The following is a 57,671-nucleotide window of genomic DNA, read 5'->3' on the forward strand; positions in this document are numbered from 1 at the left end:
CATCTTGCCGACAAAGATAATAAGTTAATTTATTGTAGCAAAATTATTTATATATTTTTTAGATTTTATTTTCTTGCCCACACTTTTGTCTCAAAACCTGAGCCTTTGCCTATAAACAAAGGGGTAGACAGGTTTTAGGCTGATGAACTTCCGTTAAAAAAAGACGAAAATAAAAAAAGAGGCTCAATATTTCTGTGCCTCTTTTTTATTTCTGTCAAAAAGCTATTAAAAGTTATATAAAATAAATATCACATAAGTATTATTGAATACTGTCGTTTAAACTTTCACGCCTTTCAAGCTCTTCATAGTATTTATCATCTCGTTCTAAAGAATTGTCGTGTTTGAAAATTTTATTTTTAAATAGCTTTGTTCCGTGTTTTTTCGGTCTTCTGAAATCAATATTATAAGACATACCCGCAATAGGCATTATTAAAAACCGGTTTCTTCCGGGCATTGTTGAAAACCCTAATTTTATTCCTGCAAAGCCGCTTAAATGTTTTCCTGAATATCCCATAATTCCAAATTTGCTTTCTATTGCCCAACTGTTAATAAATCCGTGAGAATAAAAATCTAAATCTGCAAAGTAATTAAACATTGTGTTGAGATGTCCGTCAATATCTGCCCCGACATACCAAACAAAACCGGGGTAAAAAACTATAGTTTCTCTGTATAAAACAGATTGATAAATTAGGGGCTGCTCATAATCGCTGAATTTAAAGGCATATTTAAAACCTAAACGAGCAGTTATAAGTTTATCGCCTGCTGTGCAATGATTAGGCTCGTTTAAAAAATGACTTAAAATTATTTCGTTTTGTATTGCTAAAGATTGCGGATTGGCTGCACCTTGCGGAACTGCTTCCGAAAAACGAAAAGGTAAACGATTATTTATATTTAAAGCAATTCGAGGATAATATATTCCGTGCCGAGATGAAAACAAAAATCGCTGCTTGAAAAGTTCAAATTTTACCCATCTTCTTTTATAAAAAATATGAGGTAAAACAAAAACACCAACCGGATGTGCCGAAATCTCATCTTTTTTCGTCAATCCGAATTTTGCAGGCCTGAAAATGCTTAGCTCTAAATTCTTTTGAGTAACAGTAAAAGCTGTACCGTCAGTCCATAAAGGATTTTGCCCTTTAAGTTCGGGGATGCCGGAAAGCAAGAATAATAAATATAGAATAAAGTGTGTTTTTTTCATCAACTATTAAAACTATACGACAAAATTATCATTTTGGTTCAAATTCCGTAAGAAATATTTTGCAAATTTCTTTTAGTGCATCTTCAACCGGTTTAAAGTTATAATTAATTGCTTGTTTTATCTTTTCATTTGAACAGGTGTGAATTTGTTGAGCCGATTTTAGTGTATGCTTTGTAAGTCTTGGTTCTTTACCTGTTAATTGATATCTTATATTATCAAATATTTTTAAAGAATGCAACATAAAATTTGTTGAATAAATATGCGGTCTTTTTTTATTTAAATTATCTGCAATAATATTAAAAACTGTTCTGAAAGGAAGGTTTTCAGCATTTAAAATAAACCTTTCTCCCGAAATATCACTTTCGGTAAGTTTAACCATAATATTTACTACGTCTTTTACATAAATAAAACCGTTTTCTCCTTTTGTATAATATTTAAGACCGTCCCAAATTGTTTTTATTAACCTCGGGCTTCCGTGTTTCCAATTTCCTGCTCCGAGAATAATCGAAGGGTTAACAATTACAACATTTAAGCCTTCGGCATAAGCTCTCCAAACTTCTTTTTCTGAACGAAACTTACTTATTGCATAGCCGGAAACATTTTTGTAGTTTGTTTTTTCTGTTTCTTCGGTTAGGGCTTCGCCTTCTCGAGCATCTCCGAGTGCGGCAACTGAACTTACATGGCAAAGTTTTTTAACATTATTAATTAATGCCGAATTAACAACATTTGCAGTTCCCTGAACATTATTATGAATCATTAAATCTCTTTCGGAAGGTTTAAACGAAACCATTGCTGCAGAATGATACACTATATCAACAGCTTTCATTGCATTATTAACCGAATTATAATCTGTTAAATCGCCTTCCGTCCAGTTAATTTTTGAAAATAATTCATTGCCTTTACCGCTGTTATTAATAAAAACCTTCTTTGTAATTTCAAGATTGCTGTTTTTTCTGTGTAATGCTTTTACATTATATCCCGTTTCTATCAGTTTTAAAAGTAAATATGCTCCGGTCATTCCGGTTCCTCCGGTAACTAAAACTTTCATATTTTATTTGTTTTTATATTTATTTGAAAATAGTTAATGCCTCTTGCAACCTTAATTCTAAAAGAACGTCTTTATTAGTAAATTAAGTATTTATTTTTATACCTGAAAAATATTTTTACAAATTTCTTTTTTTCAAATAAAATTGTTGAACTTTGCATACTCAAATAAATATATATGTTTGAATCGATATCGATACAATATATTATAGCCGGGGCTTTTATTGCTTCATTAATAATAAGTTTAGTTTCAATACCTTCAATAATTAAGGTGGCTCGATTAAAAAACTTATTTGATGAACCCGATGACAGAACCGTTCATAGTTTCAGCATTCCTACCCTCGGAGGTTTGGCTGTATTTTCGGGCTTTGCTGTTTCAGTTTTATTTTTTTGTGATATTCTTTTAATTCCGGAACTAAAATTTATCATTGCTGGAACCGTAATATTGTTTTTTATCGGAATTAAGGATGACATTCTTGTGATTGCTCCTTTAACGAAACTGTTGGGGCAGATAGTCGTCACATTTATTATAGTGTTTTTTTCTGACTTAGAGTTAACAAACTTACACGGTTTTTTCGGCATAGCTGAAATCCCGAGGTATTTTGGTATTCCGTTAACAATTTTTGTATTTCTTGTTATAATTAACGGATTTAATCTTATTGACGGAATTGACGGCTTGTCGGCAAGTATAGGAGTTGTTTCGGCAGGTGCTCTCGGCATTTGGTTCTTTTTAGTAGGAGAATATCAATATGTAATAATAGCAGCATCAATTATAGGTGCATTATTTGGCTTTTTAAGATATAATGTTTTTTCAAAAAATAATAAAATTTTTATGGGAGATACCGGTTCTCTTATTTTAGGCTTAATAATTTCGGTTCTTATTATCAAATTTAATGAGGTGAATATTAAACACGATTTTGATTATGCAAAATACGGAGCTCCTGCAATTTCAATAGCAATATTAACAGTTCCGCTATTCGATACATTAAGAGTTATGTTTATTCGTTTTTTTCAGAGAAAACCGTTATTTAAACCGGACAAACAACATATTCATCATGTTTTTATTCGATTAGGACTTTCACATAAACAAGCAGTTTTAATTATTGTTGTTATTAATATGTTATTTATTGTTGCTGCAATGTATTTGCATAACAAAATGGGAATAAGAAGGTTAATACTTTTATTTTTATTGGCTGCAATGGTCGTTTTTTACATTCCTGTTCTTATTAATAAGAAAAAATAAAAATAGTATTGCAAGAAAAATAAAATAAATGCGAAAAAATAATTCCTTCATTTATATCTTTTTATTATTTCTGTTTCCTTCATATATTTTTAGTCAAAACATTCGAACGAATCATGAAATAAATATTCTGAACGAACAATCTGTTTCTTCTGACTCAAGTTTTCATTTTACGATAAAACCCTATTCTCAAAAAGATTTTTCAAAGTTTAAAGCCGAAAGCAATATATCGGTTAGTTCAAAATTGCTTGATAATTTGTTAAATAAGGATTTGTTTAATGTTGAAAAAGATAATGTCTCTGTCAGAGTAAATCCCTTGATTCATTCGCAAACAACTTACGAAAATATCGTATCTTCTTTATTTTTTAATTATAAAACAGGGCTCAGTATTAATTCAAAATTTAAAGATAAATTATTTTTCACTTCTGATATTTTTTATTCAAAAGTTCAATTTCCGGTATTTCAAAAAAACTTTGTCGATTCTTTCGGAATTATTCCTCATTACGGACATTTTATTTCAAATAATGAAAATAATTATACATTTTTTTCATTTAACGGAGAGCTCAGCTACAATCCCACAAAAAACATTTCATTGTACATCGGAAACGGCAAGCATTTTTTAGGAAACGGTTATCGTTCACTATTTCTTTCAGACAACAGCAATTCATATCCTTATTTTAAAACAACAGTAGATATTTGGCGAATAAAATATTTTTGGATGATTGCAAAACTCAGCGACTTTGAGCTGTACAACTCGGAACAAAACTTTAATTTGTATAATAAAGCCGCATTTATACATTATTTCAGCTTAAACATTACAAAAAGAATAAATTTTAACTTTTTTGAAGCAATTATTTCTAACCCTTATGACATTAACAGAAATAAAACCGGTTACGAAGCGGCATATTTTAATCCGGTAATTTTTTACCGACCGATTGAATTTTATGCGGGAACATCTGATAATTCTTTAATGGGAATAGGTTTAAATTTGCGGTTGTTTAATTCTTTACATTTATATTCTCAATTTATTTTGGACGATTTGATAATTTCAAGATTAAATGACGGCTCCGGTTGGTGGGGAAATAAATTCGGAATTCAAACAGGCATGAAAGCATATAACTTTTTAAACGTGACCGGATTGTTTTTCAGAGGAGAAATTAATTTAATAAGACCCTACACTTATTCTCACGGTGTTGCCGTTTCCGAAAATGCATTAGCAAATTTAAACTATGGCAATTATCATCAAAATCTTGCACATCCTGCAGGGGCAAATTTTATCGAAGCAATTTCTGTAATCAGATATAACATAGGTCGGTTCTCGGCAAATGCAAAAATTATTTTAGCAAAAAAAGGGAGTGATACCGATACGATAAGTTATGGGAGTAATATCTATAAAGATTATAATTTAAGACCGAGTGATTTAGGAATAACATTTTTACAAGGGGAAATTACAAACCTTACATTTATTGATTTTCATGTTTCTTATCTGATAAATCCGAACTATAATTTAAGACTTGAATTGGGCATTTTTCACAGAAAAGAAGCAAATGATTTTACAGAAAATAAGAATACTGTTTTTTATTTCGGATTCTCCTCAAAACTATTTAATGAACATGCAGATTATTAGACTTATATGCTAAAAAGCCAATTATCTGAAATCAATATAATTATTGATACTTTTTACAACAAATATAAATCCTTGTATTTGTTTTTTGATTATCAGAATAAAAAAATATATTTGCGTGATTTTTTAACAATAATTAACATTATATATTAATTAACAAAAACCTTAAAAATACAAATGGAAAATATTGTATATGCATTAATCGGCACAGGGGTCATCGGAATTTTGTTTACAATTTGGAAGTCTGCTTGGATAAATAAAAAAGATGCCGGCACCGAAAAGATGCAAAAGATTGCAAAACATATTGCTGACGGAGCAATGGCATTTTTAAAAGCGGAATATAAAATTCTCGCAGTATTTGTTGCTGCTGTTGCAATTTTATTATATTTTAAAGGGGAGTCCGAAGATGCTTCAAACGGCTTTATTGCAGTTTCTTTTATTACCGGTGCTGTATTATCAGCATTGGCAGGTTATTTAGGAATGCGAATTGCCGTAAAATCGAATGTGAGAACAACCAATGCCGCAAGAACTTCAATTAACGATGCTTTAAGAGTTGCTTTTAACGGAGGTTCTGTTATGGGTTTGGGTGTTGTTTCCCTGGGAATCTTGGGGCTTAGTATCCTATTTGTTGTGTATAATATGGTGGGTTTTGACGGCGGAACAACAGAAGTTCTGAATGTTATCTCAGGGTTTTCTCTCGGTGCTTCGTCAATCGCTCTTTTTGCTCGTGTGGGCGGAGGGATATATACAAAAGCAGCTGACGTAGGTGCAGATTTAGTGGGTAAAGTCGAAAGCGGTATTCCGGAAGACCATCCTTTAAATCCTGCAACAATTGCTGATAATGTTGGTGATAATGTTGGCGATGTTGCAGGAATGGGTGCCGACCTTTTTGAATCTTTTGTAGGTTCAATTATTGCAACAATGGTGCTTGGAGCTGCATTTATCGACTTAGATTCATTCTCAAGTTTTAAGTTAGGACCGATATTATTACCTTTAACATTAGCCGGAGCAGGCATTATAATTTCTATAATAGGAACTTTTTTTGTTAAAGTTAAAGAGGGCGGAAATCCGCAAAAGGGTTTGAATGCGGGAGAGGCTGTTTCATCCGTATTAATGATTATTGCTTCCTTCTTTATAATTAAGGGAATGTTACCCGATGAATGGGTTGTTGACGGAAAAACATTCTCTTCACTAAATGTGTTTTTAGCAACAATTTTTGGTTTAGCGGCAGGGTATGCAATAGGAAAAATTACGGAATACTATACAGGAACCGGAACAAAACCGGTTAGATCAATTATTGAAAATTCAAGAACCGGTGCCGCAACAAATATTATCGGCGGACTGGAAGTAGGAATGAAATCTACCGCATTTCCGATAATAGTAATTGCACTTGCCATTATAGGGTCATATTATTTTGCCGGTTTATACGGTATTGCAATTGCTGCCGTAGGAATGCTCGCTAATACAGGAATTCAACTGGCAATAGATGCTTACGGACCGATTGCCGATAATGCCGGAGGAATTGCACAAATGGCAGAATTAGAACCGGAAGTACGAGAACGAACTGATAAATTAGATGCCGTAGGTAACACAACTGCAGCAATCGGAAAAGGTTTTGCAATAGGTTCGGCAGCTTTAACTGCTTTAGCTTTATTTGCCGCTTTTATGCAACAAGCAAATGTTGATGTAATTGACTTGGCAGACCCTTATAATATTGCCGGATTATTTTTCGGAGCAATGTTACCATTTTTATTTTCTGCATTAGCACTGGGGGCTGTAGGCAGAGCTGCAAGTAAAATGATTGATGAGGTAAGAAGGCAATTTAAAGATATTCCTGTTCTTAAAGAAGCTCTTTTGATTATAAAAAAATATGACGGGGATACTAAAAATGCTTCCGAGGGTGAAAAGAAAATATTAAAAGACGCCGAGGGTGCAGCAGAATATGAAAAATGTGTTGAGATTTCTACAAAATCATCTCTTAAAGAGATGGTTATGCCGGGAGTTTTAGCATTAGCTGTTCCCACACTAATCGGGTTTTTAGCCGGTGCAACTGTTTTAGGCGGTGTGTTAGCCGGGGTTACTGCAACAGGCGTAATTATGGCAATTTTCCAGTCTAACGCAGGCGGAGCATGGGATAATGCAAAAAAAATGGTTGAGGAAGGTGTTAAATGCCATGACGGAACAGAATATGCAAAAGGCTCTGAAATGCACAAAGCAACCGTTGTAGGTGATACTGTAGGCGATCCGCTTAAAGATACATCCGGACCGTCATTAAACATCCTTGTTAAATTAATGTCGATTGTTGCCTTAGTTATTGCTCCGAGTATTGCTGTTGATATTGATGCAAAGAAAATTGATGAAGATAAAACCTCAAATGTAATTAATATTGAAGATGATGCTGTTAAAAGCAACACTCCTGAAAAAATTGCTTATTTTAATGACTTCAAATAATCGTTTTTTTGAAATATTATAAAAAGAAGGGGTTCAAAATTTTTGAACCTCTCCTTTTTTGCTTTTCGTAATTTATTATATCAAACTCAAATTACTGTGTTGTTTTTTTCGTTTTATTGTGTCATGCCTTTTATATGTCCGACAAAGCTTTGTTTATACTAATGATAGTGTGCTGTAATTTGTTTTGAAATTGTCTTTTTTATAGTGCAAAACACAGTTATTCAAATCCATATAATTCACACAATTCGTTATATCTTAATTTACAAAGACTTTTATTGAGAATCAATTCTAATGTTTATATAATTTCAATTTAAAAAAATCCGCTCGTATAAAACGAACTGATTTTCTGTCTTTTTTAATATAAGTCGCTGTGGCACTCAGAGCATGCTGCTTCTTTCCATGCCTCATCAATATTTATCGGGTGCTTAAATTCCAAGGAATTGTTTACGTCTGTTGATCGAAATAATGTATCTACTCCTTGCGAAAGTATTGTATGACAAAGGTTACAGTCATTTCTTATTTTTTTACCCTCGTCACTTACATGAATTCCTGAATGGCATCTGAAACAACCTTTTGTTTCTTGATGTCCGATGTGATTAACGTACGATTTATGATAAACTTTCATTTCAGGAAAACTGTTTGTACTGAATTCATCTTGGATTCCTGCAATTGCTTTTTCTATCAGCTCTTTTTTATTTTTATATATTTCAGGATGTACCTCTTTATAAAAATTTGTGATACTGTCATTAATAAAACTAAAGGTTGAATCATTAGTGCTAAATTGCACTTTTAAAACCTGTAATGCTATTTGTTTAATAAATTGCAAATCTTTCGGAATCTTCCCCTTATTTAAACCGTCATCAAGATAATCCGTAGGAGAATTAAATAAGTGAGAGGGTCTGTTATGGCAATCCATACAATCCATGGTTCTGGAATCAAGACTTAAAACTTCTTCATCTGCTAAAGGTTCATATTCATCTTTATATATTGTCACTTCACCTGTTTCAAGGTTTGTATATTTTACCCAAGGAATTGTATCTCTTTGGTTTGATCTTGCAATATACTCAATTTTAACATTAGGGTTTATGTGCCAATGTATTCCTTCACTATGTCCGTCAGTACTGATTGATGCCGCAGTTTTCATCTTCAATGTTACATTACATTCGGTATTAAATGTATCTGCCAAAAAACTTCTGATATTAACCAGTCTGTTTGAATAGAACTTATTCGGCCAATGGCATTTTTCGCAAGTTTCTCTTGCAGGTCTTAAATTATGAATCGGTGTGGGAATCGGTTTCGGGTATTTTTTAAAAATAACAGAATATACTTGGTACATTCCTGACAGTTTCGATTTAACATACCAATCTGCTCCTTCTCCTACATGACACTCAACACATTTTACATGTGCATGAGACGATTGTTGGTAGGCAGTATATTCCGGACTCATAACCGAATGACAAAGAGTTCCGCAAAATTCATTTGATTCTGTATAGTGAAACGCTTTATAGCTGCCGATAGCACTTGCAAATAAAATTACGAATGTTCCGATTACAAAAATAATCATTGCATTTCTTGTTGTTCTGTTATTTAAGTCAATAACTTTCCATTTGTTTTCTGTTTTGTTGGTTCTTCTTTCTCGTCTTTTCTTCAAATACATACCCAACGGTATCATAAATAGTCCGACTATCATTATCATCGGTAAAACAATGTAAATAATCAAACCGATATATCCGCCGCTTTCCATAAAGTATGTACTGACAATAAATAGAAACAAAATCAAGACAAAACAAAATGCGGCAATCAAACTGCCAAAAAAAGACATTGTGTTGTAATAGGAATTAGGTAATTTCATGCGTTAAATATTTAAAAGTTAATAAAAATGCTTATTTTATCCGAATAACAGAGAGTAAATAATTAAAACTACAAGCACGGTTCCTGTTGCCAAGAATAAAAATCCGAAAGTTTTAATTACTCTCATCCGTAATTTTGAAAATTCTCTTTTAGTAACTAACTTATCAAGTTTCCCTTCTTTTTCTAATTCTTCATATTCTCTCGGTCTGTCTTCCTTATATTCTTCTGCCGGAACATGCCCGGTAAATATAACTGTATCCATAGGGAATGATTCAGGACGCAAATGTGTATTAAAAAAATGAATTGTGAAAATAAATCCTACTGCAAGTAAAGCTTCATCACTATGAATAATTTGTGCAACATTAATAAATTTACCCGGCAACAACTTTGAAAAGAATTCGGGAAACCATAACATCAACCCCGAAAACCCGATAACAGCGATACCCCAAAATACTGCCATATAATCAAATTTCTCCCAGTATGTCCATCTTCCGTATTTTGGTCTCGGTCCTTTACCGAAAAACCACTTAATTGATGCTGCAAAATCTTTAACATCTTGTTTATTAAACATCAATGAATTTTTTCCGAACACAAAGTTTTTTATACTTTTTTTACGCGAAATTTTTTGTTTAATCATTGAATACAAATGAAACCCAAAATATCCAAAAGTTAAAAATGCACCAAATCTGTGTATATTTCCGGCACCTTCAACTCCTCCGAAGTATTTAATTAAAAATTTTGCCCACTGCATATCAGAAAACTTTAACATCATACCCGTTAAAGCCAACAGAATAAAACTGACAATAACAAAAATATGAGTAATGCTTTGAGCTCTTGTAAAGCGTCTGAAATATTTCACTTCACCGCTCGGATGTTGAGGGTGTAATTTTTTCTTGCGTCTTCTTTCTTTTAAAGACCTTGGTAACCAAAGTAATGTGTGAAGACCGAAAAATCCGAAAACACTTATAAGCAAAAATGTCATCGCCCAATAAGTATAATATAATAACGGAAACTTTTCTCGGTTGTAATGTGTTGCATGTGTTAAATATCCGACAAATTTTTCATTTGCATCTTCGTGACATTTTTGGCATGTTCTTACAATATTATTTTCCCCGACACTTGATTCCGGATTATCCATACTCAATATTAAGTGGGCATTATGACAATCAGAACACTTAGCTGACTTTTCATATCCCAATTGATATGATTGTCCGTGATATGTATCTAAGTATGTTTCAGCTAACTCTTCATGACAAGAGCCGCATTGGTGCATAACTTCCGTCATGAACTGATCTTTCCCGACATTTCTTATAACATGAGCAGAATGGCAATCTACACAAGTCGGAAATCTGTTTTCCCCTTCCCGGTTAATTGCATGATCACTTCTTATATATTTATCATAAATTCCTTTGTGGCATTTTGCACAAGTGGCAGGAACATTTTTCGGATTAACCGAAGAGCGTTCATCGGATGCACGAAGCATATAATGAGAAGAGTGACAATCTGTACAAACTGCACTTACCAAAAGTCCCTTTTCGGTAACCCCTCTTCCGTGAACACTTAACGAATAATCACTATAAGCTTCAACCTCGTTAAGATGAACATCTTTATCTGCTTTACCGTCTTTTTTGTGGCAATCTCCGCATAAAGTCGGTATTGATGTTCTGAATATAGGCGAAGTATCATCATTTTTTCCCAATATTTTATGACTGCCGTGACAATCAGTGCAATAAGGGGCATTTTCGTGTTTATTAAAATATGCCTGACCGTGTCCGCCGTCAAAATACAGATTAGATGCTTCGACATGACAACTTGAACAATCTATTTTGCCGACCGTTTCGCAGGGTCTGTCAAGATCCGGAGATACATCTGAGTGGCATTTTACACAAGTAATGTTTTTATGCACTGAATACCTAACATCATCAATATCAACCTTTAACGATATTGTGTCTCCGTTTTCAATTTTGTGTATATCATCATTAGCATGGCATTTTAAACAAGACTGAACAGACATTGTTTCAACAATATTTTCAATTTTCACTTTGTGAGGCAAATGACAATCTGAACATGAAGGTATTTTACCCGGCTCTTCTTCCCACAACTTTTGATTAATTATTTTTTTATGAACATCTTCAATTCTTGCGTGACACTTCATACATGTTTTTGCAATGTTTTTTGATGAAATCGATGAAAAAGGATCTGTATGGGGTAATACCTGGTGGTTTCCATGGCAATCATTACAGGTTGCCGACACTATTAATCCGCTCTTAAACAAACCTTTACCGTGAATGTCCTGGCTGTAATTTTCAAGAATATTATGTTCGGTAATGTTATAAATTCTTGCAACCGGAGCATTTTCTCTGTGACACTTTCCGCACAATAAAGGAATATTCATTTTATATGTTCGGGATTTTGGATTTTTTTTATATAAAATATCATGTTTCCCGTGACATTCTTTACAATTTGGAGCATACATTTCGCCTCTTTTATAGGCTTGCCCGTGTAAGCCTGAATCAAAGTTGCGCATTGCTGATTTATGACAATCTCCGCAATTTACTTTCTTCAAGCGTTCGGGATGAGGAAAATCAACAGCTGCATCTTTATGACATGACACACATTTAACTTTTTTATGTACAGATCTAAGCAGTGTCTTGTCATTTACATACAGAGAAACTGTTCTTCCTTGCTTTATTGTCGTTAAACCTTTATCTTCATGGCACATCATACAATCTTCATTAGATTGAGCCGATAAGTAAAAAGTAAATAACAAACTTACTATTGTAAGTACAATTTTTTTAAGATGCTGCATAGAATTCTATTTAAATAATTAATAATTTATTTTTGTTTGTTTTCTTCAATGTATATTCTTAAATCTTCATCGTTATCTATTTCTGTTTTAATAAATTCATCGGTATTTGCTCCTGATTTTTCAACAGCTTTTATAAATAAGTTTCCGAAATGACTCAGTTGCTTTTCTGTTCTTTTTCCCTCTTTTAGTTCTACCCATTCAAGCATAACCTTTTTATATTTTAATTTGTGTTCATCTTTAAAATGGATGATGGTCATTTTTCCGTCAACACATGTAAAGCTCATAGGATATTCTTGCGGTCTGAACATTACAAAGAACCAATGCCAAACAATAATTGCCAGTGTTGCCAAAATTGCTTCATAAAAGTGAACAATTTCGCTTACCTTAATAACCCAAAGCGGTGCCCAGTCGCCTATTACAGTAGGAAACCATAAAATAAATCCGGTTACAGCCATTACAATAGTTCCCCAAATCAATGCCCAATATTCTGCTTTTTCAATATAATTATAGTTGTCAAATTCGGGGTGTTTTTTTCTTAGGTGTAAGTGGTATGAAATATTTTGTATTGCGTGTTTAATGTCAGAAACTTTAAGCAGCATGCCTCTTAAAACATCTCTGCCCCTCGCTGTTATTCCTAAATATACAACATGCCATATTGAAAGACCTATCATAACTAATGCAGATATTCTGTGTGTCCATTGTCTTGCAACTTCATTTAAACCAAAATAGCTTAAGCCTTCTGCCCACCAACTATCGGGGTATTTTAGTTGAAACCCCGTAATTGCAAGAATACTGAATGAAAGAAGTAAAATTATATGTTGTATCAGTTCATTGCGTGTAAATCTCGGTATTCTTATTGCTTTATTAATTTCTTTTCTTTTCTCACGAAGGTCATATATAAATATAATCAAATTATGAACAGCCATTCCTCCGATAACAATGATAATTAACCAAAAATATATGGTTTCAACTATATCTTCAATAAATTTAGCAGAACTGTCTTCTTCGCTTGAGTGTGAATAACTTTTAGAAAATACATCAGAAGCTCCTTCGTGACATTTCCTGCAGGTTTCAACAACATTTCCTTCATGTATAGTTGATTCTTCATGGTATTTAGGTAAAATTTTATGAACTCCGTGACAATCTATACACATTGCCGCATCATCATCTCCTCGCATTGTTGCCAATCCGTGGTAGCTGTCTTGATAGTTTGCAGCACTTTCTTCGTCTATTCCGAAGCGTTCTGACAGTAGGAGGTTTTGATGACACTCTAAGCAAGTTTGTTCTTGCAGTTTTTTTATCTCCTCCTTTTTATGAAGGTTATTTATTTCTTTAATGCAATGCTCACTATGGCAATCATTACACGTGGGGGATTCTCCGACTCCTTTTTTTACCGACATCCAATGAATAGATTGTTCGTATTCTTTTTGTATTTCTTCGTGACATTTTCCGCATGATTTTGATACGCCGATACTTGAAATAGTTGAACCCGGTTGAATCCTGTTTTTAATATTATGAACACCGTGACATGAAGTACAACCGGCGGCATCCATTCGCCCCATTTCTACGAGTTTGGCATGAACAGAAGTTGAATATAATTTTGCAGGGTGTTTAACTGATGAATGATGTTTTTCGGAGAAAGAATCGTCATCATGGCATTCTCCGCAAGTTTTTATCAGATTTCTTGAGCTTACCTTACTGTTTTCGGAAGCTACCTTTGTTATTTCGTGGGAACCGTGACAATTCCAACAATTTGCAGCCTCAAACATTCCTTCTTTAATAGATATTCCGTGAATGCTTTCTTTGTGTTCTGATGCAATTGACCCGTGACAAAGATAGCAGTCGGCACTAGGGCGTTCATTGTCTGTTTCGTGTCCTTTTAAATTGTTGACAACATGACCATGGCAATTTGCACATTCCAGATTAGCATGAACAGATTTTTCAAGCATTAACTTATAGTCTGTTTCATTATGGCATTCAACACAGCCTTTATTTATGCCGCTTGAAATATGGTATGCAGAAGATAAAACTTTTGTTTCGTGGCATTTTCCGCAAAATTGCTTTGATTTATTCTTTACATTAGCCGGTTTCTTTACATTATGAGTATTATGGCAATCTTTACAAGTGGGCGGGTTTTTACAAGTTTTTTTCATAAGTGTATTATGAATGTCGTTGTTAACTTGTTCAGAATAGTCGGTATGACAGCTTCCGCAACTTACTTTTTTTAATTTTTCCGAATGAGGAAACTCACTGCCTGCCGCATCCTTATGGCAAGAAACACATTCTACTTTACTGTGTGCAGATTTCTGCAATAAAGCTTTATTTACATACATTGATACAGTTTTTCCGTATCTTTCTGCAGTTAAATCTTTATCCTCATGACACATCAAACAATCATCATTTGATTGTGCAAGGATAATTACCGAGTAGTAGAAAAAACAGATTGTTACTGCAATTAATTTTTTGAAGTTTAACATTTTATATAATTTTAGAGTTCAATATAATATATGCTACTTTCTTATAAGCTCGAATTCTGCCCTTCTGTTTTCTGCTCTTCCGTCTTCGGTTTCATTTGTGTTTACAGGGTTTGACTCTCCGTATGCTTTTATTTTTATTCTTTTAGGTAATATTCCTTTTGCTGTTAATATTTTTTTTACCGCCGTTGCTCGTTTTTTGGAAAGTTCGATATTATAATCAGTACTTCCCACGCTGTCAGTATATCCGTTTATTTGAATAGTTACGGCAGGGTATTTATTCATAAAATCTGTTAATTTATCTATCTCATTGTTTATGTTTTTTTCAAATTCTGTTTTTCCGAACTTAAAGAATACCTTTAACGGTAACATTCTGTTAAATGCTTCAACTTCTGAAATTATGGTTTCTTCGAGATTGTTTGTATTTGATACTTCTGCGGAATCTTTGGTAATGTTTAAAGTTGTTGAATCGATTTGGGTTATATTATCATTTGTTAACGTATCTTTTTTAATTTCTACATTATCAACAATAACAGAATCTTTAATGGTAACTGTAATTGTTGTATCATTTTTGACTATATTATCGCTTTTATGTGTTATTGTATCTTTTTCGGTTGTAATTGAGTCAATTTCAGTTATATTTTCAATAGTACTTATTGCAACGGTATCTTTTTTAATTTCTACATTATCAACAATAACAGAATCTTTAATGATAACTGCAACTGTTGTGTCATTTTTAACGGAACTGTTTTCTATATTTTCAACAACATTTATCGTGTCAGCAACATTGTTAATATGATTTGTAACAGAATCCGTAACATTGATACTGTCATTTTCAGGAATTTTTACTCGTGTGTATTTTTTTTCTGTGTGGCATCCTGTTCTGCATGATGCACCGTTTTCTTTTAGAATGAAATTCATGGGCATATTCCACGTTCCGAAATTAACTCTCTTTTTTATCAGAAACTTATTTTTTGAGGCATGCACATCGTGGCAAATGTTACAAGTTCTTCCTTTGTCGCCGTTTATATGAGTAAAGTGTAGATTTTGCTCACCGTTTCGAAAGTTTGTTGCCGTGCTTGAAAATTCTTTTTCCAACAAATCGGTATCATGGCAATTAAAACAAAGTTCAAATGATTCGACACTTGCTTTTGTATATTCACCTTCCGGAAAAGCACCGTTCAATAAAGCCGTATTATTCGAAGCATGGGGGTTATGGCAAACAGCACATCCGTCTTCAATCGGAGCATGTTTATATTTAGCATTATTGAGTTTTTCTTTAATGTTTTCAATTTGTTTTGTTTCTGTGTCTATTTTTTTATTATGGCAATTTAAACATAAAACATCCTGTTCTTCTTTTAAAATTTTATTATGAGAAGATGAATGCGGAGAATGGCATTTTTGACACTCAATCTTACTTCCCGACACTTTGTGTATGTTTTTTGATTCGTTTATTTGCGAACTTATATCATCATGACAAGTAAAGCATAATTCCGGAGTTGAAGAATTCAGCAAAAATGATTCTTTTGAACTGTGAGGATTGTGACAGTTTGAGCAGTCATCGTCAAACGGTGCATGTAGAAATTCTGCTTGTTTTTCGGCTTCGATATTATCGTGACAAGTTGCACATATTTTAGATTTGTCTTCAACTAAAAGAAAAGAATTATCTGATTGGTGAGCATCGTGGCATGACAAGCATCCGTCTAATTCAATCGGTGCATGAATGTTTGTATTCTCGCTTAAATCAATATCATGGCATTCTAAACAAAGTTTTGAACTCTCGGATTCTGCTAACATATACTTGTATTCTGCTCCGTGCGGTGAGTGACAAGAGACACATTCACCTCCCTCAACGGGTGTATGTATGTTTTTTTTGTCATTTTTTTGTTCGTGACACATGTAACATAAATCCGGCATTTTTTCTGCCAGGATAAAGCCTTTTTCTTTTACCCTGGGATGTTTATTCCCTGTACTTTGATGACAGGTTTCACAATCGTCTGTAGCCGGTGCATGTAAAACTTTATGATTAATAATATCATTGTGGCAAAATGAACATTCTCTTTCATTTACGGAATTATATGAATAACCGGAATATGTATGTGTACTGCCTAATGATTTAATTTTTGATATTCTCGGTAAATAGCTTAGACTTACGGCTAAAATTGCAATCGGTATTACTATTATATATCTTTTCATCAGTACATTCTGTTTTCAAATTCTATATTATCGTCTATAAGATTTTTCAGCATGGCAACCCGGAAAACAAGAACCTCCGGCAGTTGTAACTTTATAGTTCATTTGCATTTCCCAAGATCCGAATTTGCTGACTTTTCGTATAAGGTGTTCATTCCCTGATGCGTGAACATCATGGCACAAACTACAGCTTCGTCCTTTTTTACCTTTAACATGAAGATAGTGCATGTTTGTTTCTCCGTTTCTGAAGTTCGTTGCATTTGTTGTTTTTTCTTTTTCAAGTAAATCTTGTTCGTGACATTCAAAGCATAAAGAAAAGTTTTCAACTTCGGCATTTTCATATTTTTTTCTCGGATATTTACCTATTAATAGTGATTCATATTCCGAGAAATGTGGTTTATGACAAGTTGCACAACCGTCAAACTCTATTGCTCCGTGAACAGACACGCCGGTTTTTATTTTTCTGTCTATGTTTTCTATTGTTCTTGTTTCAGTTTTTATTTTTTTATTATGACAGCCTAAGCACAGATTCTTTTTATCATTTTTTAGCATTGAACTATAAGATGATGCGTGAGGAGAGTGGCAGTTTATACAATTTTTTTGGTCTAAAGCAACAGAATGTGATGAAACAGACTTCTCAAAATTTTCTTTAAATCCGTCATGACAATTAAAGCAGATGTCAGGTGTTTTTTCCGACATTAAATAATTTTCGGAAGAGCTGTGTGGTTTATGGCAGTTACCACAATCATCGTCAAAAGGATAATGTATGTTTTCTAAGGAAGCTTCTTTTTTTTCATTTTCATGACAAGAAAAGCATAATTGCGGCTTAGTTTCTTTCAAAAAATAACTGTTATCTGATTGGTGAGGGTCGTGGCAATTTTGACAATCTCCACTTTTAACCGGGGCATGCATTTTGTCTGTTTCGGGTATTTTAAAATCATGACATCTCATGCAAGTTTCTTGATTCGGACTTTTTTTAATCATTGCCGGATTTGACGACCCGTGGGGAGAGTGGCACATCATACAATAACCGTCGGTAACAGGCGGATGAACATTTTTCTTTGTATTTTTCGGATCATGGCACATATAACAAAGATCGGGAATGCTTTCGGTTAAATAAAATTCATTGCCGACAGAATTAGGATGATCTCCTTCTTTTTTTTGATGGCAATTGTCACAAGCATCCTCTACTACAGGGTGTAGATATTCATATTTAAGTAAATCGCCGTGACAATCTGCACATGTTTTTTCTTGGTTGCTTTGTCCGAATGCACTTGATATATAAGAAAAACTTACAGTTATTAAAATCAAGCATATTAAATTTTTATTAAGCATCTTATTTCTAAAATTTTCGGATTAACCTAAAATAAACCCCGTTATAATTATTAATTTGTCCTAAGAAATCTCTGTTATATTTTTCCAAACCGAAAGTTAGGTACAACTGTCGAATTTTAGATGTTACTTCAAACCTTGCGGTTAATAAATCTAAATTAATTCCGTTTCCGACTTGTTTACGGTAACCTAAATTTAAACTTGCTTTTGTAAGGTCAAAAATTCGATAAGTGGCTTTTCCTGATATATCTGCGTAAATATGGTTAATTGAATCATAAACCAAATAATAATCGCGATAATTTGCATTTAATGATAGTATGACCCTGTCGTTTATAGTTTTATTGGCAGTTGCATAAAATCTTATCATTTCATACGGAATAATTGTGCTGTTATAATTGTCTTTTTCAACACCGGCGGTCACATAATTAATATCAAATCTAAATCCGTATTTATATTGCACATAATAGTTAAGGCTCAAAAGATCTGCATCTGTTAAATTAATGAAGTTTTGATTGTTTACTTTAAAATAGACTTCAAACATTCTTTTTAACACGCTAATACTTGCAGAAAATTTATTAAAATTAGCATCATAGCTGTATGTTTCAGGTTGATTAACTATGTAATCAACTAAAACTGCATCTCCGTTTGCTATTTGCCCGCCGGGAAATCTTTGAATTTCAATGTAATTGTTTCTTTCAATTATTGTATAATCCAAATCTTCCTGATAAATTATTGCTCCGTTTATATCTTTCACAACAATTGTTGCCCGGTTTATAAAGGGTCTGTCCAACAAAGTAATTTCTCCGTCAGTTAGTATGTGATTTTCGTTTATTATTTGAAGTGTAACCGGGTCGCTGTTGTTAATTCGCTTGTCTCGTCTATAATTGTAGGACAAATTTAAACGCCCTTTTAACGGAATTTTTTTCGTATAGTAAATGTTTCCTCCGAAATATTGATCGCTTTCATCAAAAACTGTATTGATTGTATTTCGATATTCATAAAATATACTTGTATTTAAACTTAAAAATAACTTATGCCCGAGAGAGCCGTTAATAATGTTCGTTCTGTTTTCATGGGGCTCTTGAAGCTCTTGGAGTTCTTGGGTTATTCTGTTAAAGTTATAGTTACTTTGAAATATAAATTGGTACGGCAGTTTTAAAAGTAAACTTTCATTTACGTTAAAACTATTAAAATTAATTGTTCCTTTTTGGTTATGTGCTGCAATTCTTGAGCGAAAACTATAGTTTTGTTTTTGGTCAAAATAGAAGTTATCGTTAAGAGTTATTTTATCGGAAAAAGTTTCTGATTGAAATATATTGTAGTTGTTAAATATAAATTTATCATGACTATATACTAAGTCATGTTTATCATTATTATAAAAAGTTTTTGATGCTCTTCCTGTAAAATTTAGTTGATTCATATCAGACATTCTGCCTATTTCTGTTTCTTCCTGATTCCATTTTGTGTGGTTATAACTGAAATTCAGCGGAACGACCTTATTTGCAAACCTTAAAACGGCTCCCCAATTTTTTCTGTTTGTTTTTATATTTGTCAGGTTTTCTCGGTTACTGTATGTTTGGCTAAAATCGGCATGAGTAAGTAATGATACGGGCTTCTGACTGAATATATTTGTTTTAATATTCAATCTTTTCATTGTTCTTGTTTCGGCTTGGTCGGGAATTACAATAAAATCTTCTTTAATAAAATCCGGGTTAAATTCGGCTTCAATGTCTAACTTCAATAAATTAGGATGCCAAAAATAACTCTTTGATCGAACAAGTGCTCCTACTGAAAAACGTGAGCTGTTTTGAGTTTCACTTAAATAGTTCCTTAAAATTTTTTGTGTTCTGTAATGTCCGAACGTGCTCAGTTCTCCGGAAAAAGAAGTCGGTACCCAAAAAGAAAATCTGTCAGAAGCAAAAAATGTTCTTTCTTGAGAAAATCCCCAACTTGTAATTAGAGTTAACAATATTATGATTACCGTTTTTTTCAAAATAACATTTTAATTAATTTAAAATATATCTATTATCCCCTCCGTGCGGATTATGACATTCCGTACAATCAAAATCTTCAATACCTTCGTGATTTTCATTTTTAAAAACTGAACTTTTATTATGACACTTTAAACACATTTCTTGACCGGTCAGCAATAATTTATACTCTTTTTCTGAACTGTGATTATCATGACACGAGTTGCAAAAGCCACTGTCGACAGGACCGTGCAAATGTTTATATGTGTCATTAAAATCATCATGACATTTGTAACATGTGCCTTCTTTTAAGAAAAATTTGTTTTCTTCACCATGTGGATTATGACATTCCGTGCAATTTGAATTATCAATCAGTGAGTGCACATCATTATATGCAAGTTGCTCGGAACTGTGGCAATAAAAACATAACTCCTCGTTTTCTCTTTTAACTAATTTATCAAATTTAGACTGATGGGGGTTATGGCACGATGTGCATTCACTTAAAGCAGGTCCGTGAACAACAGCATAGTTGTCTTCAAAGCTTTCATGACAAGAATAACATAAGCCGGGTTGTTTTTCTGTTGCCATACTGTTATCATGACAACTGTTACAGCTTTTTGTTTTGTATGGTTGATGGATGTTTATGGTCGGAATATTCTCTGCAATATCCAAGATTCCTGTACTGTCAATTTGAACAACAGAGTCAAGCCGGTTTGTTGTGTTATCATAATCCGGGTCAGGTACTCCGTCAAAAACAAACGATAATACCTTATAGGTTGTTTCTGTTGAACAAGCTGCTATTAACAATACAAATAAAAAGATTGAAAGCTTTATCTTATTTTTATATTTCGGCATATAACTTACGACTTTCTTTTACTGTTTACTCTTTTAATTCAACTCTTCCGTATATATTCAGCTTATAAGGACCATATTGATTAGTAACCAAAATTATATATTTCAGTTTAAACTTAGGGTCTGTAAATTTTTCAAAAAAATGTACATCTTCATAGTTAATATCAATTCCTGCCGGCATATACATATATCCTTTTCCGCTTTGTCCGCCGGCAGGATTACCGAAAAACATCAATACATGGTTGTCTTTATTGAATATCTGAGCATTTGCAAATGCTGCATCAATTACATATAAATTATCTTCATTATCAACAGCAATTCCTTTTGGTCTGGCAAATTGTCCGGGTTTTAAACCTTGTGCTCCAATTGTGCTTAAATAATTTCCTTCTTTTGAAAACTTTTTCACATTAAAAGAGCCGAAGTCACTTACAAAAACATTGTTGTTTGTTACAAAAACATTTCTTGGTTGGTAAAGGAATGCGTCATCTCCTTTTTTTGCATCAGGAAAAGAAAATAAAAATTTATAACTTGTATCATTTTGAAAAACATCAATTGTATGGTTTTTCATATTTGCAACCCAAATTTTATTGTCCGATACAAATACATCAAGAGGCTTGAAGCTTTCAGAAGCTCCGAAAGCGTTAACAAAATTTCCGTTTACATCAAAAACTACAATTTCTTTTCTTCCTGAATCAGCAACATACAAATAGCCTTTTTCGTCAACATGACAATTTACCGGAATAACCAACTTTCCGTTACCTTCCGGGAGAAAATAGTCAAATGTTTTTTTGTTTAGGTCAATAATTTCCAGCCCTTTAATACCAATATCGCAAACGTATATTTTCCCGAAACGAATATCTACGCCAAATGCGTTTTTTATTGTTTTCGATTCCTCTTTTCCTAAAACAAAACTTTTAAATTTTGATTGCCTTCCTTCAATGTCAAAAGAGTTTCCGATACTTGTTAAAAATTGAATTCGTGCTGTATCCGGTGCTGAGGGAAAAACTATTACTTTTTCCGGAATTGTTGTTGTCTGAAATATTTTACACGAACTGATAAGGACTAAAATAATACTTGCCGATAAAAATAAATTAAGCCGTATTTGTTTCATTATAAACAATTTTGAAAACAATTATTAGAGTACACAAAAATAAAGAAATATCATTAAAAATAAGATGTTATATAACAAGCAATATTTACTGAAGTCAATGAGGTTCTTTCCGTTTTAAAGATAAAAAGGCGATTTCAAACCGCCTTTTTACTGTAATAATTATGTTTTAATATTATTTATTGTGACAAGTTAAGCAAAGCTCACTACTGATATTTGTTTTAAGTAATAAACCGGGAATACCTGCATAATTATGAACATCATGGCATGATCCGCATTGAAGAGTTCCGCTGAACAGCATATCTGTAGTAATTGTTCCTCCTGCGGGTAATCCACTTAATTGTGTTGTCGGATCATAAAGTTCAGGATCTGTAAATGTACCGTCCCAAGCAAAAGATACGGGATGGTCATCACTTAAATCTGTTCCTACTAATGCAGTTCCTGTCATTGCATCTGCAGAAGTTCCGTAATCGTGATCATTAAGGTTTACAGTACCGTCATGGCAACTTAAACAATATAAAGAAACTCCTGAAGGTTGTCCGGGAACAGCTTCCATTGTATTGAAAGGACTTGTATAAATTGTAAATACTGCTGTTGACAATGTGTGACTCCAAAGAGGTCCGCTTGCTGCTTGCGAAGCATTGTGAGGTGTATGACAAGGTCCGCACATTTTGTTTGAAGCCATTGTATTCCAAGCATCATTTCCTAAGCCGGCTCCATCGTTAAAATCGTGAGCAGAGCCGGTTAATTGTCCGAAACTCATTAAACCGATTGTAACAAAGAATAATAAAATACTTAATTTTTTCATAACATTTAATTTTTATAAAGTTTAATTTAATTTGCAAAATTTTAATTTAGAAAAGACAAATTACAAGCCAAAAGAAAGTATTGTAAGTTTTTGTTCAGCATACGGCAATATTTTTCGAAAAACTTCAATATTTCATAGTTTGCAATTATTTATATTGTTTTTATTTGACACCTCCTAATTGCCCTGTAGCTCTGTGATTATGCCCCAAAGGTGAGATTTGGCAACTTATCTTTGCAGAAAGGTATATTGTGTAATATCAAATAGACTACTGCTATATAACACAAACACTAAAAGTTATTTATTTGCTAAAAGTTGACTTCAGGCAAACAATATGGGTTATATAATCACACTTTTTGGTCATTTGCCCTATTTTTTATTGTCTATAATTTATACTTTTTCTTTTTATACCTGAAAGTATCTCTGGATATTCCGAGAAGTTTAGATGCTTTTGTTTGGTTGTTTGCAGTTTTTTCAAGAGCTTTCTTAATAAACTCTTTTTCTATTTCATATAATGAGATACCCTCATCAGGGATATTAAAATCGTAAGGGTGGCATTGGCTGTCTTTTGATATGTTTTCTCTTATTTCTCCGGGAAGGCTGTCTTCGTGTAAAATATTATCAGACTCTAAAATTACGGCTCTTTCCATTACATTTCTCAATTCTCTGATGTTTCCGGGCCAGTTGTACTTTATCATGAGGTCTTTTACCTTAGGGTCTGTTCCTTCAATTTTCTTTCTGAATTGAAAGTTAAACTCTTCAATAAAATAATTAACAAGAAGGGGAATGTCCTCTTTATGTTCACGCAACGGCGGAATTGTAATCTGAAAAACTTTAAGTCTATAATATAAATCTTCTCGGAATAATTTTTCTTCGACTGATTTTTTTAAATCTTTATTTGTTGCTGCAATAATTCGGATATCGACAGGGATATCTTTTGTTCCGCCTAAACGTCTGACGGTTCTGTTTTCCAGTACACTTAACAGTTTTAATTGAGTTGCCTGGTTTATCTCTCCTATTTCATCTAAAAAAACGGTTCCGCTTTCTGCAACCTCAAACAATCCTTTCTTTTGTTTTTTTGCATCTGTAAATGCACCTCTTTCATAGCCGAACAGTTCGCTTTCCAAAAGAGTTTCGGGTAGCGAGGAACAGTTAATTGTAACAAAAGGTTTATCTTTTCGGCTGCTTTCGTTATGTATTGCTTTTGAGAACATGTCTTTACCGGTTCCGCTTTCTCCCAAAAGTAAAATTGTTGTTGTTTCTGTTTTTGCTATTTTTTTTGAGATTTGAACTTTGCTTTTAATTTTCTCTGAAACTCCTATAATTTGGCTAAAAGTAATATTATCTTTTTTTTCCCTTCGCAAAAGCTGAATCTCTCTGTCTTTACTTATTTTAACTCGAATGTTCTCAATAATAATATTTATCTCTTCAAATGTAAACGGTTTGTTAATGTATTCCGATGCTCCTGCTTTCATGGCATTTACGGCAGTATCAACGGATTCGTAAGCTGTCATAAAAACAATAACGACCTCATCATTAATAGATTTTAGTTTTTTGAGAACTTCGATTCCTTGCATTTTGGGAAGTTTGTTATCTAAAAAAACTATATCGGGCTGTTCCATTTCAAATGTTTCGATACCGTCTTCCCCCGATCCTGCAGTATATATTTTATAACTCTTTGAATTCAGTTTTTTTTCAAAAGACCACCTTATTAATTTTTCATCATCTATTATTAATATCTTCAGAGGCTTCATTTACTTTCTGTTATTGTGAAATAAAGTTTCAAATATAATCTTTTTGTATTGTTTTAAAAAAACTTCTGTTTTATTTAGGACAGAAAGAAGTATTAGGGGATAAGGGAGCGTTATTTTTTATTTTAAGTATTTGGCGTTGATTCAAAAGATAAGTTTGTAGGCAAGGTAACAATAAAGGTTGTTCCTATTCCGAGCTTACTTTCAACCTTAACTGTTCCGGAATGTTTTTCTGCCGTTTCTTTGATAATTGCCATTCCCAGCCCGGTACCTTCTGTTTTTGTAGTATAAAAAGGTTTGAAAATTTCGTTTATTTTGTCTTCCTGAATTCCTGTTCCGTTATCTTCAATAAGTATTTTAATTTCTTTTTTATCTTTCAAATATACTGTCTTGTAAGTAATAACTCCTCTGATGTTTTTCTCCTCAATAGCATCAATAGCATTAAGTGTTAAGTTTAAAAAAACATTTTCTATTTTTTCTCTGTCAAAATAAAACTCAGGAATTTTATCTTGAAGGTCTAATATAAATACGACATTCTTTGTGCTTGACTGGCTTTTAATAAAAAACACAATAGATTTAACTGTTTCATTAATACACTGTTTGTCAAGCGTCAGTTTTTCTGACTTGGCATATTTTAACAGTTTGGATATTGCCTCATTTACCCTTGTTGCTTGCCTTTTAATTTCATGTAATATCGGCTTATTTTGTTTGTCTTTTGTGTCTTCTGCAATTATTTCGATAGCATTTGCAATTCCTGTAATAGGGTTTCTTATTTCATGGGCTAATCTTGCCGACATTTCTCCTATTGTAGCCAACTTTTGTGCATCTTGCAGCTCTTTTTCGTGATATGAGCTTAATTGCTTCCTTGTTTCTTCAAAATTATCAAGCATTAAATTAAAACATTTTGCAAGTTCACCTAATTCTCTGGAATCTGAAATCGGAACCCTTTCACATAAGTTTCCGGCATTAATATTTTTAATAGATTTTTGGAACTTTACCAATGAACCCCTTACAAATCTATAGTGCATTAATAAAACAAAGCCTCCGAGGATAAGCACCATAAAAACGGTAAATATAATGCTGAATTTTCTTGTAAAATTTATGTTTTTTTCTGTTTGATTTATTGAAAAATCAAACACTATATATCCTAAATTTTTAGTGTCAGAAGAATGGCAGTTTTTACAATTCTCTTTATTCTGTATCCTTATAAAGGCTCTTGAAAGAGAATGTTTTTCAGATTTGAAAGTTTTAAATGTCAGGTCTTCTTCAATCAAAGGTATATCCGTTTCAAAAATTGAATCACTTTTAATATAAGATGCTCTAACCGGAAACTTTAATACGCCGACAGAATCAAGAAAATACGCATCAGATATTTGATCGCTTTTAATCATTTTTTCGACTAATGAATTAAATGCTCCAGAATTGTGCGGCTGTAAACTTAACCTGACAGGTTCATTAATCATGTCCAAAACAGCAATAGTGTTTTCTTCGGTTTTAGCATATATTCTTTTACTAAGATAATTACTGTATAAATAAAAAGCAAAAGACGAAAACAATGAAACCACAACTATTACGGTAAAAATAATTCTGGATCTGAAAGTGTTTAATCTCATGCTATTTATAAGATTTTGGATTGTGAACTTTTCCGTGACAAGTTAAATAACATGTTCCGCTGAATAATCCAGTATCTTCAAAGCGGAGAATACCGTCAGCAGGCGAAACAATACTTACATTAAAGTTAATTAAATTTGAATTATTAACAGAATTACCCTGAAAACTGCTCACTCCGTGGGAATCATGACAAACACTGCATGATGTGTTTAAATCAACAATATGTTTGTTATGGACTTTATCTTGAAACTCATTCGGATATTCACTTATTATCGAATTTCTGTCGTGACACTGATAACACAACTCATAAGACTGATAGGATTCTATAGTATTATTAAATGTTGAGTAGTTATACTTCAAAATATGAGGGTATATTGAGCCATGCGGTCCGGCTGCTGAGCTTTTACCATTGCTTGCATGACAATCAGTACAATAAATAATACTTGACTCAGAATAGGGGGCTACCAAACTCGGAACGTCCGGATTAACTCCTGTTCCTGTTACAGGATGAAATGACGGGTTTAAAGAGTTAAACTCTAACCTTACATTATTCTGTTCTATTTGTCTGGTTATTGAACTTGCAGATTTGTTCGGGCTGTCTGCATGACATCTGTAACATATTTCATATTCAAATTGTACCGGATTTACTTTATTACCGTCTTGATTAACTCCGACGGTTCCTTTATTGAAACCTTTAACAAAGGGAGCTTTGCCGGGGGAGTTATCAGATCCGTGGGGATTATGACAATCTTCACATTCTACATGCATATTTAAAGTTAGAGCGTCTTCGTTAGGATCATGGTCTCTATTATATGCATAAACATTATGAGAATACGGTTTATTTATTTGTATTTGAATGTTTTGTGAAGCAACATTTCCGTTATGGCAATCCAAACAATTACTTTCTTCTTTTTGATACTTCATAAGACGTTCATTTCCTCCTGCCGTATGAGTATTATGACAATTTTCACAAGCATTTTCTGCAACAGTCGTATATTTTGTATGAAACCAAGGGTTTTTCCCTGAACCGTTCCATTTTGCAGTAGAATTTCTGTGTCCGGACTCGAACCAATAATCTTTATCATGGCAGCTTAAACAAAGCTCAGAATATCTGTTCGACCGAACAAGAAAATTGTCAAACTTATTATTGTGCGGGTCGTGGCAAGATATACATTGTACTTTTCCGTTTTCAAGAGCAACCGGATGTGTTAAGTTCATGGGGTCTCTTAGTTCGCCGTCTGTATATGCTAAAGCTGAAGTATATTCAAATGAAATCATATGATCATCTGATAAATCTGTTGTAAGATTATTTTTGCTTCTTTTGAATGAGTTTGCACCTTCGCTAAAATCAATCTCCTTTTTTTTACTTAAAACACTTCCGAGTGCAATTGTTCCGTCGTGGCATGAAAGACAAAGAATCGAAGAGCCGTCAGGTTGCCCCGGAACTGCCTGAATTGTAGAGCTGTTATATAAAATATAATTTAACCCGGGTGTTTTTTTATTCCATAAAGGTGTTTTTGGGTTACTGCTGTGCGAAGTGTGACAAAAAATACATATTTCAGATTCTCCCGTTGATTTAACATTCCCTATTCCGCTTACGCTCAAATTATGTTTAGAGTTTACAATTGATTGTGAAAAAGAAGGTTTTGTATTAATAATGCAAAACAATAATATTACATAAATAAGCACTTTTCTATTTACCATCTTTCCCTTTAATAAATTTAAAAATTTGTATTCTTGAGTTATAACTGTCGGCAACATAAATAATATCATTTTTATCAATAAAAATTCCGGCTGGCATCCATAATTGGTTATCTCCTCTGCCCTGTGAACCAAAACTATATAAAAACCCCCCCTTTTTATCAAATATTTGAATTACATGAAACAGTGCATCAGCAACATAAATATTTCCTTCTGAATCAACTGCAATTCCTTTCGGTCTGGCAAAAAACCCGGAACCGTCTCCGTGTTTACCAAAAACACTAATTAATTTTCCTGTTTTGTCAAAAATCTGAATTCTGAAATTTAGTGAATCTACAACATATATAATGCCTAATTTATCAATCCAAATAAAAGTCGGATAATTAAATTCTCCGGGGGCACCTCCCCTCTTCCCTATCTTTCTGATTAGCTCTCCCTGTTTATTGTATGCCGAAATTCTGTGTGCAGCTGTTTCTACAACCCAAATTTCTTTTGTTATTTTTGAATATGCTACTCCTGTGGGTTGAATAAGTGTGTCTTTAATATTAAATTTGCTGATGTTATTGTTTTCTTTTAAAAGAAATACTGAATTAAGATAAGAATCCGTAAATAAAATATTATCATCAAAAAAAAGGCAAATACCAACAAGAGAAATAAAGTCCCGGTTTCTTTTGTTTAACAGGCTGGGCATTTCCCCCTTTTTGTTCTTGTATTTAATTAAAGTGTTTGTGCCGTGGTCTGCAACAATAACATTGGCGGCACTATTAGACACCATGCCCACCGGGTTGTTTAGCCCAACACGATTGTCCCCGATTAATAAACTGAAAAATTTTTTACGGAAAATACTTCTTTTGTTTTTATTAATATTAGTGATTTGTCCTATTTTTATTATTTTATTTTTTTCAGGAAGCATATTTGGGACTAAAGTGTCTTGAGCTTTGCATAAACCGGCAAAAACCAATAAAAAGCCTATCGAGAAAGAAACATGTTTTGTGTTTAATAACATAGATCTTGAATTTTTGTTAAATAATCTTCAAAATTATTCTAATAATACTAACACAACAAATATATTTTACCAAATATTTTTTTATTTCACTTCCTCTAAATAATTAACAATTTTCTTTGATTGGTATATTATTTGCCCTACTATAAATAATTATTAATATACTAAATTTTAAAAAAATGAAAAAATCAACGTTAAGTAAATTATTATTAGCTTTTGGACTCTTCCTTTTTATCGGAAATACAGCGGTAGCACAAAACAAATATATTGGTGCCGTAAAATGTAAAATGTGTCATAACAAAGCTGAAAAAGGAGAACAATACAATAAATGGTTGGCAGGTCCTCATGCAAAAGCAATGGAATCTCTAAAAGGTGCTGATGCAACAAATCCTAAATGTACAAAATGTCACTCAACTGCTGCGTCTGTTGATGCAAGCCTTCATATGGGCATTAAAGCAACAGAAGGGGTTTCTTGTGAATCGTGTCATGGTGCCGGCAGTTCATACAAAAGTATGTCTGTAATGAAAAACAAAGACCTAAGTAAAACAAAAGGGCTTGTAATTCCGACAGAAGAAGTTTGTAAAAAATGTCATAACAGCGAAAGTCCTAATTTCAAAGGATTTAATTTTAAAGAATATTTTGCAAAAATTGCTCATCCCAATCCGTTGAGTAACTAAAGGTTTTATTAACTAAAGCTATTTAAAAGGTTGAATCAATATAATTTGATTCAACCTTTTTAGATATGCACGATAAGGTCAAATAACCCTATCGGATGTATATGGACTCCCTTTCTAAAACAATGCTGCTTGTTTATTTGGGTGTGTTATGCAGCATGTTTTGGGATATTGCTGTTATTTAAGCAAGGGGTTTATAAGCAAACCCCATTTAAATAATGCGAAATCGCCCTACACTCACAACACCCTCGACACAAGCCTATTATAGGCGCACTGGGTAAAAAAGCTTCTTTTTTAATCATTTTTTTAAAAAATAATTCTATTAATTTTGCATTTTATATAAAAAAATGATTATATTGCAATTAAAATCAAGTAACAACCTTACTTCGCACATAATACCATAAACATCAAACTAGTTAATTGAATTCTGTCAACAATTATGGTTGTTTTTCTTTTAGAATGCTGCAACCTTTTAGGTTAAAAATGGTGTTAAATTTGATGTTAAATTAAAAAATAAAGATTTCATGAAAATAAAGACTTACATTACTATCGGTATTATTCTATTTTTTTTCTGTAAAATTAATACTGCCCAGAGCAGTTTATCTGATGTTATCCACACACAACAAATTTATAACAGGTTAACTTCTCCCGTAAGAATGGCTCTTGACAAAGAAGACAACCTATATGTTACCGATAATAATCAAAAAGAAATTATCAAATATGATGCATCAGGGAACTATACCGAAAGCTTCATTCTTAACTTCTTTCCTGTTTCGATAGCAGTCAGCGATAAAAATGAACTTTTTATAGGAAATAAAAAAACAGGACAAATTTTTAAACGGTCTGCAAACGGAGACATCTCATTATTTTATTCCGGCTGTGCATTTCCCTGTGAAATGGAGTTTACACCTGACGGGCTGCTTTATGTTGTTGACAGCAAACTTAAACAAATAATCGTACTGGATGCATCAGCCAATATTGTAAAATCATTTGGGAGTGATGTCTTGATATATCCGACTTCAATTGCCTACGACGGAAAAAACAAGCGTATTTTAGTAGGGGAACACGGAGGACTGGGAACAGGCTTTACCCCTCCGTGTAAAGTTTTAGTTTTTGATTTATCCGGAACTTTTCTTTCCGATTTTGGTTCATACGGAAACGGAGACAATGAATTTTACAGAATTAGTGATGTAAGTATCGGTAAATGCGGTAACATATATGTCTGCGACCCCTATCAAGGAAATATAAGCGTATATGATGAAAACCTTAACTTTCTGACAAAATTCGGTTCATACGGAAATAACCCGGGAGAACTGGACGTCCCGCTTGACATAGCATTTAGCTCAGAGGAAAAAATTTTAGTTACTACACTAAATAATGGAGCCGTTGAAGTTTATAGTGTTGTCGATTCATTGCCAACTTCTAACATGATATGCCCAACTTCTGTTTTATGTGAGGGAGGCTCAAAAGATATTAGTATCTCTTTTACGGGAACACCTCCGTGGAATTTTACTTATACAAATAACGGAACTAACCCCATAACACTTACAACATATGATAACCCGTATATATTAAATGTTACAAACCCCGGCATTTATGAAATTACACAACTTTCTGATGCTTATAAATCAGGAACATGTTTTTCCGGAAGTGCCGTAGTAATAAAGTACGATATAGTCCCGACAATTGAAATTTCAACCCAAACACCGGACATCTGCATTGATGATACCGCTAAAATTTCATTTAATTTTACAGGAACTCCTCCGTGGACATTTTCTTATTCGCTGAATTCTGTCCAGGGCTCGGAAATAACAACATTTGACAACCAATTTGTATTGAATACACAAAACGAAGGGAAATATCAAATTTATAACTTTACGGATAATTTTTGCACAGCCGAAAACAACCAAGCTGTTAATATTGTTAAGCATGAAGAAACTGTCCCTGATTTTAGTTTTTCAACTTCAGGGCAGATTGTAGAGTTTATTAACTTATCTGCAAACGCAGACAGTTATTTTTGGGATTTTGGTGACGGAACCACAAGTACAGAAATAAACCCACGGCATAACTTCCCCAATCCCGGAATCTATACGGTTAGTTTATTTTCTTCAAATATCGGATGCGGGGCAAACGGTATAAGCGAAAAAGTTAATACAGGAAGTGTTTCTGCAAATGAGTTAGAAAAATCAGAATTAATTACTGTTTACCCAAACCCTACAAACGGAAAGTTTATTATAGAAGTTAAAAATAACGAACAACTTGACATCACAATAGAAATTATTTCTCTTACCGGAAAAGTTGTTTATTCTGGCTTTTTCAAAAGAAGTCATTATGTAAAAGAAATTGATTTGACAAAAGTTTCAAGCGGGTTTTATACCATTAAAATAAAATCTAAAAAATATACGGAGGCATTAAAATTAATATTAAGCAATTAAATTGTAAAATATTATAAAATGGGACTCTTTTCAAAAAATCGAACTAAAATATTGTTGATAGGAATCATTTCATTTGCTTTAATATTTATATCGGTAGGAAAAAATGATTTAATAGTCAACTCAATATTCTTGTTTAAAAAGAGTCCTAAGTCTGATGCACCGCATAATGTTACATGCAATGCTTGTCATATTACACACACAAGCCCTGGTATTTCATTAACTTCGGTGCAAGGAAATGCTAATTTATGTATGAGTTGCCATAATCCTCTCGGAACAGCAGCCGCAAAAACAATATCAAATGCTGATAAAGCCGTCCCGGGAGTTTCCGGAACATCTCATTCATGGGATATATCAGCAATAAGCAGCACATATGATGCCCAGCTTCCGGTAAACCCCGCAATGCTTTCACGTATATTAAATGATACAATTATTTGCTCAACCTGTCATAATCAACATTCTCAAACATATACTTTCTTTTTAAGAGCCAACAATACAGGCGATGCAATTTGTAAAGATTGCCATTTGCCGAGAAACATCGGCCGGTATGAAGACGATAATATAAACAACAGAGGAAGTCATCCTGTCGGACTTACATATGACGGAAATGACCCTCGTTTCTTTTCTTCACCGTCTGCACCTTTACAAATTTTAGATTCAAAGATTGAATGTTCAAGTTGTCATAAGCTGCATTTTTCTGCTACAAATGACGGAAATCTTTTAAGGATAACAAATGATGATAACTTATGTCAAAGTTGCCATACATATACAGGACATATTACAATGGGTTGCAATACCTGCCATCAAGTTCACAACAGCAACAAATCTAATATTTATCTGATAAAAGACACAATAAGCACTCCCAACAGCGGCAACATATCTGTTGTTTTTACTTCAACAAATGGTACTAATTCTTTTGCTGACGGGGATTTAACCTACGACGGAATTTGTGAAGCGTGTCACACAACAACAAACTATCATCAAAATAATACAGCAGGAAACCACACACATAACGTAGGTACAAATTGTATAAATTGCCATTCACATCAAAATAACTTCCTGCACGGCGGAGATTGTAAAAAATGTCATGGCCATGATGCCGGTTATGAATATGAACCCGGTCTTTATTGTGTAGGAAACGGCACTTTTCAAAGTCATTCTACCCATACAGAAATTGATACAGATGATCTAATCGGACCGAACATCAGCTGTGAAACCTGTCATGACACAACAGATTTTCCTTATTTCATTTCCGGAACTGATGTAAATGCAGATACAAGATTCGATTTATCAGAAACAGATGTTTGTGATAATTGCCACAGCCCGGGAGGTCTTTTTGACGGCGTTAACAATAATAACCTCGGAGCAAAAAACAATTGGAATAACGGAATTTATTCCGGAAACAATCTTCAATCAGGAAAAAACAATTGGTGTGCAACATGCCACGACTCAGACAGAGCAAGCAGTAACCAAGACGGAACAGGAACTCCGGCTCCGGATGTTGCCGGCGATTCAATAAATTACGGCTACTATTATTCCGGACACGGAAAAAATCAGATAATAAATTGTACTGATTGCCATGACCCTCTAAGTAGTCATTTAGACGGAAACATAAGAACATACACATTCTCTGATGCAATTGCTAATTTAACCGGCTCAGAATATCGAGCAGGCTACAGATTAAAACAAATAAACGGACTTGAACCTATGCGTATTCCTCTGAACGATCCTTTAATCTCTCAACTTGACTCTGCAAACTTCAGATTATGTATCAGTTGCCATAATTGGGACAGCATTTCAAGTAACACGGTTCCTTATTCAACAAATTTTAATCATTCGGGAGCAAATGCGGCTTATTCTTTCGGATATGGCGTTGTTACGGAAAGAAACAATCATTTATTCAATCATCTGGATTTTCAAGCACACGGAAGAATTGAGCCTTATTGGGATTCTGATTGGGATAGTAATACAACAGCAACAGTAGCAGGAAGTTCAAACCCGGAAGTTAACGGTTATGATTCATATATCACATGCGTTACCTGCCATGATGTTCACGGAGGACAAGCATTCGGAGGAAATACTGAAGGAAATATGATGCGAGACGGAAGACTGCAAAACAGGGAACCGGGTCTTAAATTTACTTTTCTTATAGAAGCTGCAGGAGGCTTACCTTTAGTTACATCTGTAGGTGCAAATAAGGAAAACAGTATAGGAGGTGTAATAAGAAGCGGTGTTGACTATAGAGCCGGGTATAATGATGCAATTCCTCAGGCAAATGCAATATGCGGCGGTTGTCATTCTGAAACTTATCCTGTTACAGATGAATATAATGCTTCCGGAAACGGAGGAAACAGCTGTACTCCTTGTCATCCGTTTTCTTCTTCCTCCAATTATTATATGGAATATTACAGAGTTCCGAAGCCTTTGAGTTGTACGCTTTGCCACGAACAACCTCCTGACGGAGCAAGTTTCCCGAATTCATCAGGTTCTCATGAAACTCACATGAACAGTACTAAAGGACCTAACATTTCCGACTGCTCTGTTTGTCATGCAAGTTCAGGGAATGTTACTCACATTAATCAAATTGCAAGCTTTGCCTCCGGAATTGACTCTGACGGTAACGGAAACATAGAACTTTCTGAAACCGATGTATGTAATAATTGTCACAGCCCCGGCGGTACTTATGACGGAGTAAATGATCCAGAAATCGGAGCAAAAAACAATTGGCAATCCGGCGTTTATTCAGGCAACGATTTAACGGCAGGTAAAGAAAAATGGTGTGCAACATGCCACGATGAAAACCCTGCAAACAGTATGTATGACGGAACGGGAATTTTTGCATCAAAAGTTATCGGAGATGAAAGTGCATCATATATATACGGAACAGGTTACGGTTATTATAAAACAGGACACGGATTACCCGATACTGTAAGCTATCCTGCAAGCGGCGGTGTTACAAGCGGAGCCGGACTAACTTGCAGTGCTTGTCATGATTACTCCTCTGTACACATTGATCATATTCAACGAACATTTAACGACGGAGATGTCAGTACAACAAGTCCGAGCACATACACGGCAGGGTATCGTTTAAAATTAATAGGCGGTCTTGACCCGATGCAAATACCGTTAGCTCTAAATACTGTTCCTTTGAATAACAGCAATCAGTTTTTATTATGCTACAGTTGTCACAATTCCGGTCCGTTTTTAACTTCTTCTGATATGAATACAAATTTGGTAACAGACGGAATAAACAGACATGAATATCATTTGAGAATGAATCAAATAAGATATTCATCTGATTGGGACGGTAATTTAAACAGCAGAATAACTTGTGTTTCATGTCACAATGTGCATGGTTCAAAATTCTTAACAATGGTTAGGGACGGAGAACTTATTGACAGCGTACCCGGTTTACAAATTTGGTATAATAATGATGCAATTGCAACATACAACACCTCTAACCCTGAGCCGCCGGAACCTCAAAACATAGACCTTGCAGCAAGTACCGGCACTGTTTGGATCGGCAGAAGTTCAAGTAACTTATGTACTCATTGTCACAATAACGGAAATACAACACCCGAATACAGAAATCCTTATCAAGATGTAAATATTGCTCCTTGGTTGGAATGGGCAGGAGATTTAGATTTTGAAAATGACGGAGTAACGGCTGACACAGCAAAAGCAAATTCTGATTTTCTTTTCAGGGTTAATTATTTTGATGTCAACAATGATTTTCCGTCAATATATAAGATGTTAGCAGATGTAAACGGAGACGGAATTACAGATTCTGTTGATATGATTGTTAAAGAAGGTGATAATAATTTTACCGACGGAAGTACATATTACAAAACTATAAATATAACTCGCCCTGCAAACGGTTCCGGAAACGTAGATTATAAGTTTTACTTTGTTTCTACTGATTCAGTTGCAACGGGTGAGCCTACAATCAATCATCAGTTTTATGTTGAAAATAATTCCCCGACATTAAACTGGGCAGGTAATTTATTTTTTGAATCTGACGGAATCCACCCAAATACCGGACCTGTCGGAAATTTCGATTTTGAGATTGTATATACTGATATTGACGGCGACAATCCGTCAACAATGAATCTGATTATAGATGGTGTCTTACCCGGATATACGATGACAGCCGGAACAGGAAGTGTTGTATCCGGAAGAACATACTCAACAACTGTTTCAATTGCAACACCCGGAAATCACACATACCGTTTCTTTGCTGTTGATAATGCAATATGGGGAGATACTGCGATTTTTGAAACCCTACCTGTAACAAACAATTCATTTACGGTTACAAATACCGCAAACAATGTTCCTACGCTTGATTATGAAAACAGTTCATGCTTTACAAAAAGTGTAATGCCTGTACGTGGTCCTGTTGATGGAGATTATGATTTCAACATTGTTTATACAGATTTAGATAATGAAGTTCCTGTTGAGATAAAAGTTGTTGTTGACGGCACAAATGAATACCCGCTTTCTCCGATAAGCGGAAACATTTTAACAGGAATGACATACGGTACAACAATACAGATAAATAGTGCAGGGGAGCATTATTATAATTTTTATGCAAATGACGGAATAGATATTGCAATCGGAGAACCGACAATACTAAACGGAGATACATTAATCGTAATTAACGCTTTGAAAGTCAAGCTTAATGACACTCGACCCGGTTGGTACGGATCAATTCAATCGGCAATTGATGCTTTTTCAGATACTATAATAATGGTATATCCGGATACTTATAATGAAAAACTCAGTTTCTTAGGTACGGGTGATGATAAAATAATATTGGAAGCAGTTTGTTCTCCCGAAAATACAATTATTGATTCAACCGGAAATACAATTTTTATTCAAAATGTGCCTACATATACAAAGATAATCGGATTTACTGTAACCGGAGGAACAAACGGAATTTATATTAACAACGGGAAAACAGAAATTATCGACTGCATAATCAGAAATAATACCGAAAGAGGTATTAATTCCGGTAATCCGGGAAATATTTTGACCGTTTCGAACACAACAATAAGAAATAATAATGCAAGCGGAACAAGTGCAAATATATACGGAGCAGGTATATTTTTCAACGGCGGGACATCCCATATTATATCAGGGTGTATTATCAAAAATAACCATGCCTCAGTAAGAGGCGGAGGTGTATATGCACAAAATATCAGTAGCGGAAATCTGACTTTAATAAATACAGAAGTTTCCGATAATATTTCTGATAATGCCGGAGGCGGAATAGGTGTTAATGCTGCAAATATTGTTATTGACAAATGTAAGATATTCTCAAATACAGCTTCAGGGACAAGTGTTGCCGGAGGATTGTTTGCCCAAGGAACAGCTTACTCTGTTGACATAACAAACAGTATTTTTGCAAACAATGCAGGCAAAGACGGCGGAGCCTTTTGGTTTAATTCCGATATGATTGTTTCAATTGCAAACTCAGTATTCACGGAAAATACAACTTCTGACCTAATCGGAGGAAGGGGCGGAGCATTATTTACTTATGACAGCGACCCGACAATAATTAATTCTATTTTTTGGAACAATACTGCCGGCAGTAATTATCAAACGGGGCATGATTGTTATGCACATCAATCCGGTTCAGTTTTTACAATTACATATAGTGACTTGATAAACAACAAAGCAATGTTATCGGGTAGCGGAACGTTTAATGTCGGCTCAAATAACATAGGGTATAATCCTCAATTTGAAAATCCCTCGTTAAAAGATTATCGACTAAAATCTGTTTCTCCGTGTATTGATATAGGAACTTCAGTAAATGCTCCGTTTGATGATATTAACGGAAAAATAAGAGGTTTTGACGGCAGAGGAGACGGAAATATTACCGGAGACTCATCAGATTATGATATAGGTGCTTATGAATATGCCCCGTAATTATTCTCGAGAAGGGATAATTTTAAATAAAAAAACGTATATTAGTAAAAAATAATGAAAATATGAAGACTTTTACAAAAAACAAAAACAGATTATTTGCAATATTAGTAATATTATTCAGCAGCATTGTTATAGCTTTAAGTATGAATAATTTTTCTTTGAATTCAATACTCAACTCAAAGGTTAACCCGAAATCAGATTTTCCGCATAACTTTACGTGTAATGCATGCCACATTCTGCACACAAGCCCCGGAATATCATTAACATCTGTTCAGGGTAATGCAAATCTTTGTATGAGTTGTCATAATCCCACTGGTGTCGCAAATTTAAAACCTTTTTCAGTTAATGATAAAGCTGTTCCGGGTACAAAAGGAACTTCACACTCATGGGATGTATCTGGTATAAATAACCTTTATGCTGCAAACCTCCCGACAGAAGCAAATATGCTTTTACGCATTATAAATGATACAATTATTTGTTCAACATGTCATAATCAACATTCTCAAGCATTTACTCCTTTTTTAAGAGCTGACAATACAGCAGATGCAATGTGCAAAGATTGCCACTCGGCAAGAAATCTCGGATTATATGCTACTGATAATACAAATAACAGAGGAACACATCCTGTCGGAGTAGTTTATAACGGTGCAGATTCTCGGTTATTCTCTGTGCCTAATGCCCCGCTTCTCGCAATAGGCGGAAATGTTGAATGTTCAAGTTGTCATAAATTACATTATGCAACAACTACTGACGGAAATCTGTTAAGAAAAACAAATGATGCAAGTTTATGCACATCTTGCCATGTATATAAAAACTTCGGAACATCATTAGACCATGAAAGTATGACTTGTGTAACTTGTCATTATGCACATCAAAACAATTCCGGTAATATTTTCTTAGTCCGAGATGTAATTAATACTCCTAACAGCGGAGCTCAAAATGTCGTTTTTACGGCAAATACAAGTGCTGATAATTATGCAGACGCAACAGGTACTTTCGACGGTGTTTGTGAAGTTTGCCATACACTTACCGACCATTATACAAATACAACAGGCGGAACCGCTGATGCAAGACATGTTCCCGCAACCCAAACATGTATATCTTGTCACCCTCACGATAATGCTTTTTATGCTCAGTCAAACTGCTTCGATTGTCACAACACCGTTCAAGATAAGCCCGCTGTAGGACCTGTCGGAGGAAGAAGGCAAATTGTAGATGACAGCGGCGACGGGCTCGGAACAGGGGGTGATTTTAAAAGATCATCACATCATGTATCAGGAGCAATTCCGAATGTAAGTGATTGTTTAAAATGCCATTATATGGGAGATCATAAAAACGGAGAGGTTAAATTATTTGATCCTGACCAAGGATATTTAAATGTAATAACTTACGACCCGGTAAACAAAGCAAGTATCGAAGATTTTTGTCTGAATTGTCATGATGCCGACGGTTCTAACGGAGATACAACTCCTTTCAGTGACGGCATTGCAGTACCGTTGGTTGATAAAACTTTATGGAACGGTTCTTCTCACAAAACAAGTGTTTATACTTGTCTTGATTGCCATGACAACGGACACGGTTCTAATAAAAGCAAATTACTCGAACCTTTTGATTATACTGCAGATGCAACTCCCGACCCGATGAATGACCAAGAAGAATTCTGTGAAAGATGCCACAGTGCAGCAGGTGCAGCAACATCAGATATCGAATCTGAATTTAACCTTACTCATTCTCATCAAGTTGATGAAGTTGCAGAAATGGGAACAAATTCAGGTCTTGAATGTATTAATTGTCATAATCCGCATCAAAATACCGCAGTAAACCCTGTCAGCGACCCTGATAATAATGCAACCCTAATGTCAATCAATAACGGAGCAAACGGAACACGAGATTTCTGTTTACGTTGTCATGACGGAACACCTCCTGCCGGCATTTCTTTCCCCGCAACTTCTTACGGCACGGGGTGGAATAAATCAAGTTATGTTAGTTCTCGCCACGATGCAACAATAAATATCGGCGAAACAAATTTTACGGGAACAAAAGATGATTGTTTATCGTGTCATCAGCATCACGCTGCCTCCGGTGTTGCAGAAACAAATAAAACAGGAATATACACCATGATACGAGGCAAATACGACAAAAGCGGTAATGCAACCTCTGATGCTTGTAATCCGTGGGATAATAACGATAACGGAGATTACCAATTATGTTGGGATTGCCATTTTAAAGAAATGGTTGATAAGAATGACGGAACTTATGGTGTAAATGCCTTTGATGACAGGCATGACACACATGTTGACGGAGAAGAATCTCCGTGTATCATTTGTCATGATGTGCATAATCCTTATGATATAGGCGAACCTGGACATATAAATTTTGTATATGGTTCAAGTGCAAAAGCAAGTAACGATAATAATTTATTCAGCGGTCAGTCCGGCTCATTTTATATCTCCGGTTCCAGAGGATACTGTAGTTTAAGGTGTCATGAAACATTTTCAGGCGGCTGCGGCAGAAAAGGGCATAACCCTAAAAATTACGATCGTTTTCCGCTTACATATCCGTGGGGGTATTTGTGGCCGAAATAAATTATAAAAACTAATCTGCTTAAAGAAAAAAGTATAATTTCTTTAAGCAGATTAGCCGGATTTATAACAAAACATTAAAAAATAAAATTTCCTTTTTATTTTAAAAAAAAAGTATAATTTTGCGTGCTTGTTTTAAAAAGGGTAATGAATAGGTTTATAATTAAGTTCAGAGGTTTAAGCGAAGAAAAGTACCGTTTTGAAGCAGATGATACTTTTTTTAATCAATTTAAAGAAAGTGAAATAAAAAAAGGAACGGTTCACTTTGATGTGAAAATGGTTTTTAACAAAAACTTGATTACATTAAATATATCGTTAAAAGGAAATGTTTTTGTTGAATGCGACAGATGTTTAGATTACTTTTATCAGAAAATAAAACATAAAACCATTCTTTATGTTGAGTTCGGGTATGAAAACTCGGACATAACAGATGTTGACAATAAAATAATATTGAGTAACAAAGAAAACGAAATAGTTCTTGATAAGCATTTTTACGATTATATACATTTAAGTTTACCGTATCAAAAAGTTCACCCGAAACACAATAACGGTAATTCAGGTTGTAATATTGAAATGATTAATAAAATGGCGGAATTTTCTTCCGTAAATAATAAGAAAACAGACCCCAGATGGGATCAATTAAAAAATCTTTTTAATTAAAAATAACAGACTATTAAAATAAATAAACATGGCACATCCTAAAAGAAAAATATCTAAACAAAGAAGAGATAAACGTCGAACACACATTAAAGCAACAACCCAACAACTGTCAACGTGTTCAAATTGCGGAGCAACCGTAAGGTATCATACAGTTTGCTCTGAATGCGGTCATTACAGAGGAAAATTGGCAATTGAGAAAGAAGAAGCATTGTAGTTACGTATTTATAGGTTTCTCCATCGGAAATTTATAACATATAACAATCAAAGCCGGTATTTTAATCAATACCGGTTTTTGTCTTTGAATTATATGAATTTATTAAACTAAAATTGATGAAAATATTTTGTTTCCTTTAAACTAAACTATATTTTCGTGCTTATTTTCAAAATAATATATAAAATGACAAAAATAAATGCAGCAATTACCGGAATAGGCGGATATGTCCCCGATTATATTTTAACAAATGACGAACTATCTACTATGGTTGACACGTCTGACGAATGGATAATGACACGAATCGGAATAAAAGAAAGACATATACTCAAAGAAGAAGGAAAAGGAACTTCTGACATGGGTGCAGAAGCAGTAAAACAATTATTAACAAAAACCGGAACAAAACCGGAAGAAGTTGATTTGTTAATTTGTACAACAGTTACACCTGATATGCAATTTCCGGCAACTGCAAATATTATTTCAGATAAAATAGGTATAAAAAATGCTTTCAGTTTTGACTTAAATGCAGGATGTTCGGGATTTTTATTCGGAATGTCAACCGCATCTAAATTCATTCAATCCGGTCATTATAAGAAAGTTGTGCTGGTAGGTGCAGATAAAATGTCTTCAATTGTTGATTATACCGATCGCTCCGTAAGCCCGATATTTGGAGACGGTGCCGGAGCTGTTTTATTTGAGCCCACAACTGAAGACGTAGGATTTATTGACGAAAAATTACATGTTGACGGTTCAGGACGTGTACACCTCCATCAAAAAGCCGGGGGTTCGGTAAAACCGGCTTCACATGAAACGGTTGATGCTCGTGAACACTTTATTTATCAGGAAGGACAGGCTGTTTTTAAGGCTGCTGTAAAAGGAATGGCTGACATTTCCGTTGAGATGATGAAAAAACATAATTTATCTTCCGATGATATTGCATGGCTTGTTCCCCACCAAGCTAATAACAGAATTATTTCCGCAACAGCTAAAAGAATGAATCTATCCCCCGAAAAAGTTATGATTAATATTGAACGTTACGGAAATACAACAGACGGAACCCTTCCTCTGCTTCTGTGGGAATGGGAAAAAAAGCTTAAAAAAGGTGACAAATTAATTTTTGCAACATTCGGTGCCGGCTTTACATGGGGTGCTATATATTTTAAATGGGCATACAATTCATAATTTAACATTTTTTAACAAAGGGAAATAACTTAAAAAATAGATATTTCAATATATTTACAGAAATTTATAAAAAATATTCTCATGGACTATAAAGAATTAAAAGATTTTATAAAAGCGGTTGCAAAATCCGGTGTAAGCGAAGTTGACATAAAAACAGAAAAAATGAGGTTAAGCGTCAAAGTAGGGACAGGTGGAAAAGGAGCAACACATACAGAAACAATTATTCAGCAAGTTCCTGTACACACAGCCCTTACAACAGGTCCTATTTTACAACAACCGATGCAGCAAAACTTGCAAACACAAGTACAGCCCCCTGTTAATACTGACGCAAAAGCTGAAACAGAGGATAATTCTAAATATATTACAGTTAAATCTCCGATGGTAGGAACTTTTTACAGAAAACCTTCTCCCGATAAAGATACATTTGTTAATATCGGTGATAATGTTAAAGAAAATACGGTTGTTTGTATTATTGAAGCCATGAAATTATTTAACGAAATTGAAGCAGAAGTATCCGGTAAAATTGTGAAGGTTTTAGTTGAGGATGCCAGTCCGGTTGAATTTGGACAAGATTTATTTTTGGTTGACCCAAGCTAAATAAATTAAATTCTAAACATTTTTTCTAAAATTCAAATTACTTAAACTCAGATGTTTAAAAAAATTCTAATTGCAAACAGAGGTGAAATTGCTCTTCGTATTATTCGCACATGCAAAGAAATGGGTATAAAAACCGTTGCTGTTTATTCAACAGCTGACAAAGAAAGTTTACATGTAAGATTTGCAGATGAAGCAGTTTGTATAGGACCTCCGCCCGCAAGTCAATCATATCTTGATATACCCAAAATTATTGCTGCCGCTGAAATTACAGATGCTGATGCAATTCATCCCGGTTACGGGTTTTTAGCAGAAAATGCAAAATTTTCTGCAATTTGTGAAAAACACGAAATTAAGTTTATCGGTCCGTCTGAAGATATGATAAACATGATGGGTGATAAAGCAACTGCAAAAAAAACAATGCGGAAAGCCGGAGTTCCTGTTGTTCCCGGCTCAAAAGACATTATTGACACACCGGAAGAAGGACTTAAACTTGCAAAGGAAATGTCTTATCCCGTTATGCTTAAAGCGACTGCAGGCGGCGGAGGAAAAGGAATGAGAATTGTTTTAAATGAAGATGAATTCATAGAAAAATGGGATGCAGCTTCACAAGAATCTTCGGCTGCATTTGGAAACGGAGATTTATACATGGAAAAATTCATCAACAATCCGCGTCATATTGAAATTCAAATTGTGGGTGACCAATTCGGAAATGCTGCTCATTTATCCGAAAGAGATTGTTCTGTTCAAAGACGTCATCAAAAACTAGTTGAAGAAACACCATCACCTTTTATGACAGACGAATTAAGAGAGAGAATGGGGGAAGCAGCTGTTCTTGCAGCTACGTCAATTAAGTATGAAGGAGTAGGAACTGTTGAGTTTTTGGTTGACAATAAACGCAATTTCTATTTCATGGAAATGAATACCAGAATTCAAGTTGAACACCCGATAACAGAGGAAGTTATTAACTTTGATTTAATTAAAGAACAAATTAAAGTTGCAGCAGGAGCTAAAATAAGCGGAAAAAATTATTATCCTAAGCAACATGCGATTGAATGTCGTATAAATGCAGAAGACCCTTATAATGATTTCAGACCTTCTCCCGGGAAAATAACAGTTTTACACACGCCCGGAGGACACGGCGTACGTGTTGATACTCACGTATATGCCGGATACACTATTCCTCCCCATTACGATTCAATGATTGCAAAATTAATAATTACGGCAAGAACAAGAGAAGAGGCAATTAAAAAAATGAGACGTGCATTAGATGAATTTGTAATTGAAGGAATTAAAACAACTATCCCTTTCCATGCAAAACTTATGAATGATAAAAAGTTTGCAGAAGGAGATTACACAACAAAGTTTATGGAAACATTTAAAATGGATTAAATCATTAAATATAAACAGATGAAGAAGCAAAATAATATTATTTCGGAACCGGGACTTACAAACCAACTTAAAAAAGGAACAACGATAAACGGTGATTTAACATCAGAAAGTGATGCAAGAATAGACGGAATTGTTAACGGAAATTTAAATGTTAAAGGTAAAATTATTATCGGCCCTACAGGAGAAGTTACCGGAGATATTACTTGCTCTGTTTGTGAAATTTCAGGAAAAGTTAAAGGGAAACTTAATATTGACAGCAGTTTAACTTTAAAATCCAGTGCAAATTATACCGGAGAAATGTCTTCAAACAAATTGATTATTGAGCCCGGTGCTGTCTTTAACGGTACATGCAAAATGGAATCTAAAAAAAATGCACCCGGATTTACGAACGAAAAAAAATAAAAGCTCAAAAAAACATAACCTGTCGTTAAAAAACTATGCAAAATATTCCGGCATTGCTTTTCAAATGGCGGCAATTATAATTATCGGAACATTCGGAGGATATAAATTAGACCAATATTTCGGTTTTGAAAAACACATTTTAACTCTTATTTTATCCTTGCTTTCTGTTATATTGGCTATTTATACTGCTATTAAAGATTTTCTGAAAAAATAATCAAGCTATGGAAAAACTCATTCGTAAGTTCATTTTAAAAACTATATTTATTACATTAATTTTTGCCGTTATTGCAGGAGTTATTTTTTCTTTTCTTTTAAAAGACCGGTATTTTGACACATTTCCGTTTATGCTTTTAATTTTTCCGATTGTTTCGGTTATTGCCCACATTCAACTTTTAAAAGCTACAAAAAAATCATTAGCCCGGTTTAATATTGCTTTTATGCTTAGTTTTATGTTGAAACTTTTTGTTTACATCGGGCTTGCTGCTACTATTATTTCTTTAGAAACAGAAAATAAAGCAACTTTTGTCATCAGTATTCTTTTAATGTACCTGGTTTATACAGTATTTGATGTTAAAATGATTTTGGATGATATGAAAAAAATGACTCCCGGTAAAAAACCGAATGACAGTTCATCAAATAATATTTAAAAGAGCAAAATTATTTCTATGAAGAATCTTCTTTCTGTAACATTTCTCTCAATCCTGCTATTTTTATCATATTCTTGCAAAAAAGATAATTTTAAACCTGAGAATATTGAACTTCCTGCTCCGGTAGGCAACCATCAAATTATTGAACATTATGCCTACACCCTTTCATATAATGAAGAACATGAGCAAGCTGACTGGGTTGCCTATGAATTAACAAAAGAAGAGGTTCTTAATCAAACCTATGACAGAACTGATGACTTCAGAGAAGACCCCAATGTTACAAGCACAAGTGCCCAACTTTCTGACTATGAGCCCACAAGCCAATCTTATGCCAGAGGGCATTTAGCACCTGCAGCAGATTTCAGGTGGTCTGAAACAGCAATGTCAGAAAGTTTTTATATGAGTAATATGTCTCCTATGTTACACGAATTTAACAGCGGTAAATGGTTTTATCTTGAAGCGGAAGTAAGAAATTGGGCTGAAATATATGACGGGGTTTATGTTATAACAGGGGGAATATTAAAAGACGGATTACCAACAATCGGAACAAGCGGAGTCAGCATTCCCGAAAAGTTTTACAAAATAATTTTAGACCCGGATGAAGAAAAAGCAATAGCTTTTATTATGCCAAACGAAGATATCAGAGACACATTTAAAAATTATGCTGTAACAATTGATAAAGTTGAAGAAGAAACCGGTCTTGATTTTTTTCCCGGTTTAGAAGATAAACTTGAAGAAAAAATTGAATCTACGCTAAATATGTCAAAATGGACATTTGACTACTATAAATAGTTCATGTTTATTTAATATAATCTTCATACACATCTTTGATTCCCTCTTTTAGTCCTATCTTTTCTTTCCATCCCAAATTATTTAGCTTTTCTACATTAAGTAACTTTTGAAAAGTTCCGTCAGGTTTGTCTGTGTCCCAAATAATATTACCCTTATAATTAACAATTTCAGTTTTTATTAAATCTGCAAGCTCCGAAATTGAAATATCTCTTCCCGTACCGATATTAATATGTGTATTCCTTATTTCCTGATTTGTTAGAGGATAAACAGCTTTTTCAATATTGTAATTATTCGATAATATCTTTTCAAAATCAATATTTTCTGCAATATGTACACATGCATCCGCCAAATCATCAGAATGTAAAAATTCTCTTCTCGGTTTTCCGCTTCCCCATAAAGTTATTGAATTTTCTGAAATACCGTACTTTTTTAAAACATTCAAAATTTCGCCTTGCCCGGCTTCACCGTTAACTCCCTCAATGGGCAACTTATTCAAATCTTTTTTTATTGTTTCAAATTTATTTTCATTCAGAGCTTTGCCCAAATGCATCTTTCTGACCAGTGCAGGCAAAACATGAGATTTTTCTAAATCAAAATTATCGTTAAGTCCGTATAAATTTGTCGGCATTACGGCAATAAAATTTGTTCCGTATTGTAAATTATAACTTTCAATCATTTTAATTCCTGCAATTTTTGCAATTGCATAAGGTTCGTTTGTATATTCAAGTTCAGAAGTTAATAAAAAATCTTCCTCCATCGGTTGCGGGCTGTTTTTGGGGTAAATACACGAACTTCCCAAAAAAACAAGTTTCTCGACATCCGCTAAATAAGATTGATGAATTATGTTGTTCTGAATTTGCAAATTATCATAAATAAATTCGGCTCTGTATGTATTATTTGCTACAATACCGCCTACCTTTGCCGCTGCCAAAAAAACAACATCCGGTTTTTCCTTTTCAAAAAAATCCTTTACCGTTTGCTGGTTTCTTAAATCATATTCAGAATGAGGAGTAAAAATAAAATTAACATATCCGTTTGATTTTAAGCCCCTTACTATCGAGCTCCCGACTAAACCGTTTGCTCCTGCAACATATATTTTTGAATCTTTATTCATAATTTATTTATTCCTTTAAACAAAATTCAAAATAAGTAATAATTTTTTAACTTTGAGAACTTATAAAAACAAAACCGATGAAAGTACACCGATTAGTTTTCAGTTCATTTGAAGTTAACACTTACATTGTCAGCGATAAATCTAACGAATGTGTTATTATTGACCCTGCTTGCAAGAATAAACAAGAGCAAAATTATTTACTGAACTTTTTGAAGGAACAACGTTTAAAACCGGTAAAATTATTAAACACGCATTGCCATCTCGATCACGTTTTTGGGAATAAATTTGTAAGCGATACATTCAACCTTGAAACCGAAGCACATAAAGAAGAAGAATTTAATATTACAAATTCTGTCAATGCAGCAAATCTTTACGGTGTACAAATGGAAAAACCTTACCCGGTAAAAAAATTTCTTAAAGAAGGCGATAAAATTAAGTTCGGGGTTTCAGAATTAGAAATGTTTCACGTCCCGGGGCATACAGCAGGAAGTATCGTTTTTTATAATAAAAAAGAAAAACTTGCAATAGTCGGAGATGTTCTTTTTAACGGCAGCATAGGAAGAACCGATCTTCCCGGCGGAGATTTCGATACTTTAATAAACGGCATAAAAACCAAATTATTTAAATTGGACGATTCGGTAACGGTATATCCGGGACACGGTCCGGCAACAAGCATAGGAAAAGAAAAACAAACCAATCCGTTTTTATCCGGAACTCAATTATAAACTGTTATCTCTTTTCTTAAACTATGTTTAAAAAATACTTTTTTTATTGATAATTATCACCTCAAACAAAATAGTAATTACTAATTTTACTGAAAAACAGAAAAGAAATATAAGTATTTTATTTAACTTATAATAAGCACATTAACCATGCAAACAGATAGGTTTTCAAATCGTCACATCGGCCCTCGCAACAATGACATTAAAGATATGTTATCAACAATCGGTTTAAATTCCGTTGATGAATTAATTGATAAAATTGTTCCTGATTCTATTCTTTTGAAAAAAGAATTAAAACTTGATAAAGCAATAAGTGAATATGATTATCAAAAGAATATTGCAAAAATAATTGCAAAAAATAAAATATATAAAACATATATAGGAACGGGATATTACAATACAATAAGCCCTGCCGTTATTATCAGAAATGTTCTTGAAAACCCTGTTTGGTACACTTCTTACACACCTTATCAGGCAGAAATTTCACAAGGAAGATTAGAAGCTCTTTTAAATTTCCAAACCGTTATTACCGAATTAACAGCTTGCGAAATTGCAAATGCTTCTTTATTAGATGAAGCAACAGCAGCATCCGAAGCAATGATAATGATGGCAAATTCTCGTAACCGAAAAGCTGTTAAAGAAGGAACAAATGTTCTTTTTGTTGACGAAAACATTTTTCCGCAAACATTAGAAGTGATTCTCGGTAAAGCTGAGCCTTTGGACATTAAAATTGAAACCGGCAGCTTTAAAAGTTGCGAACTACATGATAAAATTTTTGGTGCAATAATTCAATATCCTGCAAATGACGGAAAAATTTATAATTATTCCGAGTTCACAAAAGCAGCACATGAAAAAGGAATTTTAGTAAGTGTCGCAGCTGATTTATTAAGCCTTGCAATTTTAACTCCTCCCGGAGAATGGGATGCCGACATTGTTTTCGGCACAACACAACGTTTCGGAATTCCTATGGGCTACGGCGGACCTCATGCAGCATATTTTGCAACAAGAGAAAATTTCAAAAGAAAAATTCCCGGCAGAATTATAGGTGTTTCAAAAGATGTTCACGGTAACAAAGCATTACGTATGGCATTGCAAACTCGCGAGCAGCATATAAAACGAGAAAAAGCAACCTCAAACATTTGTACGGCACAGGCTCTTTTAGCAACAATGGCAGGGATGTATGCTGTTTATCACGGAAAAGAAGGTTTGATTGATATTGCTTCATCAATTCATGCAAAAGCAAACATTATTTCCGAACAAATTACAAAACTCGGCTATAAACAAGAAAATGAAAATTATTTTGACACACTAAAAATACAACTTCCCGATTCAGTACCGGTAAAAGAGCTTAAAAAAATTGCAATTAAGAAAAAAGTAAATTTCAGATATTTTTCCGAAAATAGAATAGGAATAAGTATAAACGAAACAACTTCAATTCTTGATATAAACAATATACTTCGTGTATTTTCATTAGCAATCGGGAAAGACATTAAAAAAATTACTAAAATTGAAAATAGTTTCAGCTTTAATTCAAAATTTAAACGGCGAACATCTTTTTTAAAGCAGGACGTTTTCAAAAAATATCATTCCGAAACAGAAATGATGCGCTACATTAAAATGCTTGAACGCAAAGATATGTCATTAACACATTCTATGATTTCTTTGGGTTCTTGCACAATGAAACTTAACCCTGCAACTCTGATGATGCCTTTAAGCAGTCCGTATCTTGGAGAAATTCATCCTTTTGTTCCGAAAAATCAAGCAAAAGGTTATCATCAGATATTTGAAGAACTAAAAAATGATTTATTAGAAATCACAGGTTTTGATGATATTACATTTCAGCCTAATTCCGGAGCATCGGGAGAATACACCGGACTAATGATTATCAGAGAATACCAAAAAACAACTATAGAAGAAAACAGGAATATTGTACTAATTCCGGCATCTGCTCACGGTACAAATCCGGCAAGTGCAGTTATGGCAGGTATGGAAGTTGTTATTGTTAAATGCGATGAAAACGGTAATATTGATGTTGAAGATTTAAAAGCAAAAGCAGAAGAGCATAAAGAAAATTTATCTGCAATGATGATTACATATCCTTCTACACACGGTGTGTTTGAAACAGAAGTTGTTGAGATGTGTAAAATAATTCACAAAAACGGAGGGCAAGTATATATGGACGGTGCAAACATGAACGCACAAGTAGGAATAACAAATCCGGCAAAAATTGGTGCTGATGTTTGCCACCTTAACTTACATAAAACATTTGCAATTCCTCACGGCGGAGGCGGTCCCGGAGTAGGTCCCGTTGCAGTTGCAAAACACCTTTCAGGATTCTTACCCGGACACCCGACAGTAAAAACAGGAGGAAAAAATGCAATTAAAGCTGTTTCGGCAGCACCTTGGGGCAGTGCAAGTATTCTTGGTATCACACACGGATACTTGAAAATGTTGGGAGCAGACGGGCTGCTTAATTCAACAAAAACAGCAATTTTAAATGCAAATTATATTGCCGCTTCCTTAAAAAACTATTTTAAAATTCTTTATACCGGAAAAAACGGTTATGTTGCACATGAAATGATTTTAGAATGTCGAAACTTCAAACAAGAAGCCGATATAAATGAAGCCGACATAGCAAAACGGCTTATGGATTACGGCTTTCATGCTCCTACACTTTCATTTCCCGTTCACGGAACATTAATGGTTGAGCCTACGGAGAGCGAGTCGAAACAAGAAATGGATAAGTTCATTGAATCAATGATTTCAATATACAACGAAATTCAAGACATAAAAAACGGCAAATGTGATAAACATGATAATATGTTGAAAAATGCACCACATTGCGAGCAAGTGCTAATTTCTGACAACTGGGAACATAAATATTCCCGAGAAACAGCGGCTTATCCTTTATCGCATATCAGAACAAATAAGTTTCAAATTCCGGTAGGCAGGATTGATGATGCATACGGTGACCGAAATTTGTTTTGTACATGCGACCCCGTTGAAAGTTTTGAATGATTAATTTCTGTTTGTCTTTAGAAGCTGTTAAAAAATAAAGATTTTTAACACAAGAAGACAAAAAATGAATTAACCTTTTTTTGCAGACAATAGTCTCAGGTACAGCTTTTCTTTTAAAACAACGAAAATTATAAAGCTCAAAATAAAACCTGTGTTTACTAAATACTTAACAGAGCCTTTAAATTCAAAAAATAAACTTCCGGCGTAGATTGCTCCGGCAAACAGTACATAAATAAATATATCTTTTAAGGGGTAGTTTATTCTGTAATATTTTCTTCCTAAGAAATATGAAATAATCATCATTGCCAAATAGCAAGAAAAATGAGCCCATGCCGAACCGAGATAACCGAAAACAGGAATTAACACCGTGTTTACGCCAATGGTTATTAATGCCCCTACTCCTGCGATGTATGCTCCGTATTTAGTTTTATCGGTAAGCTTAAACCAAACAGATAAATTATATACAACACCCAAAAACAAATTGGCAACCAGCAAAATCGGTATAATATCCAAGCCCACCCAATAACTTTCATTGCTGATGAAATATTTAACAATATCAATATAAAGCATTATGCTTAAGAAGATAAATAATCCGAAAATCACAAAATATTTCATTACTGCAGCATAAACTTTTTTTGCATTTTCTTTTTTCTCTTGGCTGAAAAAGAATGGTTCCGCAGCATATCTGAAAGCTTGAATAAACAAAATAACCAAAACAGACAATTTATAGTTTGCTCCGTATATTCCTATTTGCGACATAACATATTCATGAGCGTTTTCAATTCCTTCGGGAATAACAATTAGGTATTTTAATAAAATCCTGTCGATTACTTCATTAATCATTCCCGCCAAACCTGCGAACAACAAAGGGAAGCCGTAAAACAAAAGTTGTTTTAATAACTTTTTTGAAAAAATAAGTTTAGCTTTTAAAAAATCAGGTAAAAATAATAACAGCGTAACGGAAGATGCAATTAAATTAGAAATGAAAATATATCCTATACCTATGTTCTTCGAATAAAAGCCGGAAATAAAAGAATCGGGATTGTTTTCTGATAAAATAGGACATAACAGTAAGAAAAATAAATTTAACCCTATGTTTAACCCTATATTTATAAATTTAAAGGTTACAAATTTAATTGCTTTATTTTCCCGTCTTAATTTAGCAAACGGAATTGCAGTTATTGAATCAAGCCCGATAATAAAAGCAAACCAAACGATATATTCAACATTATCAGGGTATTGCAAGGTGTCAGCAATAGATTTTGAAAACAAAATTACAACTGCAATAAAAAGACTTGAAGTAAAAAGAATAGGTGAAACAGCTGTTGAAAAAACTTTTGAGGGGTTGTCGTGTTTTTCGGAAAACCTGAAGTATGCAGTTTCCATTCCGTATGTTAAAAAAACCATTAAAAATCCGGCATAGGCAAATAATTCTGTAACAATCCCGTATTCAGACGTTACAAACAGGCTTGTGTATAACGGAACCAGAAGGTAATTTAAAAACCTTCCGACAATACTGCTTAAACCGTAAACAGCTGTTTGTCCTATCAGTTTTTTTATCGGACTTGCCATAAATGTAAAATTTTGCCAAAATTAATATTATCCTAAAAAAACTCTCTGATAAAAGAGAGTTTTTGTTTTTTAATTTTTTGGTCTGTTCATTTTATTACTTTTTTCTGGTAGTAATATATTCAACCAAATCCGATAATGCTTTTTTTGCTTCTGATTCCGGAAAAGTTATTAACTTACCAAGAGCCATATTTTTATATTCATTCATTTTTTCTTCCGTATATTCTAATCCTCCTTTTGATTTAACGAAATTCATTACAATTTCAACCTTTTCTTTGTTTGAATTATGCTTTTGAATTATTCTCAGGATATGTCTTTTTTCTGACTTTTCAGCTTTGCTTAACGCAAAAATAAGCGGCAGTGTTATTTTTTTTTCTTGAATATCATTCCCGGTAGGTTTTCCGGTAAGGTTTGTTTTTTGATAGTCAAATAAATCATCTTTAATTTGAAATGCAATACCTGCATATTTCCCGAATTCTTTTAAATGTTGCATTTCATCATCATTTGCACCTGCTGATTTTGCACCCGCTGCACTGCAAGAAGCAATTAAGGTTGCCGTTTTTTTGTAAATAATCTCAAAATATGTTTCTTCGGTAATATCTAATTTTCTCGATTTTTCGATTTGTAAAAGCTCTCCTTCCGCCATTTCTTTCACTGCCTCGGAAACAATTTCCAAAAGCTTATATTCTTTATTGTTAACGGCAAGCAATAATCCTTTCGAAAGCAAGAAATCACCGGTAAGAACTGCAATTTTTGATTTCCATAAAGCATTTATTGAGAAAAAACCACGTCGTTTATCAGCATCATCAACCACATCATCATGTATAAGAGTAGCAGTATGCATCAATTCAATTAAAGTTGCTGCGGTATAAGTGCTTTTTTTGATGTCTCCGAATAGTTTTGCTGCCAAAAACACAAACATAGGTCTCATTTGTTTTCCTTTTCGTCTGATAATGTAGTTCATAACAATATCAAGCAAAGGAACTTTACTTTTTACGGCTTTTTTAAAGAAACCGTCAAATTCTTTCATTTCTTCCCCGATAAGAGCCTTTATTTCTTTAATTTTTGACATTAAAATTATTTAAACAACATAAAACGACCTCTTCCGCATGAAGCATCTCCCCAGAAAGCAAAGAAATAATTAACCTCTAAAATTATTTGAACTGATGCCGGATTTGTCGGATAGCTTTTTGCATAGTTCGGAAAATAATAACCGTCACCCGTAACATTATATGCTGCATTTGGTGTAATATCAGTAAAAGAATAAGATAATCTTGCTCCCAAATTAACATCAAGTCGTTCGTTACTGTATAAGCCGGCACCGAAACCTAAAACAATACTTGTAAATTTAGGCTCATAATTTCCGATTAAATTAGGTCTGACTATTGCAGATGTTGTTGTATTCGTTTCTTCTATTGATTTTATTGTTGAAAGTTTAGGCCCCACCTCTATGTAAACTCCGGTATTCCCCGTATATCTGAAAAACGGCAATATGTCCAATGTTTTCATTGCTAAATCTTTATCATACACTTCATTTGTGTTAATAATTGTGTATTTCTGGTTGTATTTTGAAAATAACAAATCAGCCCCGAAACCTATATTGTCTCCTATTGTAAAAGTAAACCTTCCGCCGAATGATTGGCTCATTGAAAAATAGTTTAAATCAACATTTCCGTCTTCAATAATATCAACATTTAAAAGGACCGAGTTTCCTATTCCGGTTTTTGCCGCTAAGCTGAACCATTTTACTGTTTGTGTTCGTCTTTGAGAACTTGCTGTGTTTATAAAAAAAACACCTACTAAAAAAAATAATAAAAACTTTTTCATTTCAGTCTGTATTTAAATTTAAAAATATAAAAGTAATAATTTTTTCGGTTTTTATATTAAATTAAGTTTTAATAGCTTTGGGGCATAAAAAACAAATTAATTATGACAGAATTTTTTGATAAAACATTTTACGGAAATACAATTGCAGAATGGTTAGTTGCATTGTTAATTATTGTAGGAACTTTTGTTTTGGCAAAGGCTCTTTACTGGGTTTCGGGAAATATTATAAAGAAGCTTACTAAGAAATCAAAGTCGCAATTAGATGATTTAATTGTAGATAAAATTGAAGAACCGATTATTTTAGCCCTTGTTTTAGGCGGTTTTTGGTTTGGTGTAGCTTATTTAAACCTCTCGGAAGGATTTGCAGCATTTATGGACAAAGCATTTTATGTTGCAATAACATTTGATGTTTCGTGGTTAATTGTGAGGCTTGTTGATGCTATAATAGTTGAATATTTAACACCGCTCGTTAAAAAAACAGACGGAGACTTAGACGACCAACTTCTTCCGATAATAAGAAAAAGTTTAAAAGCTGTTATATGGATTGTTGCCATAGTTGTGGGGTTGAATAATGCAGGATATGACGTAGGGGCTTTAATTGCAGGGCTCGGATTAGGAGGTTTGGCATTTGCAATGGCAGCAAAAGATTCTGTTGCAAATCTTTTCGGAGGAGTTTCGGTTTTTATGGATAAACCGTTTAAAATTAATGACAGAATTCAATTAGACGGGTTTGACGGAACAATCACGGACATAGGATTAAGAAGCACAAAATTAAAAACATTAAACGGAAGAATTGTAACAATTCCGAACCATAAATTTACGGGATCATACATTGAAAATGTCAGTTCCGAACCCAGCAGAAAAATGGCATTGTCATTAGGTTTAACTTATGATATGACAGCAGACGATATTCAAAGAGGAATTGAGATTCTTAAAGAAATTGATAAGAATAGTAAATATACGGAAGACGAATGTGTTGCCATTTTTGAAACATTCGGAGATTTTTCTTTAAATATTACTTATATATATTACATAAAACCGGGAGAAGACATTTGGGCGGCAATCAATGATACAAATTTTGAGATTTTAAGGAAATTCAATGAAGCAAAATTAGGCTTTGCATTTCCCACACAAACTATTATTACTCAAAATAATTGAACTTAGTTGACGAAAAATATAGAAAACATTTATGAAAAATCCTTTTTTTGAACAAACAAGTGCTCCGCTAAAGATTATTTTTTTTATGTTTATTATTGTGGGGTCTTTTTTTGTGCTTTTATTTTTAGGTACTGTTATTTCAATTCTTGTTTTTCAAATTGACTTTTCAAATTTTGCTTCTTCTTTTGATTTTTCAAATCCCGGTAATATTTCTTTTATAAAGTTTATGCAGGCGGTTCAGCACTTGGGGATATTTGTATTGCCTCCGATTATTGCTGCATATTTATTTTCTAAAAAACCTAAAACTTATTTAAGTGCCGATAAAAGCAGTTCGGCATTTTTATTTTTGGTTACTTTTTTAATTGTTCTTTTTATTATTCCGATAAGCGGCTATTTAGGGAGTTTAAACTCTCAAATGTCTTTGCCTGAAAGCTTAGCCGGCTTAGAAGAAAAGATGAGATTAGCCGAAAAAAGTGCTGAAATTGCAACTTCTGCATTTTTAGATGTTTCGACAATAGGCGGTTTGCTGGTAAATTTATTTGTTATAGCTGTTTTACCTGCCGTAGGAGAAGAGTTCTTTTTTCGGGGAATTTTGCAGAAATTATTTAAAGATTGGACTAAAAACATTCATGTTTCCGTATTTATTACAGCAATATTGTTTAGTGCAGTTCATATGCAGTTTTTTACTTTTTTACCAAGATTTATTTTAGGCTTATTGTTCGGATATTTGTTGGTTTGGTCTAAAAATATATGGATCCCCGTTTTTGCACATTTTGTTAATAATGCAATTTCTGTATTAGTTTATTTTTTTACCGAAAGTGCCGAAAAAGTTGAACAAACGGAAGATGCCATAGCACAACCGACGGCTTTATTCATGACGTTTGCTTTATTCGGGATATTTTTATTTCTGTTTTACAGAAGGACACATAAAAAAGTGCCTAATCCGGAATTATGACTGTTCGTTTTAATGCTTAACTTTATGAAATTATATTAATTTTGATACCTTGATTTTACAAATAAATATAACCAGATGCCAAAAACAGCTTTCATTACAGGAATTACAGGGCAAGACGGAGCATATCTTGCAGAATTTTTATTGAAAAAAGGATACATTGTCCACGGTTTAAAAAGAAGAAGTTCTTTGTTCAATACGGACAGAATAGACCATTTATATCTTGACCCGCATGTTGAAAATCGTAAATTTATTCTGCATTACGGAGATTTAACAGACTCAACAAATCTTATTCGGATTATTCAAGAGGTTCAACCGGATGAAATCTATAACTTGGCAGCTATGAGCCATGTTAAAGTCAGTTTTGAAACCCCGGAATATACTGCTAATGCCGACGGAATCGGAACCCTAAGAATTTTAGAGGCCGTAAGACTATTAAACCTGACTAAAAAAACTAAAATATATCAAGCCTCAACAAGTGAATTGTTCGGACTTGTTCAAGAAGTTCCTCAAAAAGAAACTACGCCTTTCTATCCTCGAAGTCCATACGGTGTTGCAAAAATGTATGCTTACTGGATAACGGTAAATTATCGAGAAGCTTATAATATGTTTGCTTGTAACGGCATTTTATTTAATCATGAATCTCCAATCAGAGGAGAAACCTTTGTAACCAGAAAAATTACAAGAGCAACATCCAAAATTGCATTGGGCTTGCAGGAAGTTCTTTATGTCGGGAATCTTTCGGCAAAACGAGACTGGGGGCATGCAAAAGACTATGTAAAAGCCATGTACCTGATG

Annotated in this window: 40 protein-coding genes (1 of these 40 running past the window's edge); 21 read left to right on the top strand and 19 right to left on the bottom strand. The window is 33.8% G+C overall.

What is annotated here, in order from left to right; genetic code table 11:
- Nucleotides 1-259: 259 nt before the first annotated feature.
- Nucleotides 260-1,198 carry a hypothetical protein gene (locus tag L3J35_00985; protein ID MCF6364754.1) on the bottom strand — a complete coding sequence of 313 codons (939 nt, stop codon included), beginning with the start codon at nt 1,196-1,198 and terminating at the stop codon, nt 260-262.
- A gap of 28 nt (nt 1,199-1,226) precedes the next feature.
- Nucleotides 1,227-2,246, bottom strand: a complete 1,020-nt coding sequence (locus tag L3J35_00990) for an NAD-dependent epimerase/dehydratase family protein (protein MCF6364755.1) — start codon at nt 2,244-2,246, stop codon at nt 1,227-1,229.
- Between the two features lie 174 nt (nt 2,247-2,420).
- Between L3J35_00990 and L3J35_00995 the strand changes: the two genes are divergently transcribed.
- The 3 genes from L3J35_00995 (at nt 2,421) to L3J35_01005 (ending at nt 7,557) form a co-directional block, all read left to right on the top strand.
- A complete protein-coding gene (locus tag L3J35_00995; GenBank protein ID MCF6364756.1) occupies nt 2,421-3,485 on the top strand; it encodes an undecaprenyl/decaprenyl-phosphate alpha-N-acetylglucosaminyl 1-phosphate transferase in 1,065 nt (354 codons plus the stop codon).
- A 28-nt stretch (nt 3,486-3,513) separates the two neighbouring features.
- The gene (locus L3J35_01000; protein ID MCF6364757.1) at nt 3,514-5,109 is read left to right on the top strand and encodes a hypothetical protein; all 1,596 of its coding nucleotides are present in this window, start codon (nt 3,514-3,516) and stop codon (nt 5,107-5,109) included.
- A gap of 174 nt (nt 5,110-5,283) precedes the next feature.
- The gene (locus L3J35_01005; protein ID MCF6364758.1) at nt 5,284-7,557 is read left to right on the top strand and encodes a sodium-translocating pyrophosphatase; all 2,274 of its coding nucleotides are present in this window, start codon (nt 5,284-5,286) and stop codon (nt 7,555-7,557) included.
- A 355-nt stretch (nt 7,558-7,912) separates the two neighbouring features.
- Here the strand turns inward: L3J35_01005 and L3J35_01010 are convergent, their stop codons facing one another.
- The 13 genes from L3J35_01010 to L3J35_01070 all read right to left on the bottom strand — a co-directional run bounded on the left by L3J35_01010 (nt 7,913) and on the right by L3J35_01070 (nt 29,020).
- Nucleotides 7,913-9,409: a NapC/NirT family cytochrome c gene (locus L3J35_01010; protein MCF6364759.1), complete on the bottom strand. Its 1,497-nt coding sequence runs from the start codon at nt 9,407-9,409 to the stop codon at nt 7,913-7,915.
- Between the two features lie 36 nt (nt 9,410-9,445).
- Nucleotides 9,446-12,217, bottom strand: coding sequence for a cytochrome c3 family protein (locus tag L3J35_01015; protein MCF6364760.1), 2,772 nt, complete (start codon nt 12,215-12,217; stop codon nt 9,446-9,448).
- A gap of 26 nt (nt 12,218-12,243) precedes the next feature.
- Nucleotides 12,244-14,694, bottom strand: a complete 2,451-nt coding sequence (locus L3J35_01020; GenBank protein ID MCF6364761.1) for a cytochrome b/b6 domain-containing protein — start codon at nt 14,692-14,694, stop codon at nt 12,244-12,246.
- Between the two features lie 33 nt (nt 14,695-14,727).
- Nucleotides 14,728-16,887: an OmpA family protein gene (locus tag L3J35_01025; GenBank protein ID MCF6364762.1), complete on the bottom strand. Its 2,160-nt coding sequence runs from the start codon at nt 16,885-16,887 to the stop codon at nt 14,728-14,730.
- 27 nt (nt 16,888-16,914) lie between these two features.
- A complete protein-coding gene (locus tag L3J35_01030; GenBank protein MCF6364763.1) occupies nt 16,915-18,195 on the bottom strand; it encodes a hypothetical protein in 1,281 nt (426 codons plus the stop codon).
- A 31-nt stretch (nt 18,196-18,226) separates the two neighbouring features.
- A complete protein-coding gene (locus L3J35_01035) occupies nt 18,227-20,209 on the bottom strand; it encodes a hypothetical protein (protein ID MCF6364764.1) in 1,983 nt (660 codons plus the stop codon).
- A 13-nt stretch (nt 20,210-20,222) separates the two neighbouring features.
- Nucleotides 20,223-21,041, bottom strand: coding sequence for a hypothetical protein (locus tag L3J35_01040; GenBank protein MCF6364765.1), 819 nt, complete (start codon nt 21,039-21,041; stop codon nt 20,223-20,225).
- Between the two features lie 25 nt (nt 21,042-21,066).
- Nucleotides 21,067-22,149 carry a 6-bladed beta-propeller gene (locus tag L3J35_01045; protein ID MCF6364766.1) on the bottom strand — a complete coding sequence of 361 codons (1,083 nt, stop codon included), beginning with the start codon at nt 22,147-22,149 and terminating at the stop codon, nt 21,067-21,069.
- A gap of 172 nt (nt 22,150-22,321) precedes the next feature.
- Nucleotides 22,322-22,954 (bottom strand): cytochrome c3 family protein, encoded by a 633-nt coding sequence (locus L3J35_01050; protein ID MCF6364767.1) that lies wholly within the window; start codon nt 22,952-22,954, stop codon nt 22,322-22,324.
- Between the two features lie 380 nt (nt 22,955-23,334).
- Nucleotides 23,335-24,705, bottom strand: coding sequence for a sigma-54 dependent transcriptional regulator (locus L3J35_01055; protein MCF6364768.1), 1,371 nt, complete (start codon nt 24,703-24,705; stop codon nt 23,335-23,337).
- A 122-nt stretch (nt 24,706-24,827) separates the two neighbouring features.
- Nucleotides 24,828-26,315 carry an ATP-binding protein gene (locus L3J35_01060; protein ID MCF6364769.1) on the bottom strand — a complete coding sequence of 496 codons (1,488 nt, stop codon included), beginning with the start codon at nt 26,313-26,315 and terminating at the stop codon, nt 24,828-24,830.
- A gap of 1 nt (nt 26,316) precedes the next feature.
- Nucleotides 26,317-28,017 carry a hypothetical protein gene (locus L3J35_01065; protein MCF6364770.1) on the bottom strand — a complete coding sequence of 567 codons (1,701 nt, stop codon included), beginning with the start codon at nt 28,015-28,017 and terminating at the stop codon, nt 26,317-26,319.
- Entirely contained in the window at nt 28,007-29,020 is a 1,014-nt protein-coding gene (locus tag L3J35_01070; protein MCF6364771.1) for a 6-bladed beta-propeller, read from the bottom strand. The genes L3J35_01065 and L3J35_01070 overlap by 11 nt, the downstream gene beginning before the upstream one ends.
- Nucleotides 29,021-29,196: 176 nt before the next feature.
- Here L3J35_01070 and L3J35_01075 point away from each other — a divergent pair, with 176 nt between their 5' ends.
- The 13 genes from L3J35_01075 (at nt 29,197) to L3J35_01135 (ending at nt 46,513) form a co-directional block, all read left to right on the top strand.
- A complete protein-coding gene (locus tag L3J35_01075; GenBank protein MCF6364772.1) occupies nt 29,197-29,694 on the top strand; it encodes a cytochrome c family protein in 498 nt (165 codons plus the stop codon).
- A gap of 521 nt (nt 29,695-30,215) precedes the next feature.
- On the top strand, nt 30,216-32,126 hold the full coding sequence (locus L3J35_01080) for a T9SS type A sorting domain-containing protein (GenBank protein MCF6364773.1): 1,911 nt from the start codon (nt 30,216-30,218) through the stop codon (nt 32,124-32,126).
- Nucleotides 32,127-32,144: 18 nt separating this feature from the next.
- Nucleotides 32,145-38,051, top strand: a complete 5,907-nt coding sequence (locus L3J35_01085) for a hypothetical protein (GenBank protein MCF6364774.1) — start codon at nt 32,145-32,147, stop codon at nt 38,049-38,051.
- 62 nt (nt 38,052-38,113) lie between these two features.
- A complete protein-coding gene (locus L3J35_01090; GenBank protein MCF6364775.1) occupies nt 38,114-40,636 on the top strand; it encodes a hypothetical protein in 2,523 nt (840 codons plus the stop codon).
- Between the two features lie 144 nt (nt 40,637-40,780).
- A complete protein-coding gene (locus L3J35_01095; protein ID MCF6364776.1) occupies nt 40,781-41,293 on the top strand; it encodes a DUF177 domain-containing protein in 513 nt (170 codons plus the stop codon).
- 28 nt (nt 41,294-41,321) lie between these two features.
- On the top strand, nt 41,322-41,507 hold the full coding sequence (gene rpmF / locus L3J35_01100) for a 50S ribosomal protein L32 (protein MCF6364777.1): 186 nt from the start codon (nt 41,322-41,324) through the stop codon (nt 41,505-41,507).
- A gap of 183 nt (nt 41,508-41,690) precedes the next feature.
- Nucleotides 41,691-42,686, top strand: coding sequence for a ketoacyl-ACP synthase III (locus L3J35_01105; protein MCF6364778.1), 996 nt, complete (start codon nt 41,691-41,693; stop codon nt 42,684-42,686).
- Between the two features lie 81 nt (nt 42,687-42,767).
- Nucleotides 42,768-43,283, top strand: a complete 516-nt coding sequence (accB, locus tag L3J35_01110; GenBank protein ID MCF6364779.1) for an acetyl-CoA carboxylase biotin carboxyl carrier protein — start codon at nt 42,768-42,770, stop codon at nt 43,281-43,283.
- Between the two features lie 51 nt (nt 43,284-43,334).
- On the top strand, nt 43,335-44,672 hold the full coding sequence (gene accC, locus L3J35_01115) for an acetyl-CoA carboxylase biotin carboxylase subunit (protein ID MCF6364780.1): 1,338 nt from the start codon (nt 43,335-43,337) through the stop codon (nt 44,670-44,672).
- An 18-nt stretch (nt 44,673-44,690) separates the two neighbouring features.
- A complete protein-coding gene (locus L3J35_01120; protein ID MCF6364781.1) occupies nt 44,691-45,074 on the top strand; it encodes a polymer-forming cytoskeletal protein in 384 nt (127 codons plus the stop codon).
- Nucleotides 45,043-45,288: an AtpZ/AtpI family protein gene (locus L3J35_01125; GenBank protein ID MCF6364782.1), complete on the top strand. Its 246-nt coding sequence runs from the start codon at nt 45,043-45,045 to the stop codon at nt 45,286-45,288. The genes L3J35_01120 and L3J35_01125 overlap by 32 nt, the downstream gene beginning before the upstream one ends.
- 7 nt (nt 45,289-45,295) lie before the next feature.
- Nucleotides 45,296-45,721 carry a hypothetical protein gene (locus tag L3J35_01130; GenBank protein ID MCF6364783.1) on the top strand — a complete coding sequence of 142 codons (426 nt, stop codon included), beginning with the start codon at nt 45,296-45,298 and terminating at the stop codon, nt 45,719-45,721.
- A gap of 18 nt (nt 45,722-45,739) precedes the next feature.
- The gene (locus L3J35_01135; protein ID MCF6364784.1) at nt 45,740-46,513 is read left to right on the top strand and encodes a DNA/RNA non-specific endonuclease; all 774 of its coding nucleotides are present in this window, start codon (nt 45,740-45,742) and stop codon (nt 46,511-46,513) included.
- A gap of 7 nt (nt 46,514-46,520) precedes the next feature.
- Here the strand turns inward: L3J35_01135 and L3J35_01140 are convergent, their stop codons facing one another.
- On the bottom strand, nt 46,521-47,627 hold the full coding sequence (locus L3J35_01140; protein MCF6364785.1) for a GDP-L-fucose synthase: 1,107 nt from the start codon (nt 47,625-47,627) through the stop codon (nt 46,521-46,523).
- Nucleotides 47,628-47,704: 77 nt separating this feature from the next.
- Here L3J35_01140 and L3J35_01145 point away from each other — a divergent pair, with 77 nt between their 5' ends.
- Both L3J35_01145 and gcvP read left to right on the top strand, forming a co-directional pair.
- Entirely contained in the window at nt 47,705-48,352 is a 648-nt protein-coding gene (locus tag L3J35_01145; GenBank protein ID MCF6364786.1) for an MBL fold metallo-hydrolase, read from the top strand.
- A 147-nt stretch (nt 48,353-48,499) separates the two neighbouring features.
- The gene (gene gcvP, locus L3J35_01150; protein MCF6364787.1) at nt 48,500-51,367 is read left to right on the top strand and encodes an aminomethyl-transferring glycine dehydrogenase; all 2,868 of its coding nucleotides are present in this window, start codon (nt 48,500-48,502) and stop codon (nt 51,365-51,367) included.
- 69 nt (nt 51,368-51,436) lie between these two features.
- Here the strand turns inward: gcvP and L3J35_01155 are convergent, their stop codons facing one another.
- The 3 genes from L3J35_01155 to L3J35_01165 all read right to left on the bottom strand — a co-directional run bounded on the left by L3J35_01155 (nt 51,437) and on the right by L3J35_01165 (nt 54,763).
- A complete protein-coding gene (locus tag L3J35_01155) occupies nt 51,437-52,939 on the bottom strand; it encodes an oligosaccharide flippase family protein (protein MCF6364788.1) in 1,503 nt (500 codons plus the stop codon).
- 94 nt (nt 52,940-53,033) lie between these two features.
- On the bottom strand, nt 53,034-54,008 hold the full coding sequence (locus tag L3J35_01160; protein ID MCF6364789.1) for a polyprenyl synthetase family protein: 975 nt from the start codon (nt 54,006-54,008) through the stop codon (nt 53,034-53,036).
- Nucleotides 54,009-54,013: 5 nt separating this feature from the next.
- On the bottom strand, nt 54,014-54,763 hold the full coding sequence (locus tag L3J35_01165; GenBank protein MCF6364790.1) for a PorT family protein: 750 nt from the start codon (nt 54,761-54,763) through the stop codon (nt 54,014-54,016).
- A 102-nt stretch (nt 54,764-54,865) separates the two neighbouring features.
- On the opposite strand from L3J35_01165, the gene L3J35_01170 reads away from it, so the two are divergent.
- The 3 genes from L3J35_01170 to gmd all read left to right on the top strand — a co-directional run.
- Complete coding sequence (locus tag L3J35_01170) at nt 54,866-55,921, top strand: mechanosensitive ion channel family protein (protein ID MCF6364791.1); 1,056 nt, start codon at nt 54,866-54,868, stop codon at nt 55,919-55,921.
- A 31-nt stretch (nt 55,922-55,952) separates the two neighbouring features.
- Nucleotides 55,953-56,876 (top strand): CPBP family intramembrane metalloprotease, encoded by a 924-nt coding sequence (locus tag L3J35_01175; GenBank protein ID MCF6364792.1) that lies wholly within the window; start codon nt 55,953-55,955, stop codon nt 56,874-56,876.
- 75 nt (nt 56,877-56,951) lie between these two features.
- Nucleotides 56,952-57,671, top strand: the 5' portion of a protein-coding gene (gene gmd, locus L3J35_01180; GenBank protein MCF6364793.1) for a GDP-mannose 4,6-dehydratase. Its footprint extends 399 nt past the window's final position; the window shows 720 of its 1,119 coding nt (coding positions 1-720); the start codon lies at nt 56,952-56,954; the stop codon falls past the right edge of the window.

This window comes from Bacteroidales bacterium (assembly GCA_021648725.1).
Taxonomy (GTDB): domain Bacteria; phylum Bacteroidota; class Bacteroidia; order Bacteroidales; family JAADGE01; genus JAADGE01.

Excerpts from the sequence above, each read along its gene's own strand:
- L3J35_00985 (MCF6364754.1), bottom strand. The coding sequence starts at position 1,198 with ATGAAAAAAACACACTTTATTCTATATTTATTATTCTTGCTTTCCGGC.
- L3J35_00990 (MCF6364755.1), bottom strand. The coding sequence starts at position 2,246 with ATGAAAGTTTTAGTTACCGGAGGAACCGGAATGACCGGAGCATATTTA.
- L3J35_00995 (MCF6364756.1), top strand. The coding sequence starts at position 2,421 with ATGTTTGAATCGATATCGATACAATATATTATAGCCGGGGCTTTTATT.
- L3J35_01000 (MCF6364757.1), top strand. The coding sequence starts at position 3,514 with ATGCGAAAAAATAATTCCTTCATTTATATCTTTTTATTATTTCTGTTT.
- L3J35_01005 (MCF6364758.1), top strand. The coding sequence starts at position 5,284 with ATGGAAAATATTGTATATGCATTAATCGGCACAGGGGTCATCGGAATT.
- L3J35_01010 (MCF6364759.1), bottom strand. The coding sequence starts at position 9,409 with ATGAAATTACCTAATTCCTATTACAACACAATGTCTTTTTTTGGCAGT.
- L3J35_01015 (MCF6364760.1), bottom strand. The coding sequence starts at position 12,217 with ATGCAGCATCTTAAAAAAATTGTACTTACAATAGTAAGTTTGTTATTT.
- L3J35_01020 (MCF6364761.1), bottom strand. The coding sequence starts at position 14,694 with ATGTTAAACTTCAAAAAATTAATTGCAGTAACAATCTGTTTTTTCTAC.
- L3J35_01025 (MCF6364762.1), bottom strand. The coding sequence starts at position 16,887 with ATGAAAAGATATATAATAGTAATACCGATTGCAATTTTAGCCGTAAGT.
- L3J35_01040 (MCF6364765.1), bottom strand. The coding sequence starts at position 21,041 with ATGCCGAAATATAAAAATAAGATAAAGCTTTCAATCTTTTTATTTGTA.
- L3J35_01045 (MCF6364766.1), bottom strand. The coding sequence starts at position 22,149 with ATGAAACAAATACGGCTTAATTTATTTTTATCGGCAAGTATTATTTTA.
- L3J35_01050 (MCF6364767.1), bottom strand. The coding sequence starts at position 22,954 with ATGAAAAAATTAAGTATTTTATTATTCTTTGTTACAATCGGTTTAATG.
- L3J35_01055 (MCF6364768.1), bottom strand. The coding sequence starts at position 24,705 with ATGAAGCCTCTGAAGATATTAATAATAGATGATGAAAAATTAATAAGG.
- L3J35_01060 (MCF6364769.1), bottom strand. The coding sequence starts at position 26,315 with ATGAGATTAAACACTTTCAGATCCAGAATTATTTTTACCGTAATAGTT.
- L3J35_01065 (MCF6364770.1), bottom strand. The coding sequence starts at position 28,017 with ATGGTAAATAGAAAAGTGCTTATTTATGTAATATTATTGTTTTGCATT.
- L3J35_01070 (MCF6364771.1), bottom strand. The coding sequence starts at position 29,020 with ATGTTATTAAACACAAAACATGTTTCTTTCTCGATAGGCTTTTTATTG.
- L3J35_01075 (MCF6364772.1), top strand. The coding sequence starts at position 29,197 with ATGAAAAAATCAACGTTAAGTAAATTATTATTAGCTTTTGGACTCTTC.
- L3J35_01080 (MCF6364773.1), top strand. The coding sequence starts at position 30,216 with ATGAAAATAAAGACTTACATTACTATCGGTATTATTCTATTTTTTTTC.
- L3J35_01085 (MCF6364774.1), top strand. The coding sequence starts at position 32,145 with ATGGGACTCTTTTCAAAAAATCGAACTAAAATATTGTTGATAGGAATC.
- L3J35_01090 (MCF6364775.1), top strand. The coding sequence starts at position 38,114 with ATGAAGACTTTTACAAAAAACAAAAACAGATTATTTGCAATATTAGTA.
- L3J35_01095 (MCF6364776.1), top strand. The coding sequence starts at position 40,781 with ATGAATAGGTTTATAATTAAGTTCAGAGGTTTAAGCGAAGAAAAGTAC.
- rpmF (MCF6364777.1), top strand. The coding sequence starts at position 41,322 with ATGGCACATCCTAAAAGAAAAATATCTAAACAAAGAAGAGATAAACGT.
- L3J35_01105 (MCF6364778.1), top strand. The coding sequence starts at position 41,691 with ATGACAAAAATAAATGCAGCAATTACCGGAATAGGCGGATATGTCCCC.
- accB (MCF6364779.1), top strand. The coding sequence starts at position 42,768 with ATGGACTATAAAGAATTAAAAGATTTTATAAAAGCGGTTGCAAAATCC.
- accC (MCF6364780.1), top strand. The coding sequence starts at position 43,335 with ATGTTTAAAAAAATTCTAATTGCAAACAGAGGTGAAATTGCTCTTCGT.
- L3J35_01120 (MCF6364781.1), top strand. The coding sequence starts at position 44,691 with ATGAAGAAGCAAAATAATATTATTTCGGAACCGGGACTTACAAACCAA.
- L3J35_01125 (MCF6364782.1), top strand. The coding sequence starts at position 45,043 with ATGCACCCGGATTTACGAACGAAAAAAAATAAAAGCTCAAAAAAACAT.
- L3J35_01130 (MCF6364783.1), top strand. The coding sequence starts at position 45,296 with ATGGAAAAACTCATTCGTAAGTTCATTTTAAAAACTATATTTATTACA.
- L3J35_01135 (MCF6364784.1), top strand. The coding sequence starts at position 45,740 with ATGAAGAATCTTCTTTCTGTAACATTTCTCTCAATCCTGCTATTTTTA.
- L3J35_01140 (MCF6364785.1), bottom strand. The coding sequence starts at position 47,627 with ATGAATAAAGATTCAAAAATATATGTTGCAGGAGCAAACGGTTTAGTC.
- L3J35_01145 (MCF6364786.1), top strand. The coding sequence starts at position 47,705 with ATGAAAGTACACCGATTAGTTTTCAGTTCATTTGAAGTTAACACTTAC.
- gcvP (MCF6364787.1), top strand. The coding sequence starts at position 48,500 with ATGCAAACAGATAGGTTTTCAAATCGTCACATCGGCCCTCGCAACAAT.
- L3J35_01155 (MCF6364788.1), bottom strand. The coding sequence starts at position 52,939 with ATGGCAAGTCCGATAAAAAAACTGATAGGACAAACAGCTGTTTACGGT.
- L3J35_01160 (MCF6364789.1), bottom strand. The coding sequence starts at position 54,008 with ATGTCAAAAATTAAAGAAATAAAGGCTCTTATCGGGGAAGAAATGAAA.
- L3J35_01165 (MCF6364790.1), bottom strand. The coding sequence starts at position 54,763 with ATGAAAAAGTTTTTATTATTTTTTTTAGTAGGTGTTTTTTTTATAAAC.
- L3J35_01170 (MCF6364791.1), top strand. The coding sequence starts at position 54,866 with ATGACAGAATTTTTTGATAAAACATTTTACGGAAATACAATTGCAGAA.
- L3J35_01175 (MCF6364792.1), top strand. The coding sequence starts at position 55,953 with ATGAAAAATCCTTTTTTTGAACAAACAAGTGCTCCGCTAAAGATTATT.